This is a genomic window from Nonomuraea sp. B10E15 (assembly GCF_039871615.1).
Lineage (GTDB): Bacteria > Actinomycetota > Actinomycetes > Streptosporangiales > Streptosporangiaceae > Nonomuraea.
In genome coordinates this window covers 1-55,118 of record NZ_JBDPMB010000010.1, presented here as the reverse complement: position 1 = coordinate 55,118, position 55,118 = coordinate 1, and the positions used below count along the sequence as shown (strand labels likewise).

Genomic DNA, 55,118 nt, shown 5'->3' with positions numbered 1-55,118 from the left:
CGGCCTTGAGCAGGCCACCAGGACGGAGGTCGCCGGGCACCGCGCCGCCCGCCTGGTGGCCGCCCGCGCCCCGGAGCCGAGAGTCGCGGACGCGTGCTGCGGCATCGGCGGCGACCTGCTGGCGCTGGCCCGCGCAGGCTGCGCCGTGGAGGCCGTCGACACCGACCCGCTGACCGCCGCCGTGGCCAGGGCCAACGCCGAGGCGCTCGGGCTTGGCGACCGGGTGACGGTGCGCGTGGCCGACGCGGCCGGCGTCGAGCCGGAGCGCTACGACGTGCTCTTCGCCGACCCGGCACGGCGTACGAGCAGGGGCCGCACGTTCGACCCCATGGCCTACTCGCCGCCCTGGCCGGTGGTGCTCGACCTCGTCTCCAGGGCTCGTGCGGCCTGTCTCAAGGTCGCCCCCGGCATCCCCTACACGTTCATCCCCGAAGGGGCGGAGGCCGAGTGGGTGTCCTTCAAGGGCGAGGTGAAGGAGGCGACGCTCTGGACCGGGGCCGGCCGGAAGGCGGACCGCCGGGCCACCCTGCTGCCCGGCGGCCACACCCTCACGGCCACGGGCGTCCGGGCCGCCACGGGCCCGCCGGGCCGGTACGTCTACGAGCCCGACGGCGCCGCCATCCGCGCGCACCTCGTGGGCGAGGTGGCCGAGATCGTCGGCGGCCGCCTGCTCGACCCGATGATCGCGTACATCACGGGCGACGACCCCGTGGACACCCCATGGGCGGCGAGGTACGAGATAGACGACGTACTTCCGTTCTCGCTGAAGAAACTACGCGCCGCACTTCGAGAGCGGAAAATCGGAAATGTCACCATCAAGAAGCGCGCCTCAGCCGTCGACATCGAACGCCTGCGCAGCGATTTGCGACTCAACGGGGACAGAACAGCCGTCGTCATCCTGACCCGCATTCTTGATAAACCATCGGTCATCATCTGCAATCCACCATCACCCCGCTGAGCAGGCATCTCGGGCATTCTTCGGTTTCGAGCGATCTTTCCATTCGGCGCTGACGGACCTTGATCAAAAGGCTAAGGTGGGCGGGCGGGAGTTCTCCCCAGTGCGGTTAACCGTGTTCTCGCTCTTTCATCTGCAAACCTGACCTACCCCACCGCTGCGCGGCAGACCGTCGGCGAGCGAAGGAGCTTTCGGTGGATCATTCCAACCACACCACCCTTCTTCAGGCAGGCGGCCATCTGGCCATTTCAGAGAGAATGCGAGACCTGCTGCAGCGCGCCTCCCAGGATCACGTCTACGAGCAGCGCACCCAGGGCGCCATGCTCGACGAGATCCGCCAGCGGCTCGAAGGCATGGAGTGGCTCCTGCGCGAGGTGCGCGAGCGCGAGCTCGGCGGCCTGAGCGGCACCCTTGAGGCGGTCAACGGACGGCTGGACGACATCACCGCCAAGCCGCCGATGTGGGCCGAGGGCCTGGCGCAGCACGTGGAGGCGGTCCGCGACCACGTCGACGCCGTCGGCGAGCGGGTGAGCGGCGTCGACGCCCGTGTCGCCCCGATGTCCGAGCTGCCCGGCCTGCAGGCCGGCGTCGGCACCGTCGGCGAGGGCGTCGACGAGGCGCTCAACCGCCTGCAGGCGGTGCTCGACACCGCCGACGGCATCACCAAGGGCATGTCCGACTTCGCCACCAGGCTGACCACGCTCAGCTCCAGCATGGAGGCCGCCGCCGGCCGCTTCACCAGGCTCGACCGGTCGATGGCCGAGCTGGCCACCCGCACCGACCGCGTCGAGGGCGTGATCAGCGACCTGTCCGAGGGCATCGCCGACTCGGCCGAGCAGACGCGGGCCCGCCTCGACGCCGCCGAGCAGCGCATGGCTGCCCGCCTCGACGAGACCGACCAGCGCCTCACCGCCCGGCTCGACGAGGCGGGCCAGCACCTCACGACCCGGCTCGACGACACCGACGAGCGGCTCACCGTGCGCCTGGAGGGCACCGACCGGCGCCTGACCGCCCGGCTCGACGAGACCGACCAGAGGCTGGCCAGGAGCCTCGTCGAGGCCGACGAGCGGCTCGCCATCCGGCTCAAGGAGGCCGACGACCAGCTCACCGGCCACCTCTCCGACATCGAGCAGCGGCTCGCCGCCAGGCTCGACGAGACCGACCGCCACCTCGCCGTCCAACTCGGCGAGAGCGAGCAGCGCCTGACCGCCCGGCTCGGCGGCGTGGACGCCAGGCTCGACCGGGCGGAAAGCGCGCTCTCCGGCCTCGACACCAGGGTGGCCGACTTCGGCGGCCGGCTGGAGTCCGCCGACGAGTGCCTGGCCGACATCGACACCAGGATCGACGGCCTCGACACCCGGGTGGGCGGCGTCGACAAGCGCCTCGCGTCGATGGACGGCCAGCTCGGCGCGGTCGACAAGCGCCTCGGCATCCTCGACGGCCATCTGGGCCGCCACGACGACCGCTTCGACGCGCTCGACGTACGCGTCGACGCCCGCTTCACCGCCCTCGACGAGCGCATGTCCGGCACCGAGCAGCGCGTGGGCGAGAGCACCACCCGCGCAGAGGGCCGCTTCAACCGGCTCGACGGCCAGATGGACGCCATCGACGAGCGCCTCGGCGAGGCCGAAGAGCACCTGAGCAGCCGCTTCGACGCCATCGACGGCCACCTCGGAGGGCTCGACAGCCGCTTCAACGTCCTCGACACCCACGTCAACGGCCTGGTCACCCGCGCCGAGCAGGCCAGCGAGCACCTGGAGTCCGTCGACGACCGCATCGAGTCGGTCAACCAGCGCGTCGGCCAGCTGCCCGCCACCCTGGCCATCCCCGAGCGGATCGGCGAGCTGATCCGCTCGCAGACCGGCGACCAGGCCGAGCGGCTGACCACCGCCGCCACCGCGCTCACCGAGCTGGTCAGGACACGTCCCGACCGCGACGAGCTGGCCGAGACGGTCACCGGCATCGTGCAGCCCGCCGCCGAAGACCTCAACAAGCGTCTCGGCGCCCTGGAGGAGACCATGCTGGCGCTGGCCGAGGCCCTGCTCCGCCCGACCAGGGCGAAGGACTGACCGCTCGCGCGGGCACCCGCCGGCCTGCCCGCGCCCTACACGTGCACCGTCGTGATCGGGAGCGAGGAGTCGGCCGGGATCTCCAGGGTCGAGGGGGTGATGCCGGCCGCGACCAGGTCGGAGCCCAGGGCGGCGACCATGGCGCCGTTGTCGGTGCACAACCCGGGCCGCGGCACCCGCAGGCGCACACCGGCCGCCTCGCAGCGCTCCTGCGCCAGCGCGCGCAGCCGGGAGTTGGCCGCCACACCGCCGCCGATCAGCAGATCGTCCACCCCGTATTTCCTGCACGCCTGCAGCGCCTTGCGGGTCAGCACGTCGACCACGGCCTCCTGGAACGAGGCGGCGACGTCGGGCACGTGCACGGCCTGCCCTGACGCCTCGCGGGCCTCGACCCAGCGCGCCACGGCCGTCTTGAGCCCGGAGAAGGAGAAGTCGAGCGTGCCGTCGTCCAGCTTGCCGCGCGGGAACGCGATCGCCTCGCCGGAGCCCTCGCGCGCGGCCCTGTCGATGTACGGCCCGCCGGGGAAGGGCAGCCCCAGCACCCGCGCCACCTTGTCGAACGCCTCACCGGCCGCGTCGTCCACGGTGGAGCCGAGCGAGATCACGTCTTCGGCGACGTCGGGCACGAGCAGCAGCGACGAGTGGCCGCCCGAGACCAGCATGGCGACGCACGGCTTGGGCAGCGGCCCGTGCTCCAGCTGGTCGACGGCGACGTGGGCGGCCAGGTGGTTGACGCCGTAGAGGGGCACGCCGAGGCCGAGCGCGTAGGACTTGGCCGCGGCCACCCCGACCAGCAGCGCGCCGGCGAGCCCTGGGCCCGCGGTCACGGCGACGGCGTCGATGTCGGAGAACCTCAGCCCGGCCTCGGCAAGGGCGGCCTCCACGGTCGGCGTCATGGCCTCCAGATGGGCGCGCGAGGCGACCTCGGGCACCACGCCACCGAACCTGGCGTGCTCCTCCATGCTGGAGGCGATGGTGTTGGCCAGCAGCGTGTGACCCCTGACGATGCCGATGCCGGTCTCGTCGCAGGAGGTCTCGATCCCCAGGACCAGCGGTTCGTCAGCCATCGAGCTTCCTTCTCATCATGATCGCGTCGGTGCCGTCGTCGTAGTAGCGGCGGCGGGTGCCGATCTCCTCGAACCCGAAATGCCGGTAGACCGTCTGCGCGCGCGCGTTGTCGGCGCGTACTTCCAGGAAGATCTCCCGCGCTCCCCTGCGCTGCGCCTCGGCCAGCAGCTCGGTGAGCATCGCGCTGCCGATGCCGGTGCCCTGGTGTTTCTCCAGCACGGCGATGGTCTGGACGTCGGCCTGGTCGGCCGCGGCGGCGAGCCCGGCGTAGGCGACGATCTCGCTGTCGACCAGGGCCACCACGTAGTGGCGCGTGCGCGGCATGTCGGCCAGCTCGCCGCGCATCATGCCCTCGCTCCACGCGTCGAGCGGGAAGGTGGCCTGCTCGATCGCCATGACCGCCGGCAGGTCGGCCTCGGTCATCGGCCTGAGCTTCACGCCGTCACCCTCTTCGGCGCGCCCGGCACCACGGCGTCGGGCCTGCGCAGGTAGATCGGCCGGGGCGGACCGAGCGGGGCGCCCTCGGCGAGCCGCTCGGCCGCGAGCGCGGCCAGCGCCCCCGCGCTGGGGTACGGGGGCACGTCGCCCCCGTTTCCCAAAATTTCGGGATATAGCGCAGCACCCGCTCCCACGACCGGCAGCCCCTCCACCGGCACCTCCGCGGGCCGGTCGACGAACGGGCCCTCGGCCCGGGTGCGCATGTCGGCATAACGCCCCCAGAACACCTCTTTGCGCCGCGCGTCGGTGGCCACCAGGAACGGCTCTGCCAGGCCACTGCCGAACGCGACCGCGTCGAGCGTGCACACGCCGTAGGAGGGCACGCCCAGCGTCGTGGACAGCCCCTGCGCGGTCATCAGGCCGACACGCAGCCCGGTGTAGGGCCCGGGGCCACTGCCCGCCACGACGGCCGTGACGTCGCGCAGCGACGCCCCCGACTCGGCCAGGACACGCTCGATGGTGGGGGCGAGCAACTCGCCGTGGCGCCGGGCGTCGATCGTCGTCGACTCGGCGAGCACCCGCTCCCCGTCGTGGAGGGCGGCGGTGACGGCGGGTGTCGCGGTATCAAAGGCCAGGACCAGCACGACTGTCTAGCGTACCCGCCGTAAAGGTCTCTCCCGGCCGTTACCGGCACGCCCGGCGACAAGCCGGTGCGGGACAGTGTCAGGCCCAGCCCGTACGCCGCCGCAACCAGTCGAGCGCCACCACGCCCTGCGCCCGCTGGAACGCCCTGACCGTGGGCAGCCCCGGCGGATCGGGCAGGCGGCCGTGGTGGACGAAATAGCCGGCCATGGCCGCGACGGTCGCGGTCACGGCGGGATCGGGGTCGGTGCACAGCTCGTACGGCGGCGGCCCGCCCTGCATGCCGACCGACGGCAGCAGGTAGACCCGGTCGACCCAGGGCGCGCCCAGACAGGCCCACGGCCAGTCGACGAAGTAGACACGTTCGTCGGTGAGCAGGATGTTGTCGGCCCGCACGTCGGCGTGGACCAGGGTGTCTCCTGCCGCGGCCGCCGCCCAGCCCGACTCCAGCCCGGCCAGCTCATCGAGGTGGCGCAGCGCCCACGGGTCGAGGCCGGTGGTGTCCTCGTCGAGCAGGCTGCGCCAGCCGTCGAACGAGCCGAACGTCTCGCCCAACCGCGGCACGTCGATCGGTGAGGGTGTGAGCGCGGCCGACATCTCGTCGAGGGCGTCCAGCACCCGGTCGAGCTGGTCACGCCGCCACGGCAGCTCGGGATGCGCGCCCTCGACGTCCTCGAAGACCAGCGCCACCCAGCCGTCCAGCTCGAAACCCGTCAGCAGGCGGGGCGCCGGCACGGACGCGGGCAGGGCTGCCGCGATCTCGAGCTCGTTCTGGTACATGCGAACGCTGTCGGCGTTCGGCTCGGGGCCGACGGCCTTGACGAACGCCCGCCGTCCGCCTTCGGTGCGCAGCCGGACGGCGGCCGCCGGCGTGAAGCCGCCGGGCTGCGTCGTCGCCTCCGCCACGCGCCCGCCGAGGAAACGTTCGACCGCCGCGCGTACCGGCGGGTGCACGTCGTGCCACGGCACGCGGGCGCCGGACGCGGGCGGAATGGTGTCCGCACTCATGTCTTCATCGTCCCGGGGGACGCAAGCGGATTTCAGGCCCGGGACGCGTACACGATGATGTTGTCCAGGTATTCGCCCTTGGCATAGTCGAACTTGCCGCCGCAGGTGACGAGCTTGAGCCCGTCCTCGACGTAGACGCGCTTGGCGGGGAAGTCGTCCTTGTGCACCTGCTCGATCCCGTCGACCTTGAACGTCACGGTCTTGCCGTCGCTGCGTTCGACCTTGACGGTCTCGCCCTTGCGTAAGTTCCTGAGCTTGTAGAACACGGCGGGCGCCGTCTTGGTGTCGACGTGGCCGATGATGACCGAGGCGCCCTTCTCGCCGGGCACCGCGCTGCCGGTGAACCAGCCGGCCGTCTTCGGCTTCTCGTACGGCGGCAGCTCGACCTCGCCGTTCTTCAGCAGGTCGAGCTCCATCAGCGGGGCCTCGACGTCGATCGACGGGATGTCGATGCTCTCCGGAACGACGGCCTGTGCTGGAGTGGTGCCGGTCTTGAGGTTGTTGCCGAACGCGACCAGCAGCAGTCCCGTCACGGCGCCCGCGAGCACCACCCGTCCTGGGCGGGCCACGGTCTATGCCTTACGGCGCTTGACCGCTATGCCGACGCCGGCGGCCAGCGCCAGCGCGACCAGCGCGCCGGCGGGGCCGAGCGGGATGGACGACTCTTCGTCGGCGTCCTTCGCGTACGTGCCGCCCCCGCCTGCCTTGGGCGCCTTGGTGGGCACGCCGGTCGGGTCGTCGTCGGGCTCGGCCGCGACGACCCTGAGCGTGGCCCTGCCCATGTCGTTGGTGCCGTCGCACTTGACGTCGACGCGGTAGCTGCCGCGCTTGACCGTCCCCGAGACCTGTGCCTCGCCGCGCACCCACGGCGAGCCGTTGGCCGGGGTGGCGGTCGGGGTGGGGGTCACCGACGCCGCGGGGACCGGGTTGAGCGTGACGCCGTTGATGAAGGCCTTGGACGTCGCGGTGCCGGTGTGGGCGGGGCCGCCGGTCGGAACCGGGCAGTTGGCCAGGATCCACACCGTGGACGTCTCGCCCGCGGTGACGCGGTCGGGGTTGAGCTGCACCGAGATGGTCTGCCTGGTGGCCGTGGGGCTCGGGCTGCCGCTGGCGGTCGGGGCGGCGGTGGTGCCGCTGGCCGTGGGCGAGGGTGTCGTTGTCGGATCGGTCTCGGCCGAGGCTGTGCAGCCGGTCAGACCGAGAATGACGATGGCTCCCGCGTACGCGACTCGCCTGACCCTGAGCACCGGCCGCACCCCACTTTGCCGTGTTACACCCCAGCATCCACCAAAGAGATGGATGTCGCCCCTCCTGATACCCAGAAATTCTGGGCGAACCCTAGTCAACGATCATGATTTACATCATCGGCCGGGTACGTCAAGGGTGCCAGCATTGCCGGAGCTTGACCGCCGTTTTACTCTTCCGGCGGCTCAGACGGCGTGTCGGCCCATCTTTCGCCCACGCCGCGCAGGGTCACGAGGCGGGCCTCGTCGCCCGCCTCGCGGTCGATGTGGATCTCCAGCCGGTCGTCGGCCAGGCCCTCGACGAGCCCTTCGCCCCATTCGACGACGGTGACCGACTCCTCCAGCGAGGCGTCCAGGTCGAGGTCGTCGACCTCGAGATCGCCGCCCAGCCGGTAGGCGTCGACGTGGACGAGCGGCGGCCCCTGGCGCAGCGACGGGTGCACCCTGGCGATCACGAAGGTGGGCGAGGTGATCGGGCCGCGTACTTTGAGGCCTTCCGCGATGCCCTGCACGAGCGTGGTCTTGCCCGCGCCGAGCGGGCCCGACAGGACCAGCAGGTCTCCGGGGCGCAGCCGGGCGGCCAGGCGGGCGCCATAGGCGCGCATGTCCTCAGGGGTCGCGAGCCGCACTAGAGCTCCACCCTCTTCGCCAGGTCACGCAGCGCGTCGTTGACGATGCCCGGGCGCTCCAGCTGGATCAGGTGGGAGGTGTCGGGCACCTCGGTGAGCTGCGCCTTGGGCAGCGCGGCGGCGATGGCCCTGCTGTGCTCGGGCGGCGTCAGCCAGTCGCTGTCGCCCACCAGGATCGCGGTGGGCACCGGGTCGAGGACGTGCAGCGCGGAGAGCTTGTCATGGTTCATCAGCGCGGGGTAGAAGTCGGCGACCACCTCTGTCGGCGTCGCCCTGATCATCGACTCGGCGAAGTCGACCAGCGTCGGGCTGACGTTCTTGGAGTCGCCGAAACCCATGTAGCGGGTGATCAGGAAGGCGATGTCGCTGCCCGCGTGGCGGGTGCGGTCGACCAGCGCGCCCCGCTTGCCCAGCATCGACACCGTGGTGGGGGCCATTTTGTGCACGACCTTGGACAGCAGCGCTGGCAGGCCGAGGGTGAGCTCGGCCAGCTTGCCCGCCGAGGTCGCGACGAGCGCGGCCGCGCGGATCCTCTCGCCGAACAGCTCAGGACGGCGGTCGGCGAGGGCCATGATCGTCATGCCGCCCATGGAGTGGCCGACCAGCACGCACGGGCCGGGCACGTGGGCCTCGATCACCTCGGCCAGGTCGTCGCCCAGCCGGTCGATCGTGCTGTCGTCGGAGCCGGCGCGCTGCGAGCGGCCGTGGGAGCGCTGGTCCCACAGCACGAGACGGTAGTTTTCCCGCAGATCCTTACGCTGGTAGTGCCAGGACTCCAGGCTGAGGCAGTAGCCGTGGCAGAAGACGATGGTCAGCGGCGCGTCGTCCGGCCCGTCGATCTCGACGTGCAGCGCCTTGCCGTCGGAGGTGACGAGCGTGCGCTCCCTGCCCCGCAACTCGCCGAACGGCTCGCTGGCCTCGTCGTCGGGGCGCAGCCTGATGCGGCCGACCGCATAGCGCTTGGCCAGCGCCGCCGCCGCGACACCGGCGGAAGCCGCACCGACGAGCGCGCCGGCGATCCCCACCCTGCGCCGTCTTGTCGTCGTCATCTCCCCGACCCTTCTCCCGCTCATGCCCGCCGCGAGGTGCTCCGAGTCCTGTGCGCGTAGACCCTCGGCACACGCGAACCGATCCTGGTCACGATCTCATGCGTGATCGTGCCGAGAGTATCCGCCCACTCCTGAGCGGTCGGCTCGCCCTCGTCACCCGGCCCGAACAGCACGATCTCGTCGCCCGCCGACAGCGCGTCGTCGCCCATGTCGATCATGAACTGGTCCATGCACACCCGGCCGGCGATCGTCCTGCGCCGCCCACCCGCCAGGACCTCGGCCTTTCCCGTCGCGTGCCGCAGGATGCCGTCGGCGTACCCGAGCGGCACGAGCCCGAGCGTGGTCTCGCGTCCGGTGACGTAGAGGTGGGCGTAGGACACCCCGGAGCCCTCGGGGACCCGCTTGACCAGCCCGGCCCGGGCCACCAGCGTCATGGCCTGCCTGAGGCCGAAGTCGCCCAGCTCGGGGATGGGGCTCAGGCCGTAGATCGCGATGCCGGGCCTGACCAGGTCGTAGCGGGCCTCGGGCAGGGTCACGGTGGCGGCGGAGTTGGCGATGTGCCTGATCACGTGGGAACCGGCCGCGCCCGCCTGCTCGGCGAGCTTCAGCGCCGCCTCGAACGCCTCCAGCTGACGCCCGATGGACGGGTGGCCGGGGATGTCGGCGCAGGCGAGATGGGACCAGAGCCCGGCGATCGCGACGGCGCCCTCGGCCTGCAACCGCAGCGCCGCGGCCAGCAGCGCCGGCCAGGCGGCGAGCGGGCAGCCGCCCCTGCTCATGCCGGTGTCGGCCTCCAGGTGCAGCTTCACGGTGCGGCCCGTGCGCCGTGCGGCGGCGGCGATCTCGCCGAGCATCCCCTCGTCGGAGGCCGACAGCTCGACGTCGGCCTGCACGGCGTCGTCGAGCGGCTCTCCCGGGGTGAGGAGCCAGGACAGGATCGGCGCCGTCACGCCGCCCTCGCGCAGCGCGAGCGCCTCCCCGACGAACGCGGTGCCGAGCCGGCTCGCGCCGCCCTGCAGGACCGCCTCGGAGGCGGGCACCAGACCGTGGCCGTAGGCGTCGGCCTTGACGGCGCCCATCAGCTCCGCGCCGCCGGCCAGCTCTTTGAGCAGGGCCACGTTGTGCCTGATCGCGGCCAGGTCGACCCGAGCCTGCGCGGGCGTGGTCATCGGGGAGTACATCCTTCTAGTGTGGCAGGTCACGCACGTGGTCGAGCGCGATTATCCTCTCCCACGACCCCCGCCGCCCGCCAGGCCGTACCGCCTGATGGGCCGCCTGATGGGCCGCCTGGTGGGCCGCCGCTCACGGCGCGGATGGCCGCGGGGACGGCGGTGGCCACGTCGGCCGCCGTCAGCGGCGCGCCCACGGCGGCCAGCCCTCCGGCCAGCCCGTGCAGGTAGGCGCCGCAGGACGCGGCGTCGTAGCAGCTCAGACCCTGCGCGAGCAGCGAGCCCGCGACCCCGGACAGCACGTCGCCCGTACCCCCTGTGGCCAGCCACGGCGAGCCGGTGACGTTGACCCGCACCGGCCGCGCGTCCTCGGCCACCACCGTGGTGGAGCCTTTGAGCAGGACGGTCACGCCGAGCTCCGCCGCCGCCCTGCGGGCGTATTCCAGCCGGGCCGCCTCGATGTCGTCGCGCTCGGCCCTGATCAGCCGGGCCAGCTCGCCCGCGTGCGGGGTGATCAGCACGGGCGCGCCGCGGCGCAGCAGCCCGCGGTCCCTGGCCACCAGCGTCAGCCCGTCGGCGTCGATCAGTACGGGCACGGTGGAGGCGAGCACCTTGGCCGCCAGCTCGTGCGCCCAGTCATCGGTGCCGAGCCCCGGCCCGAGCACCCATGCCTGCACCCGCCCGACGCCGTCGATCGAGGGCCGGTCCAGCTCGGTGACGACCGCCTCGGGCCAGTGCGCACGCACCTGCGCGACGGGCGCGTGCCGTCCCGCGTAGCGCACCATGCCCGCCCCGGCGCGCAGCGCGCCGCCCACGGCGAGCACGGCGGCGCCGGTGTAGAGGTCGCTGCCCGCCGCGACCCCCAGGACTCCCCTGCGGTACTTGTCCGACTCGGTGGCCGGCCGCGGCAGCAGGACGTCGACGTCGCAGCCGGTCAGCGCGGCCACGTCGGGATCGGGCAGGTGGTCGCCGAGCCCGATGTCCACCAGTTCGACCGCGCCCGCGCAGGCCGCGCCGGGATCGACGAGCAACCCGGTCTTGTACGCCCCCATCGTCACGGTCACCTTGGCCCGCACGGCCGCGCCCGGCACCCGGCCGCTGCTCGCGTCGGCTCCGCTCGGCACGTCCACGGCGACGATCGCGGCGCGGGCGGCGTTGGCCTGCGCGGCGAGCTCCGCGTACGGCTCCCGCAGCGCCCCCGCCGCCCCGATGCCGACGAGCCCGTCGATGATCAGGTCGGCGTCGTCGATCGCCGCCCGGTCGACGACCCGGCCGCCCGCCCGCGTGAAGGCGACCAGGCCCGCCTCGTGGGTCTTGGACCCGGCCAGGACCGCGCCTACTCTGGCGCCTCGCCGGGCCAGCCGCTCGCCCGCGTAGAGGGCGTCGCCGCCGTTGTCGCCGCTGCCGACGAGGAGCACGACGCGCCGGCCGTACACCCGGCCGAGGAGGTCGGCGCAGACGGCGGCGAGCCCCGACGCGGCCCGCTGCATCAGCGTGCCCTCCGGCAGGAGGGCCATGAGCGCGTGCTCGGCGCCACGGATCTGGTCGGCGGTGTAGGCGGTGCGCATGATCCGAAGCTATCCCTCCGCGATCACGTAGGCCACGGCGACGCCCGCGTCGTGGCTGAGTGAGAGGTGCCAGCGTTTGATCCCGAGCTCGTACGCCACCTCCGCGGCCCGCCCGGTGATCACCAGCTCGGGCTTGCCGAGGTCGTCGCAGCGCACCTCGGCCTCCTGGTGCCCCAGCCCTTGCGGAGCGCCGAGCGCCTTGGCCACGGCCTCCTTGGCGGCGAACCTGGCGGCCAGCGAGTGCACCGGCAGCGACCGCTCGGCCTCGGTGAACAACCGCTCGCGCAGGCGCGGCGTGCGGCGCAGCGTCGCCTCGAAGCGGGAGATGTCCACGATGTCCACCCCGATGCCCAGGATCACCGCACCAAGCCTAGAACAGCCCCTTCTCCCAGGGCCCCCAGATGGCGATCGACATGCCGTGTTCGGCCTGGATGTTGACGTAGAGCGTGTGGCCGCCGGGCCCGAACGTGGAGCCGGCGAACTCGGCTCCCGCGTCGCCGGGGATCGGCTCCAGGCGGCAGAAGTCGAAGATCTCCCCTGCCCTGCTGAGCCCGCGCAGGTAGTTGGCGCCGTCGCCGTCCTCGCACAACACCAGCGTGCCGCGGCGGCTGACCGTCACGTTGTCGGGAAGGTCGAGCACCTCCGAGCGCGGCGACTCGTAGGCGAGCTTGAGCCGGCCGCTCCACGTCTCGTACGCCCACACCTGTCCCCGTCCCTTGCCGAACCCGTCGGGCGGCGTGTCACCGGACGCGGTGGCCCCGCCCTGCGTCGAGACGAAGTAGACCGTCCCCTGGTGGTAGACCGCGCCCTCCAGCCGGGAGAAGATCGCCGCGCCGGCCGCCCTGCCCTGCCGGCCCACCGCCTGGACGGCGTCGTCGTTGGACGGCGTGCCCGTGAAGCGGGGATCGGGGTCGTCGATGTCCACCCACGTGGTGGCGTACGAGGCGCCCGGCTCCTGGCCCTCGGACAGATCCTTGCGCTTGGCGCCCTTGACGGCGAGCATCTGCAGCCTGCCGCCGTCGAGCAGCCGCCCCGCCACAGCGGGATGTCTGGGCGGGAGGTAGCGGTAGAAGCCGGACGGGAAGCCGAAGTTGTCCTCGGTGAGGTAGATCGCGCCCGTGGACGGGTCGAAGGCGGCCGACTCGTGCGGGAAACGCCCCGCGGACCTGATCGGCCGGGCGGCGGCGGGGCGGTCGAGCGGCACCTCGAAGATGTAGCCGTGCGGGCGGGTGAGCTTGGAGTTGTCGCCGCCGGAGAAGTCGTCGCCCACGTCGGGGCCGTTGACCGTCTCCTCGCAGGTCACCCAGGCCCCCCACGACATGGGGCCGCCCGAGCAGTTCATCATGGTGCCGCTGAGCGAGGGGCCGCTCTTGATCACCTCTCCGTAGCGGGTGACCTGCAGCGTCGAGGTGCCTCCCCCTGCCATGGGGTCGTACGCCCTGCCCTTGTCGCCGAACGCGCCGACAGGCCCGTTGACCTCATGGTTGCGGACCAGGACGGCGCTGCCCCCGGGGCCGGCGAAGGCCGCCATGCCGTCGTGCCTGCCGGGCACGGCCGAGCCGTCGCCGAACCGGTCGCCGGCGGGGCTGAACGAGCGGTACTTGAACCCGCCGGGCAGGTGCAGGCGCACCTTGCCGTCACGAAGATCCTTCACGGGACGCGGCGGCCCGTACGCGCGGACCGGCTTCGCCCCTCCCTGGGCGCCCGCGCAGGCGACCCCGGCGAAGGGGCCCGCGACGCCGGCAGCGGCGACCACGCTGGTGATGAAACGACGACGGTCCACGGAAGCCTCCCGCCAGCAACAGTAGCCCTCGACAAACCTTCGCATACCGGAATCAGCGGTAATCTCCGGCCGTCGTCCACAACCTGTGGACGACCGGTCAGGACCCGCCAAGATCCGCTCTTTCCTCCATCGCTACGCTGCCTAGGTGAACAACGGCTACGTGGAACTGAGCAGGGAGCAGTGGAGCGAGCTCCGCAAGAACACGCCCTTGACTCTCACCGCAGACGAGCTGGAAGAGCTGCGCGGCGTCGACGACCCCATCGACCTCACCGAAGTCACCGACATCTACCTCCCGCTGACCCGGCTGCTGAACCTGCACTTCACCGGGTCCAAACAGCGCAGCAGCGTGCTGAGCGCCTTCCTCGGGCGTGACGAGCAGCGGGTGCCGTACATCCTGGGCATCGCGGGCAGCGTCGCGGTCGGCAAGTCGACGACGGCGCGGCTGCTGCACACCCTGCTCGCCCGCTGGCCCGAGCACATGCACGTGGAACTGGTCACCACCGACAGCTTCCTCCACCCGAACGCGGTGCTGGAGAAGAAGGGCATCATGCATCGCAAGGGCTTCCCCGAGAGTTATGACCGGCGGGCGCTGGTCAGGTTCGTGGCGGAGGTCAAGGCCGGGGCGGCGGCGACGCGGGCGCCGGTCTACAGCCACCTCGAGTACGACATCGTCCCCGGCGCACACCAGACCGTGAAAAGTCCGGACATTTTGATCATCGAGGGCCTCAACGTCCTCCAGCCCGCCCCACCCACCTCCCTCGCCGTCAACGACTACTTCGACTTCTCCATCTACGTCGACGCCAAGGTCGAGGACATCCGCACCTGGTACGTCGAACGGTTCCACAAGCTTCGCCGGACCGCTTTCGAGGACCCGAAGTCGTACTTCCGGCACATCGCGGAGCTGTCGTACGACGAGGCCACGGACTTCGCGGTCAACGTCTGGCGCGACATCAACGAACGTAACCTCGTCGAGAACATCGCCCCCACCAGAGGCCGCGCCGACCTCGTGCTCAAGAAGGGCGCCGATCACTCGGTGCAGCGCGTACGGCTTCGCCAGACCTGAACGCCTCCTCGTACAGGTAACGCGCGAACCTGCCCCCGCACTCCTGGTCGTCGATGCCGGCGAACCAGCACTCCTCACCGTGGTCGTGGCAGCTGAAGCGGCACATGCGGGAAACCCTCGCGCACACGTGTCAAAACCACGTCAACGTCCGATCGACGACAATGGCCGGATGCTCCATCTACGGCTGATCAGCCCGCCCTCACGCGCGGAGGAGGTGACGGCGGTGTTGGAGGACTGCCCTGGCGTCACCAACATCGTCGTCCTCTCCGGGGCGGCCCGCCTGCCGAGCGGCGACGTGATCCTCTGCGACGCCGCCAGGGAGTCGGCCAACGAGGTGCTGGGCCGGCTCAAGTGGCTGGAGAAGGAGGGCTCGATCGCCATCGAGCACGTCGACCTGTCGTTGTCCAGGACGGCGGAGGAGGCGGTCGAGGAGGCGCCGGGCGAGCCCGACGACGCGGTCATCTGGGAGGAGTTCGCGCACCGGGTGCAGGGCGAGTCCGGCATCACGTGGGCGTTCCTGGTCTTCCTCGCCATCGCCACGCAATTGGCGGGCATCGGCGTGCTGCAGAACTCCGTCATCCTCATCATCGGCGGGATGGTGCTCAGCCCGGAGTTCGGCCCGATCGCGGCCGTCTGCTTCGGCCTGCTGCGCCGCAGGTGGCGGCTGGTCGTCCACGCGCTCCGTACGTTGATCACGGGGTTCGCGGCGGCGATCGCCGTCACCTTCGCCTGCGCGCTCGTCTCCCACTGGCTCGGCTGGATCGGCCCCGGCGACCTCGCCACCGGCGAGGAGGTCAGGTTCATCGTCACGCCCGACCGGTGGTCGTTCATCGTGGCGCTGCTCGCGGGCGTGGCCGGAGTGCTGTCGATCACGGCGGGCAAGTCGACGGCCCTGATCGGCGTCTTCATCTCGGTCACCACGGTGCCCGCCGCCGGCTACCTGGCCGTCGCGCTCGCGCTCGGCCAGTGGGCGCAGGTCGCGGGCTCGGTGTCGCAGCTGTCGATGAACGTGGCCGGCATGATCCTGGCGGGCACCACGACCCTGATGGTCCAGCGGAAATTCTGGCCTCAAGTAGGACGCCGTTCATCCGTCTGAACGAGGCCACGGCGCTGATCGCCCGGTAGTGTCCGGCACATGCACATCCTCGCTACCGAGGGGCTGACCAAGCGCTTTCCCACCGTCACGGCGGTCGATCAGCTCTCCGTCACCGTGGGGCCCGGTGTCACCGGCCTGGTCGGGGCGAACGGCGCGGGCAAGTCGACACTGATCAAGATCCTGCTCGGTCTGCTGCCGCCCTCCGGCGGCACCGCGCGGGTGCTCGATCTGGACGTGACCGCGCAGGGCGCGGAGATCCGCAGGCTCGTCGGCTACATGCCCGAGCACGAGTGTCTTCCGCCCGACGTCTCCGCCACCGAATTAGTCGTCCACCTCGCCCAGATGTCCGGGCTGCCGCGCACGGCGGCCCGCGAGCGCGCCGCCGACGTCCTGCGCCACGTCGGCCTGGCGGAAGAGCGCTACCGTCCCGTCGGCGGCTACTCGACCGGCATGAAGCAGCGGGTCAAGCTGGCCCAGGCCCTGGTCCACGACCCGAAACTGATCTTCCTCGACGAGCCCACCAACGGGCTCGACCCACGCGGCCGCGACGAGATGCTGACGCTGATCCGGCGCATCGGCACCGAGTTCGGCATCAGCGTGCTCGTCACCTCCCACCTGCTGGGCGAGCTGGAGCGCATCTGCGACCACGTGATCGTCATCGACGCGGGGCGGCTGCTGCGTTCCTCGACGATCGGCGAGTTCACCCAGGCGACGCAGACCGTCACGGTCGAGGTCGACGAGGGCCTTGACGCGCTGACCGCCCGCCTGACCGGCGACGGCCAGACCGTCTCGCCACAGGGCCGCATGCTGGTGGTCAAGGTGCTCGGGCCCGAGACGTACGACGCCATCCGCGACGCCGCCGTCGACCTGGACCTCTGCCTCATCCGCCTGGAACAGGGACGTCACCGCATCGAGGACGTCTTCCGGGAGGAGAGCACAAGTGTCTGAAATTTACGACATCGGCTACCGGCACTACGACGGCCCCCGGCTCGGCCGCGGCTACGCCACCAGGGCCCTGACCCTGCACAGCCTGCGCGGCATCTTCGGCCTCGGCCGCCCGGCCCGCAGCAAGATCATGCCGTTCTCCCTGGCCACCATCATGCTGGTGCCGGCGATCGTCAACATCGCGCTGATGGCCCTGCTCAGGAGAAGCGAGATCCCCTACAGCGGCTACGCGGTCATCATGCAGGCCGTGGTGGCGATCTTCCTGGCCTCGCAGGCCCCCACCGTCGTCGCCCCCGACCTGCGCTACCGCGTGCTGCCGCTCTACCTGTCACGGCCCGTGGCGATCAACGAGTACGTCGGGGCCAAGGTCGCCGCGATGACCGCGGCGGTGTTCCTGCTGGTCGCCGCGCCGCTCACGCTGATGTACGTGGGCGAACTGGTGATCGACCTCCCCGGCCCGCCGGCCACCGGCGAATACGCCGGCTCCATGACCATGGCGCTCGTGCTGGCGCTGCTCCTGTCGGCCTTCGGCCTCGCACTGGCCTCGTTCACGCCCCGGCGCGGACTCGGCGTGGCGTCGGTGATCACCGTCTACCTGCTGTCGTTCGCGGCTGTCCCGGTGATCTACGGCACGCTGGCCTCCACCGGCAACGAGTCGCAGGCCGCCTGGGCCTGGCTGATCAACCCGTTCTGGCTGGTCGACTCCGTGCAGTCGTGGGTGTTCGGCACGCCGCCCCACTCCATCGAGGGCGACTACCCGAACGGCCCCGCCTCGGCGGCGATCCTCGTCGTGCTGATCTGCGCCGGGCTGGCCGCCCTCGCGCTGCGCTACAGGAAGGCGGCCGCGCGATGAAGATCGAGCTCTCGCAGGTCTCCCGCTGGTACGGCAACGTGGTGGCGGTCAACGACGTGACGATGACGATCGGCCCAGGCGTCACCGGCCTGCTCGGGCCCAACGGCGCGGGCAAGTCGACGCTCCTGCACATGATGGCGGGCTTCCTGGCCCCTTCGGGCGGCTCGGTCACGCTGGACGGGACCAAGGTCTGGAAGAACCACCGCATTTACCGAAATATCGGCCTCGTTCCGGAACGTGAGGGCGTGTACGGCTTCCTGACCGGCTGGCAGTTCGTGCTCTCCGCCGCCCGGCTCCACGGCCTGCCCGACCCCGCGGAAGCCGCCCGCAAAGCCCTGGCCACCGTCGAGATGGAGGAGCCGAAGGACCGCCGCGTCGAGACGTACTCGAAGGGCATGCGCCAGCGCGTCAAGGTCGCCGCGGCGCTCGTCCACGACCCGCCGGTGCTGCTGCTCGACGAGCCGTTCAACGGCATGGACCCCCGCCAGCGCCTCCAGCTGATGGACCTCATCCGCTCCATGGGCGCGGGGGGCAAGACGATCCTGTTCAGCTCCCACATCCTGGAGGAGGTCGAGCGGGTAGCCCAGCACATCGAGGTCCTGGTGGCGGGCCGCCACGCGGCCTCGGGAAACTTCCGCGAGATCCGCCGCCTGATGACCGACCGGCCGCACCTGTTCATGATCCGTTCGAGCGACGACAGGAAGCTCGCAGCCGCGCTCATCCGCGACCCCTCGGCCGGCGGCATCACCCTCCGCCCCGACGGCCTGGAGGTCCAGGCCACCGAGTTCCGCCGTTTCGCCCGGCTCCTCCCCAGGGTCGCCAAGGAGGAAGGCGTGCACCTGCACCAGATCTCCCCCGCGGACGAGGACCTGGAAAGTGTCTTCTCCTACCTCATCACCAGGAGCACCTGATGAACACCGTGGTCGCGGGCATCACGTACCGCGCCCTGCTGGGCCGCCGGCGCATCATCCTGCTGCTGGTGCTGCCGCTGGGTCTCATCGCCCTGGCGGTGCTGCTGCGCCTGTTCGGCGAGACCGGCCAGCGCTCGGCCATGCTGCTGATGGACAACTTCGCGATCAACACGATGCTGCCCCTCCTGGGCCTGATCGCGGGCACGGGCGTCATCGCCCCGGAGATCGACGACGGCACCATCATCCACCTGCTGTCCAAGCCGATCTCCCGCCCTGTCATCATCCGGACGAAGTTCCTGGTGGCGGCGTCGCTGCTGGCCGTGTTCGGGGCGATCCCGACGTACGTGTCGGCCTGGCTCCTGGTCAGCAACGAGGACGGCATCGCCTCGGGGTTCGCCCTGGGGGCGCTGCTGGCCGGCATCGCCTACGCAGCCGTCTTCCTCCTGCTGGGCGTCCTGACGCGGCACGCGGTGGCGATCGGCATCATCTACGCCCTGGTGTGGGAGACCCTGGTGGGCGGGTTCCTGCCGGGTGCCCGCAAGTTCTCGATCCAGCAGTGGGGCAAGTCGATCGCCGACCAGATCTCCGACTCGGCGTTCCTCAAGGCCGACGTGACGCTCGGCTTCGCCGTGCCGGCGCTGATCATCGTCACGGTCGCCGCCGTCTTCTGGGCGGGCCGCAGGCTGCGGGCCTTCTCCCTCACCGGCGACGAGTAGACACCTTTGATCTGCTCCCGCGACTGCCGTCTGAGCCCCGTGACCACAGTGATCGGGGCCGGCAACCATATCGCGCGGTTGCCTGGCGGGCGGGACGCGCAGCTCAGGTCCCGCTCATGAGCGTCGGGTACGGCACCGCGTGCCGTACCCGACGTGAGAAACCTTCAGACGCAGGACGTGCGCACCACGTCGGCGAGGCGGCCGGCCACCAGGGTGGCGTGCTCCTCCGACGCGGCCTCGACCATGACCCGGATCATCGGCTCGGTGCCGCTCGGCCTGATCAGCACCCGCCCCGTCTCCCCCAGCTCGGCCTCCGCCTGCTGGACGGCGGCGACGAGCTCGGGCACGGAGGCCTTGCCCTTGTCGACGTCCTTGACGTTGATCAGGATCTGCGGCAGCGGCGTCATCACCGAGGCCAGCTCCTTCAGCGGCACGCCCGTCCTGGCCACCACGCCCAGCAGGTGGAGCGAGGTGAGCAGGCCGTCGCCGGTGGTGGCGTGGTCGAGCATGATGACGTGGCCTGACTGCTCGCCGCCGAGGTTGTATCCGTTGTGCTTCATGCGCTCCAGCACGTAGCGGTCACCGACGGCGGTCTCGACCACGGTGATGCCCGCGTCGCGCATCGCCAGCTTGAAACCGAGGTTGGACATCACGGTCGCGACCACGGTGTCCTTCGCCAGCAGCCCCTCGCCGTGCATGGCAGCGGCGAGCACGGCCATGATGCGGTCGCCGTCGATGATCGAGCCGGTGTGGTCGACGGCCAGGCAACGGTCGGCGTCGCCGTCGTAGGCCACGCCCAGGTCGGCGCCGCGCGAGACGACCACCTGCTGGAGCTTGTCCAGGTGGGTCGAGCCGTGGCCGGCGTTGATGTTGAGCCCGTCAGGCCTGGAGCCGATGGCCTCGACCCTGGCCCCCGCGCGGACGAGCGCCTCGGGCGCCACCATGTGGGCGGCGCCGTGCGCGCAGTCGACCACGATGTCGAGGCCGTCGAGTGAGGCGCTCATCGTGGTCAGCACGTGGGAGATGTAGCGGTCGGCCTCACCGTACGCGTCGCGCACGCGGCCCACGGCCGAGCCGACGGGAAAGCTCCACTCCTCGCCCAGCCGCCGCTCGATCTCGTCCTCGACCGCGTCGGACAGCTTGAAGCCGCCACGGGCCAGGAACTTGATGCCGTTGTCGGGCGCCGGGTTGTGCGACGCCGACAACATGACGCCGAGGTCGGCGCCGAGCGCGGCCGTGAGGTGGGCGACGGCCGGGGTGGGCAGCACGCCGAGGCGCAGCACGTCCACTCCAGACGCCGCGAGGCCGGCGACCACCGCGGCCTCGAGAAACTCTCCCGAGGCGCGTGGGTCCCGGCCTACGACCGCTACCGGCCTGCTCTTACGGCTGGGGCCGGTAGCGGAGAACGCGCCCGCATCGCCGAGGACATGAGCCGCCGCGACCGAAAGGTCCATGGCGAGCTCCGCCGTGAGGTCGCGACCCGCGACCCCGCGTACCCCGTCGGTGCCGAAAAGGCGCGCCAACTCAGCGCTTGCTGTACTGCGGAGCCTTGCGGGCCTTCTTGAGGCCGTACTTCTTCCGCTCCGTGGCGCGGGCGTCACGGGTGAGGAAGCCGGCCTTCTTCAGCGGCGGGCGGTTGACGTCGACGTCCAGGATCGCCAGGGCGCGGGACAGGCCCATGCGCAGGGCGCCGGCCTGACCGGTGACGCCGCCGCCGTCGATGCGCGCGATGACGTCGAACGCCTCCTCGGCGCCGAGCACCACGAACGGCTCGTTGACGATCTGCTGGTGGACCTTGTTCGGGAAGTAGACGTCCAGCGAACGACCGTTGATCGTCCACTTACCGGTGCCGGGGACGATGCGCACGCGGGCGATCGCCTCCTTGCGGCGGCCGGTGCCGTACGAGTTGCCCGTGGTGACGGGCTTGCGCACGGGAGCGTCAGCGCTGGCGGTGGATTCTGTGGTGTATTCGGACGGGAACTCCTCGCTGGAGAAGTCCTCCGCCTCGGCCGTCTCGACGGCCGTCTCGACACCGGTGGGCTCAGCCACGGTTCTCCTCTTACTTTCGAAACTCGGCGCTACCCCTTGCGGGGGCATGCGACGGGGTCTCCCCCGCGGGTCTACTTACTGGGCGATCTGGCTGATCTCGAACGGCACCGGCTGCTGGGCCTGGTGCGGGTGCTCGGAGCCCGCGTAGACCTTCAGCTTCTTCGCCATCTTCCGGCCCAGGGAGTTTTTCGGCAGCATGCCCTTGACGGCCTTCTCGACGGCCTTCTCCGGCCGCTTCTCCATGAGCTCGCCATAGCTGACGGAACGCAGACCGCCCGGGTAACCCGAGTGACGGTACGCCTTCTTCTGCTCGAGCTTGTTGCCGCTCAGCGCGATCTTGTCCGCGTTGATGACGATGACGAAGTCACCGGTGTCGACGTGGTTGGCGAAGATCGGCTTGTGCTTGCCGCGGAGCAGGGTCGCGACGTGGCTGGCCAGCCGGCCCAGCACGACATCGGTCGCGTCGATGACGTACCACTGACGCTGGACGTCGGCGGGCTTCGGTGAGTACGTGCGCACGGTCGTAGCCTTCTTTATGCTCGCGTCTTCGGCGCTGTCGGATGCGACAGCAACATTGGTCGGTCGGTGCGGGCACACGACGGCCCGGACCTTCCGTCTCCGCAACACGGGAGATGACGCCGGACGCGCCGCGCATTGGTCACGCTGGACCTATGCACACAACGAACGATTAGGCTACCCGCCCGGAGGCGCGCTGGTCAAAAGACCGGTAACCTCGGACGAGTCTACCCGACCGCAGAACGGTTCGATTTCGTTTCCCTGGGACCTCTTCTTTCCCAGGACCAGACATCCCTATCGTTGATGGCGGTATGTGGCAGAACTCTCACACCCGGCCAACCCAGCGGGGCGCTCGGCGCCGGAATCACCTGGGTGTGCTGACCTGCCTGATGGCGGTCCTGTTCACGGGCGTGCTGATCGGCCGGCTGACCGACGACGCCGAGCCCGCCCGCCACGTCTACCTCGAAGAGACCGTCCCGCCCGCGGCCGCCACCGGCCACGCCACGCCCAAGGCTTCGAAGAAGGCCCGGCCGCACGCCCAGCGGATCCCCAGGGAGATCACGACCAGACCCACGCCGCGCGGCAGGACGACCCCCAAGGTCACCAAGAAGCCCGACGGGCAGATTCCCGGGTTCACCAGCGACGGCGACGGCTCCGCCGAGCTCCGCAGCGACGGCGAGGGCGTGCGCGTCATGGCGGGCATGGCGTCCAGGGTCGTCTCGCTCACCAACGCCGCCAGGGTCAGGCATGGGTGCGGGGCGCTCAGGGTCGACCGCGGGCTCACCCGCTCCGCCCGTACGCACTCGCTGGAGATGGCCCGCACCGGTCGGCTCGTGCACAACTCCCCCGACGGCGGCTCCCCGTGGGACCGCATGGAGCGCGCGGGATACCACTGGGGCGCCGCCGAGAACATCGGCGCCGGCTACACCACGCCCGACGAGGCCGTACGCGGCTGGCTGGACAGCCGCGACCACCGCAGGAACATCCTCGACTGCCGGCTGAAGGCCATCGGCGTCGGCGTCGCCGACGGCCCCAACGGCCCGTGGTGGACCCAGGACTTCGGAACCCGATGACGAACATCACGGTAATGTCGCCCCATGGTTTCCAACGGCAACGGGGAACGTGAGAGCGGATCGGGCGGCGCCCCCTACGGGATGGGGAACGCGCCCGAGGAGCCGGGCAGCGCCTTCCGCCGCCCGCGCCGCAAGGAACGCGCCGCCGGCGAGCCCCAGGAGCAGGCGCCGAAGAGCCCGCAGAGCAAGGTCGGGTGGAGTCCGTACGACGAGGGCTCGCGCTCGCGTGCCCCGTTGTGGTTCGCGATCAGCGGCGTGGCCGTGCTCGGCCTGCTCGGCGGCGGCCTGGTGCTCATGTGGAACGCCGACGACCCCGTCGCCACCGAAACCGGCAGGCCCCGCATGACCGCCGCGCCCCTGCCGTCCGCGCCTCCCGGCGAGTACGGCTTCGCCGCCAGCCGTTCCACGGACCCCGACCCGATCTCGGTGAAGGAGATCTTCGGCAGCAAGAAGAAGATCACCGTGTCGAAGCGTTCGTACGAGCGGACGATCACCAAGAAGGACAAGAAGTGCTCCGACGGCGCCCTGGGCGACGATCTCAAGAAGGCGCTCAAGTCCGGCAAGTGCACCCAGCTCGTCCGCGCCAGCTTCCGCGACAAGGCGGGCAAGGTGATCGGCACGATCGGCGTGGCCAACCTCACCAGCACCAAGGCCGCGAGCAAGGTGGCCAAGGTCGGCGACACGGAAAACTACGTCAAACCGCTGGCGGGTAAGGACAGTGTCACCAAGTTCATCGGCTCGGGCAGTGGCGGCACCAGGATCCTGACGCACGGACACTACGCGATCATGGTGTGGTTCCAGAACAAGGACGGCACAAAGCCCGACAACAAGGGCAGCAAGCAGCTCTTCGCCGCCGTGAACGACATCACCAAGGCCACGGTGTTCGAGGCGCTGGACAACCGGTCGGTCACCGGAAGCCCGCGAATCTGAAACCCGTCTTCGCGCGCGTAACGCCCCAAACGGGATGCCGGATCCTTTCGGGAACGCTCATACCGACGTAACGATCTCGTCTCTCTCGCTAGGCTCGCCCTATGCGTGGCCAGGAACCCGGGTCTGAGCACGATCGCAGGGAAGCCGACAACTCGGCCGCACCAGCGACGCCACCGCCGAGCTTCGGCCAGACCGACGGGCGAGACGTTCCACCGGCGTTCACCCCATCCGGCACCCCATCCGGCACCCCATCCGACACCACTACCGGCATCCCTTACGGCGGCGCCCCCTACGGCACCCCATCGACCGGAGCCGCTTCCGGCGAAGCGGCGGCGACCAGGGCGCGCCCCGCCATTCCCGTCTTCCAGGGCCCGCCACCCGACCTGCCGGCGCCTGACGACCGGCCGGGTGCCCAACCGTGGGAGGTGTCGGGCGACGACACCGCGCCCTACGACTGGTTCGCCGACCACACCGGCGTCGACCCCGCCGACCAGGAATGGGGCGACCATCCGCACGCCCACCAGGCGTTCCCCGGCCGCCCTTCGGCCGCGCGTGAGCTCCTCAGCGGCCCGCGGACCGCTCGCGAGCAGGCCGATCCCGCGCGCCCCGGTCACACCACGGCCCGCCGGTCCCCGGCCGAGCGCATGCAGTCCGCACACGAACAGGACGCACAGGGACGAGGTCCGCAGGCGCAGGACCCACCGGCGTGGGACGCTCCGGAGGAGACCGGCCGCTGGCCCGCCAAGCCGGTGGTGCCCAGCGCGCCGCCGTGGGAGCCGCCACCCGCGTTCACCGCCGCCGCGGCCGGCATGCCCGTGTGGCCCGCGCCCGCCGGCGACCCCCACGCCATGCCGCCGTGGCCGGCCGCCACCGGCGAGCTCGTGGCCGACCCCGACCCCGACGAGCCCGGCCCCCTGCCCGCCTCCTTCGACCCGAACGCCACCGACCCGGAGGGCTTCACCCGCCCGGCCGACGCGGGCCACCCGGAAACCGATCAGGCCGAAGTCCCCCGGCCCGGCGCCGACCGGCCAGAAGCACCCCGAGCCACCACCCCCGGCCCCGTCGAAGCGGGCGACCCGGGAACCACCCCGTCCGGCACGGCCCAGCCCGCAGGGGACGCGGACGTCGCAGAGCCGCCGGGCACCGCGAAGCCCCGGACCGGCGACGCGTCCGGCGAGCCTCCCCTTTCGGCACCGGTCGCCGCCGAACGCGACGACACCCGGCCCATCGCCCACAACGACGTCGCCCGCCCGGTCGGGCAGGAAGTCACGAAGTCCAAGAAGCCGGCCCACTACTTCGACCCGAAAGCCGCCAGGCGTGACGCCGCACGTCAGGAGAGGGCGTCCGAGCCCGGCGACCCGTCGGCGCGCGCGCCCGAACCGGGCGACGTACCCGTCTGGCCGCCCCTCCCCCCAGAAGAGGAGAAACTTCCCGATCTCCCCTTCCCCCGGGACACCTGGGGCCAGAGACAACCGGTCTCGCTCGACGCGCCCACACCACCGGTGGGCAGCCCCGCCTTCCCGGCTGGAGCGTTCAAACAACCCCCGTTCCAGGCCCCGCCCCCGCCTCCCGCGCCGCCGGGCAGGAGCAGGCGCGCCCTGCTCGTCACACTCGGCGCGCTGGCCCTGGCGGGTGTGGCCACCGGCGGGTTCTTCGCCTGGCAGGCCGTGAGCGACCCCGCGCCGACGACCGCCGCCGCCCGGCCGAGCGCGTCCGTCCAGCCGAGTTCTGAGCCGGCCGCCTCCCCACCCGCCGAGGGCGCGTCCGCGCTCGACTCCGAGCGGACCGACCCGCAGAAGTTGTCGTTGTCGGAGGCGTTCCCCGACAAGAAGGTGAGCGCGGCCGGCGCGACATTCACGCGGGTCAAGGCCGGCATCGAGACGGCCTGCGACAAGGCGGCCATGGGTGCTTTCGCCGACGCGCTCAAGGAGCAGAAGTGCAGCCGCGTGCTCAGGGCCACGTACGTCGACAGGAAACGGCGCTACGCGGTGACCACGGGCATCGCCGTACTTCCTGACAAGACCGCGGCCGAGGCCGTCGACCAGGCGAAGAACCTGTCGCGCAACGTCTGGTTCCGCCCGCTTCCCGGCGGTGAGGGCTCGGGCGGCGAGCGGGTGCACGTCGCGGGCGGCTACGCGGCGGGCCTGGTGTGGGGCCGCTACCTCGTCTTCAGCTACGCCACCCACGCCGACGGCCACACCCCGTCGGCCGGCGAGAGGACGCTGCCCAAGGTGAGCGGGGCGTTCCGCGACGAGACGTCACTCGTCCTCGAGCGCCGCGTCAACGGCGGCTGAGCCCGCCGGCGTGCGCACGCGCCGGGTGGCCGCGGCCCGCGCGGCGAGCTCCGCGTCCGGGGGGTAGCCCACCTCCTCCAGGCAGAGCCCGTGCGCGGGCGCCACGTGCACGCCCGAGTCGCGTACGGCCCTGCCGAGCACCTCACCGGGCCACTCCACCGGCCGCCGCCCGTCACCGGCGGCCAGCAGGGAGCCGACCAGCGCCCGCACCATCGAGTGGCAGAACGCGTCGGCCACGACGGTCGCCACAAGGGTGCCGTCCTGCTCGCGGACCCAGTCGAGGCGCTGCAGTTCCCTGATCGTCGTGGCCCCTTCGCGCTTCTTGCAGAACGCGGCGAAGTCGTGCTCGCCGATCAGCCGCGCGGCGGCCGCGTCGAGCGCGCCGTCGTCCAGCGGCCGGTTGTGCCAGACGACCTCGCGGCGGCGCAGCGGATCGACGCCGCCCACCGCGTCGCTCACCCGGTACGCGTACCGCCGGAAGAGAGCCGAGAACCGGGCGTCGAAGCCCTCAGAGGCCACCGAGACCCGATGAACGCGTACGTCCGGGGGCAGAACCCCGCCCAGCCGCCTGACGAGCGCAGCGAGCCGCTCATCGATGCCCAGCGGTCCCCTGTTGCCGTCCAGCTCGGCCATGGAGCCCTCCGGCACGTCCACGTGGGACACCTGGCCGCGCGCGTGCACCCCGGCGTCGGTACGGCCGGCCACGGTCAGCTGGGCGGGCTCGCCGAGGCGCAGGATCCGGCCGAGCGCCTGCTCGATCTCGCCCTGGACGGTGCGCCGCCCCGGCTGCCGTGCCCACCCGGAGAATTCGGTCCCGTCGTACGCGAGGTCGAGGCGGAGCCGTACCACGATGATTCTCCTTCGTACGAGAACGGGCCCGGACCCCCGCAGAGGGGTCCGGGCCCGTTTCAGCCGATCTGAACGATCAGGCCTCGTCCTTCTTCGCCTCGGCCTCGGCGGCCGGGGTCTCCTCGGCGGCGGCCTCGGGCGCCTCAGCCTTGGCCTCCTCAGCCTTGGCCTCCTCCGCCGGAGTCTCCTCGGCCTTCGTCTCCTCGGCGGCGGGCGCCGGGGCGGGAGCCTCGGTGCGGCGGGTGGTGACGCCGCTCATCGGCTCGGTCACCAGCTCGATGACCGCCATCGGCGCGTTGTCGCCCTTGCGCGCGCCGACCTTGGTGATGCGGGTGTAGCCGCCGGGCCGCTCGGCGAACGTCGTCGCGATCTCGGTGAAGAGGTGATGCACGACGCCCTTGTCCCTGACGACGGTCAGGACCTGGCGACGGTTGTGGATGTCGCCCTTCTTCGCCTTGGTGATCAGGCGCTCCGCCACCGGACGCAGGCGCTTGGCCTTGGTGACCGTGGTGCGGATCTTGCCGTGGCGGAACAGATCGGTGGCGAGGTTCGCCAGGATCAGCCGCTCGTGCGCCGGGCTGCCGCCAAGACGTGCACCCTTGGTGGGCTTGGGCATGTCATCTCTCCTTGTGGATTAACCCGCCCCGGCCGTATCAGGTACCGGAGTCGGGCCGGCGCCGCGGTCGCGCGGCGCCGTTACGTTCACCCGCCCGCCCGCGCCTCGCGAGGGCGGTGGCCGGTCCGCGAACCGGCCGCCGTCCACGCGGAGAACGCGCTGACGAACCGCGGGACGTTGTCAGTACTGCTCGGTCTCGACGTACGCGCTGTCGTCGTCGTCGTAGCCACCGCCGGCCACCGCGCTCGGGTCGAACCCGGGCGGGGAGTCCTTGAGCGCCAGCGACATCTCGTGCAGCTTCTGCTTGACCTCTTCGATCGACTTGGCGCCGAAGTTCCTTATGTCGAGCAGGTCCTGCTCGCTGCGCGCGACGAGCTCGCCCACGGTGTGGATGCCCTCGCGCTTGAGGCAGTTGTAGGAACGGACCGTGAGGTTGAGCTCCTCGATGGGCAGCGCCAGGTCGGCGGCCAGAGCGGCGTCGGTCGGCGACGGGCCGATGTCGATGCCCTCGGCCTCGACGTTGAGCTCGCGGGCCAGGCCGAAGAGCTCGACGAGGGTCTTGCCGGCGGAGGCCACCGCGTCGCGGGGCTTCATCGCGGGCTTGGTCTCGACGTCGAGGATGAGGCGGTCGAAGTCGGTACGCTGCTCGACTCGGGTGGCCTCGACCTTGTAGGTGACCTTGAGCACCGGGGAGTAGATCGAGTCGATCGGAATGCGACCGATCTCCTGGCCCGGCTGCTTGTTCTGGGCGGCGGAGACGTAGCCGCGACCGCGCTCGACGGTCAGCTCCATCTCCAGCTTCGCCTTGCCGTTGAGCGTGGCGATGCGCAGCTCGGGGTTGTGCACCTCGACACCGGCGGGCGGCGCGATGTCGGCGGCGGTGACCTCACCCGGGCCCTGCTTGCGCAGGTACATCACGACCGGCTCGTCGTGCTCGGAGGAGACGACCAGTTCCTTGAGGTTGAGGATGATGTCGGTGACGTCTTCCTTGACCCCGGGAACGGTCGAGAACTCGTGCAGCACGCCCTCGATGCGAATGCTCGTCACGGCCGCGCCCGGAATGGACGACAGCAGCGTGCGGCGCACGGAGTTGCCGATGGTGTAGCCGAAACCCGGCTCCAGCGGCTCGATGACGAATCGGGACCGGGTGTCGTCGATCGACTCTTCGAGAAGAGTCGGGCGCTGAGCGATCAGCATGTGTGGGTTCTCCCCTTTTTCGTGTGACGCCCGCTATATGACGCCACTCCGATGAACAGCCTAGCCCGGGTACGCGCCGCCGCGAGCAGCTCGCGACGGCAGCGAAACGTATCCGGGCCGGGCAGGCGAGTGACTACTTCGAGTAGTACTCGACGATCAGCTGCTCCTGGACCTGGGTGTCGATCTGCTGGCGAACCGGCAGCTGGTGAACCAGGACGCGGAGCTTGTCGGGCACGACGCCGAGCCACGCGGGAATCGTGCGCTCGCCGGCGGTGGCGCGGGCCACCTCGTAGGGCAGCAGGTTGCGCTTGGTCTCGCGGACCTCGATGATGTCGTGCTCGCGAACGCGGTAGGACGGGATGTCGACCTTCTTGCCGTTCACCATGATGTGGCCGTGGCGCACCTGCTGGCGTGCGGCGTCACGCGACTGGGCGAAGCCGGCGCGGTAGACGACGTTGTCGAGGCGGCTCTCCAGGATCTGGAGCAGCACCTCACCCGACTTGCCGCTCTTGCGGGCGGCTTCCTCGTAGTAGTTGTGGAACTGCTTCTCGAGGACGCCGTAGATGCGGCGGGTCTTCTGCTTCTCGCGAAGCTGAAGCTGGTACTCGGTGTCCTTCGGACGGCCTCGGCCGTGCTCACCCGGCGGGTAAGGACGGATCTCGATGGGGCACTTGGCGGACTCGCACTTGCTGCCCTTGAGGAAGAGCTTGGTCTTCTCGCGACGGCAGAGCTTGCAGTCCGCGCCCGTGTAACGAGCCATTTCTCTATATCTCCTGGGATGTCAGACGCGGCGGCGCTTCGGCGGACGGCAACCGTTGTGCGGGACCGGCGTCACGTCCTGGATCGAGCCCACCTCGAGGCCGGTGGCCTGCAGCGAGCGGATCGCGGTCTCGCGGCCGGAGCCGGGACCCTTGACGAAGACGTCGACCTTGCGCATGCCGTGCTCCATGGCGCGGCGAGCGGCGTTTTCCGCGGCCATCTGCGCGGCGAACGGGGTGGACTTCCGGGAGCCCTTGAAACCCACGTGGCCGGCGCTGGCCCAGGAGATCACGTTGCCCAGCGGGTCGGTGATCGAGACGATCGTGTTGTTGAACGTGCTCTTGATGTGGGCGTGCCCGTGAGCGACGTTCTTCTTTTCCTTGCGGCGCACCTTCTTCGGCGCACCCTGGCGGCTCTTAGGAGGCATTGTTTGCCATAACTCCTGAGGTCTTCGGTCCCGCGGCTGCGAGGACTACTTCTTACCGGGCTTCTTCTTGCCGGCGACGGTCTTCTTCTTGCCCTTACGGGTGCGCGCGTTGGTCTGCGTGCGCTGACCGTGGACCGGCAGGCCCTTGCGGTGCCGGATGCCCTGGTAGCAACCGATTTCGATCTTGCGCCGGATGTCGGCCTGGACCTCGCGGCGCAGGTCACCCTCGATCTTGTAGTTCGCCTCGATGTAGTCACGCATCGGGACGAGCTCGGTGTCGGAGAGCTGGTGGACGCGGAGGTCGCCGCTGACCCCGGTCGCCTGGAGAATCTCCTGGGCGCGGGTGCGGCCGATTCCGTAAATGTAGGTGAGAGCGATCTCCAGCCGCTTGTCGCGGGGGAGGTCGACGCCAACCAGGCGAGCCATGGCGGGCATTCTCCTTCTTCTGTGGCGGAGGTCTTGCGCCTCACTGCCCCTCCCCAATGCCCGGGGTGAGGGCCCCGGCCTCCGACCGGGGGTCTCCCGAGTGGTTCGAACCTTTCGCGAAAGGCCCGCCTGCCCGGGTGTGACACGCGATTACTGACTCAGGCTTCTCATGCGTCGAGCCCGCTCCCTGACGGGGCGGACTCGGAGAAGCCTTGCGGCGACTAGCCCTGGCGCTGCTTGTGGCGCAGGTTGTCGCAGATCACCATGACGCGACCGTGCCGGCGGATCACCTTGCACTTGTCGCAGATCTTTTTGACGCTCGGCTTTACCTTCATTGTCCTTTGTGTTCCTCAGACGTCTTACTTGTATCGGTAGACGATCCGCCCACGAGTCAGGTCGTAGGGGCTCAGTTCAACAACAACCCGGTCGTCCGGAAGGATCCGGATGTAGTGCATCCGCATCCGTCCGCTGATGTGGGCCAGGACCTTATGGCCGTTGTCGAGCTGCACCCGGAACATGGCGTTCGGGAGCGACTCGACCACAGTGCCCTCGATCTCGATGGCGCCGTCTTTCTTGGCCAAAATTCCTCGCGTTTCACTGATCGATCGTCTGAGGCTCCGGTTCACTAAGCAGCCGCGACCTCACGCTTCGAAGAGAGCGGCGATCGGCAAAGACCGCCGACGCATGTAGGTCATAGTGAGCCGACTAAGGAGTGTACGACACCTGAGCCTAGAACGCGAAATGCGTGCCAGGTGTCCTGACACAACCACGTGTCAGTGTACCCCACGTTTGCCGCGCCCCAGCCCGCCAGACCGGAGCCGCACGCCCAGCACGCGAACGGTTTGGAGCAGGCCCACCCGAACGGGTAGGGGAAGGGCCGGAGACTCGGCGCCTCCGGCCCGTCAACATCCCCCACCCGTCAGCGAGTGCTACGGGTCTTGCGCCAGTGGAAGCCGCCGGGCAGGTTGACCGAGACCGTACGGCGTCCGTCGGCCGTGCGGGTCACCCGGAACAGCCGGTTGCCCCAGCTGTGCCCCACCCCGCGGCGGGACAGGTTCAGCCGGAACGGCCCGAACTTGATCGACTTTCGATAGCTCCATCCCATGTCGCTTGCCTCCAAAGTGCGGGAGGCCTTCCAGCTACCCAATAGAAAGCGACATATCGGGTTTGGTAACAGTCTGTTTGCTCTTTCAGAGGTAGAGGCAGAAGGGATGCCCGTCCGGATCCAGCATCACGCGCACGTCCCCCTGCGGTTGGTACGCCGCCTCGACCGCCCCGCAGGCCAGCGCCCACTCCACGGCCGCGGACAGGTCGTCGACCTTGATGTCGAGGTGCTGCGAGGCGTTCTGGGCGCCAGGCTCGCTCGGCCACACCGGGCGGACGTAGGAGCGCTCGTACTCGAAACCCACCCCCGGGCCGCTCCCGCCCGCCGGCGGCTGGAGCAGCAGCCAGGCCGCATGCTCGGGCTCGTCGGGGCCGGGCCCCTCCTCCTCGACCACCTCGTAGCCGAGCAGCCGGGCGTAGAAGCGGGCGAGCTCGCGCGGCTGCGACGTGCCCACGGTCACGGAGGTCAACTGAAGGCGAGGCGGCATATCAGGCTTTCCTTACGGTTGAGGCGACCCGCCGCATCGTACTTCCCGGCGCCCCCGGTCCACCACGCCCGATCTCGCCGCTGCGCCCTATTCCGTCTTGGGTTTGGAGGCGCCGAAGATGGTGCTCATGAGCAGGACCACTCCCCACGGGCCCATGACCCACAGCGGCCACGGATAGACCAGATCGCTCGAGGTGATGCTCACGATCAGCCAGATCACCCAGTTGATGCCGCTGGCCACGGCCCACGTCTGCCAGGCCGCCACCAGGCCGGCGTGCGCGCCCTTCTTGACGGACTTGGATTCGACCTTGGCCGGGAGGTTACGCAGGTCGACGTCGGGCAGGTCGGAGGTCAGCCGCGCGAGCTCGCCGTACGTCTTGGTCTGGTAGAGCTGCTCGAGCCGCTCGTTGAACTCGTCCATCGTGAGGCGGCCCTGCGCCGTGTGCTCGCGCAGGACGGCGGCCACCCGGTCGCGGTCGGCGTCGGACGCTCGCATCTCGGGGCTCTTCGCCATCCCACCACTCCCGGTCAGAATCCCAGCTGGGTAAGGCGCTCCTTGCCCCCATCCAGGGCGGTAAGCACCCAAGGACCATTATGTGTCACCGCGACGCTGTGTTCGAAGTGTGCGGACTGCTTACCGTCGACGGTCACCACGGTCCAGTCGTCGGCCAGGACGCGGGTGCGGTCGGTCCCAAGGTTGACCATGGGCTCGATGGCCAGGCACATGCCCTCTTCGAGCGCCGGGCCCCGGCCGGGCTTGCCGTGGTTGGCGATCCACGGGTCCATGTGCATCTCGGTGCCGATGCCGTGGCCGCCGTACTCCTGAGGGATGCCGTAGCGGCCCTGCGACCTGACGTACCGCTCGACCTCGTAGCCGATGTCCGACAGGTGGCGGCCGACGGTCAGCGCGCCGATGCCGCGCCACATGGCCTCCTCCGTGACGCGCATCAGCTCCGTCAGCTTGGGGTCGACCTCGCCGATCGGCACCGTCACTGCCGAGTCGCCGTGCCAGCCCTCGAGGATCGCGCCGCAGTCGATCGAGATGACGTCACCCTCGCGTAGCTTGCGGGCGTTCGTCGGGATGCCGTGGACCACTTCCTCGTTGACCGACGCGCAGATCGTCGCGGGGAAACCCTGGTATCCCTTGAACGACGGGATCGCGCCCTCGTCCCTGATCGCCTTCTCGGCGATCACGTCGAGGTCCAGGGGTGTCATGCCGGGCTCGACAGAGCGTCTGAGCAGGTCGAGCGTGCGACCCACCACCAGGCCCGCCGCCCGCATCTTCTCGAGCTGCTCGGCCGACTTGATCTGGATTCCGTGGCGGTTGCGCTTGAACATGTACTGCCCCCCTGGGTCTCAACGGGCCACCTGGGAGCCCAATTCCCCCACAATAGCCGCGAGGTGGCACGGAATCCCGTGCCACCTCGCCCAAATCGGTTGATAGTGGAACTCAGCCCATATAGGGCCTGATCGCGTCCATGGCCCGCTGCGTGACCTCTTCGACCGGGCCCGTGGCGTCCACACCGATCAGGATGTCCTCGTCCGCGTAGTAGGAGACCAGCGGCGCCGTCTGCTCCTGGTAGACCTCCAGGCGGTGCCTGACGGTCTCCTCTTTGTCATCGTCACGCTGGAACAACGCGCCCCCGCACGCGTCGCACTTGTCGTCTTTCTTGTCGTCGAACTCGACATGCCAGATGCGACCGCACTGGCTGCAGGTGCGCCGGCCGGCCAGCCGCCTGACCACCTCGTCGTCGTCCACGACGAGCTCCAGAACCAGGTCGAGCGCCTGGCCCCAGTCTTTGAGCATGTCGCGCAGGATCTCGGCCTGCGCGACGTTCCTCGGAAACCCGTCGAGCAAGAAGCCGTCCTGCGCGTCGTCCTCGGACAGCCGGTCACGCACCATCGCGATGGTGACCTCGTCGGGCACCAGGTCCCCGCGGTCCATGTAGGTCTTGGCCAGCTTGCCGAGGTCCGTGCCCCCCGAGACGTTGGCACGGAAGATGTCACCTGTCGAGATCTTCGGGATGGACAGGTTGGATGCGATGTACTGGGCCTGTGTCCCCTTACCCGCTCCGGGGGGCCCGACCAGGACGAGACGCACTACCTCAGGAAACCTTCGTAGTTACGCTGCTGCAGCTGGCTCTCGATCTGCTTCACCGTGTCAAGGCCGACGCCTACCATGATCAGAATGCTCGTCCCTCCGAACGGGAAGTTCTGGCTCGCACCGGCGATCGCCAGCGCGACGATCGGGACCATGGAGATCAGACCCAGATAGAGCGCGCCGGGCGCGGTCAGACGGGTGAGCACGAAGTTCAGGTATTCAGCCGTCGGACGGCCGGGGCGGATGCCCGGAATGAAACCACCGTACTTCTTCATGTTGTCGGCGACTTCAGTGGGGTTGAACGTGATGGACACGTAGAAGTAGGTGAAGAAAACGATCAACAGGAAGAACGTGGCCATGTAGATCGGCGTGTCGCCCGTCGCGAGGTTCTGCGAGATCCACTGGATGACCACGTTGTCGCTGGTCTGGAACAGCGACGTGAGCAGCTGCGGCAGATAGAGCAGCGAGGACGCGAAGATGACCGGGATGATGCCGGCCTGGTTGACCTTGAGCGGGATGTAGGTGGACGTGCCGCCGTACATCCTGCGGCCGACCATCCGCTTGGCGTACTGGACCGGGATGCGCCGCTGCCCCTGCTCGACGAAGACCACCGCGGCGATCATGAAGACGCCGACCACCATGACGACCGCGAAGGTGAACTTGTTGGCCTGGAAGATGTTGGCGAGCTCGGAGGGGAAGACCGCCACGATCTGGGTGAAGATCAGGATGGACATGCCGTTGCCGACGCCGCGGTCGGTGATGAGCTCACCGAGCCACATGATCACGGACGTGCCGGCGGTCATGATCACGACCATCGTGACGATGCCGAAGATGTTGTCCGGGTCGAGCAGGACGTCCTGCTGACAGTTGGGGAACAACTGGCCGGTGCGCGCCAGCGCGATGAAGGCGGTCGACTGCAGGACGGCGAGCCCGATGGTCAGATAACGCGTGTACTGCGTGATCTTCGTCTGACCGGCCTGGCCTTCCTTCTTCAGCGCCTCGAGGCGCGGGATCACCACGACGAGCAGCTGCAGAATGATGCTCGCGGTGATATAAGGCATGATGCCCAGCGCGAACACCGACAACTTCAGGAGCGCGCCGCCGCTGAACAGCTGCACCATCCCGTAGATGTTGCCGGTTTCTCCACTGCGCGCCTGGTCGAAACAGGCGGCGAGGTTCTCGACGTGGACTCCCGGAGTCGGAAGAACCGAGCCGAGACGGAACAGCGCGATGATGCCCAGGGTGAAGAGCAACTTCTTGCGCAGGTCCGGTGTCCGGAACGCCCGGGTAAACGCGGTCAGCACGGTCCCTCCTGCGCGCCTTTACGGCGGTGTGAGTATGCGATGGTGCGGGGATCTGCCATCTGAAAGTCTCAGGTCAAACGAGCCGGACAGAATCCTGCCGTCTGGCGAACTCTAACGCACTACGGGCGTGGGGGCCCATTGTCAAAGCCCCCACGCCACGTAATAGCTCTTACAGCTCGGTAACGGAACCACCGGCTGCGGCGATCTTCTCCTTCGCGGACGACGAGAAGGCGTGGGCCTGCACGTTGACCGCGACCGAGATCTCGCCGGTGCCGAGCACCTTCACCAGCTGGTTCTTGCGAACGGCGCCCTTGGCGACCAGCGCCTCGACGGTGACCTCGCCACCCTCGGGGAACAGCTCGCCGAGCCGGTCCAGGTTGACGACCTGGTAGGTCGTCTTGAACAGCGCGTTGGAGAAGCCCTTGAGCTTCGGCAGACGCCGCTGCAGCGGCACCTGGCCACCCTCGAAACCGAGGGGGACCGTCGTGCGGGCGTGGCTGCCCTTGGTGCCCCGACCGGCCGTCTTGCCCTTGGACGCCTCGCCGCGGCCCTTGCGGGTCTTGGCCTTGTTGGCACCAGGGGCAGGACGCAGGTCGTGGATCTTGAGCGGAGCAGCGTTGTTGGAGCTGTCAGTCACGTCAATCGACCTCTTCCACCTCGACGAGGTGCGTCACCACGGAGACCATCCCGCGAATCTCGGGGCGGTCCTCCTTGACGACGACGTCGCCGATTCGCTTCAGGCCAAGCGAACGCAGCGAGTCACGCTGGTTCTGCTTGCCACCGATCTTCGAGCGAACCTGAGTGATCTTCAGGCGTGCCACGACTAGCTCACCGCCTTGGCGGCCGCGGCCTCGGCAAGGCCCTCACGCTGCGCCTTGAGCATGCGGGCCGGGGCCACGTCCTCGATCGGCAGGCCACGGCGGGCGGCGATCTCCTCGGGCCGCGAGAGGCCCTTCAGAGCCGCCACGGTGGCGTGCACGATGTTGATCGGGTTGTCCGAGCCGAGCGACTTGGACAGCACGTCGTGGATGCCGGCGCACTCCAGGACCGCACGCACCGGGCCACCGGCGATGACGCCGGTACCGGCCGAGGCCGGACGGAGGAAGACGACGCCCGCCGCCTCCTCGCCCTGCACGGTGTGCGGGATGGTGCCCTGGATCCGAGGCACCTTGAAGAAGTGCTTCTTCGCCTCTTCGACACCCTTGGCGATGGCCGCGGGCACTTCCTTGGCCTTGCCGTAGCCGACGCCGACCATGCCGTTGCCGTCGCCGACGACGACGAGGGCGGTGAAGCTGAAGCGACGACCACCCTTCACGACCTTGGCCACTCGGTTGATCTTCACTACGCGCTCGATGTACGAGACGCCCTTGTCGGCGGCGCCACCGCGGCGATCGTCACGACGGTCCCGCCGCTCGCCACCGGTGCCGCCACCGCGACGCGGAGCTGCAGCCATCAGTGGTTCCTCATCTCAGTTGCCATTAGTTGCGATCCCCGGGCCCTCATCAGAACTCGAGCCCGCTCTCGCGCGCGCTGTCGGCCAGCGCCGCGATCCGACCCGCATACCGGTTGCCACCGCGGTCGAAGACGACCTTGGTGATCCCGGCGTCCTTGGCCCGCTGAGCGAGGAGCTCGCCGACCTTCTTGGCCTTCTCGGTCTTGTCCGCCTCCAGCGAGCGCAGCGAGGCGTCCATGGTGGACGCGCTCACCAGCGTGTGGCCGACGGTGTCGTCCACGATCTGGACGAACATGTGACGGGTCGAGCGGTTGACGACCAGGCGCGGACGCTCGCTCGTGCCGACGACGTATTTGCGGACGCGGCGGTGACGGCGGGCCCGCGAGACCGTGCGGGCAGCCGTGTGCTTGCTGAACGCAGTCTTCGGAGCCATGCCTACTTACCAGCCTTTCCGACCTTGCGGCGGATCTGTTCGCCCTGGTAACGCACGCCCTTGCCCTTGTACGGGTCAGGCTTGCGCAACTTGCGGATGTTGGCCGCGACCTCGCCCACCTTCTGCTTGTCGATGCCGTCCACGTGGAACAGGGTCGGCTTCTCGACGCGGAAGGAGACGCCATCGGGGGCGTCGACGATGACCGGGTGACTGAAGCCCAGGGAGAACTCCAGTTGCGTCGGGCCCTTGGCCTGGACGCGGTAACCGACCCCGACGATCTCAAGGCTCTTGGAGTAGCCCTGGGTGACGCCCTGCACCATGTTGGCGATGAGCGTCCTGGACAGGCCGTGCAGCGCACGGACCTTGTTCTCGTCACTGGGCCGGGAGACGGCGATGCTGCCGTCCTCGTCACGAGCGACCGCGATGGGCTCGGCGACCGTGTGAGTGAGCGTGCCCTTCGGGCCCTTGACCTGGACATCCTGGCCGTCGATCGTGATGTCTACGCCACTCGGCACAGGGATGGGCAGCCGTCCGATTCGCGACATGCTGTGTTCCTCCCCTCTACCAGACGTAGGCGAGGACTTCCCCGCCCACACCACGCTTGCCGGCCTGCTTGTCGGTCATGAGCCCGGCGGACGTCGAAATGATCGCGACGCCCAGCCCGCCCAGGACCCGAGGCAGGTTGTCCTTCTTCGCATAAACCCGCAGACCGGGCTTGGAAACCCGGCGCAGGCCCGCGAGCGACCGCTCACGGGTAGGCCCGAACTTGAGCTCCACCACGAGGTTCTTGCCAACCTTGGCGTCTTCGACGGTCCAAGCCTGGATGTAACCCTCCTGCTGGAGGATCTCGGCGATGTGCGCCTTGATCTTCGAGTACGGCATCGCCACGCTCTCGTGGTACGCCGAATTCGCGTTGCGCAGACGTGTGAGCATGTCTGCGATCGGGTCGGTCATCGTCATGGCCAGTGGCCTTCCTCGCCGCGGTTTCCAGTCGGCCAAGCAGCACCCGTGACCGGGGCTCTCTGCCGGTGGACCTTCGGCGTGGTCATGGACGTTCCCGTGAGGGAACATCCTGGTCTTCTTCGGAAATATGGGAAGCGGGTGGTCACCCGCGGGCGGCACGAAGGCCGCCCACAGGTTATCCGACGGAAAAACCGCTCGTCGGGACTACCAGCTCGACTTGGTGATGCCGGGCAGCTCGCCCCGGTGCGCCATCTCGCGGAAGCACACGCGGCACAGCCCGAACTTGCGGTAGACGGCGCGCGGCCGGCCACAGCGCGAGCAACGAGTGTACGCCCGGACCTGGAACTTCGGCTTGCGCCCTGCCTTGGCGATCAGCGACTTCTTCGCCATGATCAGGCCTCCTTGAAGGGGAACCCGAGGAGCTTCAGCAGCGCCCGGCCCTGGTCGTCGTTCTTCGCGGTGGTCACGATCGTGATGTCCATGCCCCGCGGCCGGTCGACCTTGTCCTGGTCGACCTCGTGGAACATGACCTGCTCGGTCAGACCGAACGTGTAGTTGCCGTTGCCGTCGAACTGCTTCGGCGACAGGCCGCGGAAGTCCCTGATGCGCGGGAGCGCGAGGGACAGCAGCCGGTCGAGGAACTCCCACATGCGGTCGCCGCGCAGCGTGACGTGCGCGCCGATCGGCATGCCCTCGCGCAGCTTGAACTGCGCGATCGACTTGCGCGCCCGGACGACGGCCGGCTTCTGGCCGGTGATCACGGTGAGGTCGCGGACGGCGCCTTCGATGAGCTTGGAGTCACGAGCCGCCTCGCCGACACCCATGTTGACCTTGATCTTGGTCAGGCCCGGGATCTGCATGACGTTCTCGATGCCGAACTGCTCGCGAAGCTGGGCCGCGATCTCCTCGCGGTACTTCGTCTTCAGCCGTGGCGTCGGGCGCTCTGTCTCAGTGGTCGTGGCAGTCATCAGCTGTCCTCACCCGTCTCGTCGGCCTTGGCCTCGGACTTCTCCTCGGCGGGCTTCTTGTCGGCGGGCTTGTCGTCCTTGAGCTTCTTCACGTTGCTCACGTGGATGGAAGCCTCCATGGTCTGCACGCCGCCGGTCTTGGCGCCGCGCGGGCCCTGGTGCGTCTCCTTGGTGTGCTTCTTGATCATGTTGACGCCCTCGACCACCACGCGGTCCTCGCGCGGGAAGGTGGCGATGACATGACCCTTGGCACCCTTGTCCTTGCCGGCGATGACCTGGACCAGGTCACCCTTCTTCACATGCAGCTTCGGCATTACAGCACCTCCGGGGCGAGCGAGATGATGCGCATGAACTTCTTGTCGCGCAGCTCGCGGCCGACCGGGCCGAAGATACGGGTGCCGCGAGGGTCGCCGCTCTCCCTGATGATGACGGCGGCGTTCTCGTCGAACCGGATGTAGGAGCCGTCGGGCCGGCGGCGCTCCTTGACCGTGCGGACGATGACGGCCCGGACCACGTCGCCCTTCTTGACGCCCGTGCTGCCGGGCAGCGCGTCCTTGACAGTGGCGACGATGACGTCGCCGATACCGGCGTAGCGTCGGCCCGAGCCACCGAGAACACGGATGCAGAGGATCTCCTTGGCACCCGTGTTGTCGGCGACCTTGAGCCGCGACTCCTGCTGGATCACTTTCACTCCTGTTAGTCGCGCCGGTTCTCACGCGGGGGCGCTGCCCCCGCGACCCCCAGATGGCGCTTCGCACGCTTCCATGAAAGTCGCGGGAGAAATCCCGTGACCACCGGATCGTGCTTCGCACGCCCATCACGAGGCCGCGGAAGCGAGCTTCCGCGCGAGCCTGGCGGAACCTGCTGTTGTCTTGTTCCCCCGGCCACAACCCTCCGTGGAGGGCCGCACCGCAGGCGACGCGAGGCCTGGCGGCCCCGCGTCCTTGGACGCCGTCATGGGGGCTACGAGAGCCCCCACGAGGCGCGGTATATCCGAGAAGGAGCGTTACTTCGCCTTCTCGAGGATCTCCACGACCCTCCACCGCTTGGTGGCGGAGAGGGGGCGGGTCTCCATGAGCAGCACGCGGTCGCCCACGCCACAGGCGTTGGCCTCGTCGTGTGCCTTGTACTTCGTCGTACGGCGGATGACCTTGCCGTACAGGCGGTGCTTGACGCGGTCCTCGACGGCGACGACGACGGTCTTGTCCATCTTGTCGCTGACGACGAGGCCTTCACGGACCTTGCGGAAGTTCCGCGCGTCCTTCGTCTCCGTGGTCTCAGTGGTCTCGGTCTCAGCCATCGCTCGTCTCCTTCTCGACCGTGACGATGCCGAGCTCGCGCTCGCGCATCACGGTGTAGATACGGGCGATCTCGCGGCGGACGGCACGCAGCCGCCCGTGGCTCTCCAACTGACCGGTAGCCGACTGGAAACGAAGGTTGAACAGCTCTTCCTTCGCCTCCTTCAGCTTCTGGACGAGGGTCTCCTCGTCCTCGAGCCGCAGCTCTCCGGCGGTCAGGCCCTTAGCCATCACGCCTCACCCACTTCACGCTTAACGATCTTGCACTTCATAGGCAGTTTGTGGATCGCACGCTGAAGCGCCTCGCGAGCGACCGACTCCGTCACGCCCGACAGCTCGAACATCACGCGTCCGGGCTTGACGTTGGCCACCCACCACTCCGGCGAGCCCTTACCGGAACCCATGCGGGTCTCGGCCGGCTTCTTCGTGAGCGGACGGTCGGGGTAGATGTTGATCCACACCTTGCCGCCACGACGGATGTGACGGGTCATGGCGATACGGGCGGACTCGATCTGGCGGTTGGTCACGTAGGAGTGCTCAATCGCCTGGATGCCGAACTCGCCGAACACGACCCTCGTGCCGCCCTTGGCGGCGCCGCTACGGTCGGGCCGGTGCTGCTTGCGGTGCTTGACCCTGCGCGGGATCAGCATGGTCAGCTCCCTTCAGCACCCGGCTGCGCAGCCGGGCCGGTCTCGGGAGTCCCCTGGGCGGGTGCCGCCTGGGACTCGGTGCGGGGGGCGCGGTCACGGTCGCCACGACCACCGCCACGGCGCGGACGGTCACCGCCACCACGGCGCGGACGGTCGCCGCCACCACGACGGTCGTCACGGTCACGACGCTGGCCGGCACGAGCGCCGGCGGCGGCCGCCTCGCGCTCGGCGCGGCTCGTCGGAGCCTCACCCTTGTAGATCCAGACCTTCACGCCGATGCGGCCGAAGGTCGTACGGGCCTCGTAGAAGCCGTAGTCGATGTCCGCGCGGAGGGTGTGCAGGGGCACGCGGCCCTCGCGGTAGAACTCCGACCGCGACATCTCGGCGCCGCCCAGACGACCGGAGCACTGGACACGGATGCCCTTGGCGCCGGACTTCATGGCCGACTGCATCGCCTTGCGCATGGCACGGCGGAACGAGACACGGCTCGACAACTGCTCGGCGACGCCCTGCGCGACGAGCTGGGCGTCGATCTCCGGGTTCTTGACCTCGAGAATGTTGAGCTGGACCTGCTTCTTGGTCAGCTTCTCCAGGTCGCCGCGGATGCGGTCCGCCTCGGCTCCGCGCCGGCCGATCACGATGCCGGGCCGCGCGGTGTGGATGTCCACCTGCACGCGGTCGGTGGTGCGCTCGATCTCCACCTTGGAGATGCCGGCCCGCTCCATGCCCTTCTGCAGCATGCGGCGGATCGACACGTCCTCGGCGACGTACGACTTGTACAGCTTGTCGGCGTACCACCGGCTCTTGAAGTCGGTCGTGATGCCGAGGCGGAACCCGTGCGGGTTAACCTTCTGGCCCACTATCGGGTCCTTCCCTTCGGCTCGCGGGACTCCACGATCACGGTGATGTGGCTCGTCCGCTTGTTGATCCGATAGGCACGACCCTGTGCGCGCGGACGGAACCGCTTCAGCGTCGGGCCCTCGTCGACCCACGCGCGGCTCACGACGAGCGTGCTCGGGTCGAGATCGAAGTTGTGCTCAGCGTTGGCCATGGCGCTGCTGAGCACCTTGAAGATCGGCTCGCTCGCCGACTGGGGAGCGAACTGCAGCACGGCCTGCGCCTCCGAAGCGGGCAGCCCGCGAATAAGGTCCACCACGCGGCGGGCCTTGAGGGGCGTGACACGGACGAACCGCGCCTGAGCCCTGGCTTCCATCGCTTTCTCCTACTTCCGGGACGCTTACCGCCGACTGCGGCGGTCTTCCTTGACGTGGCTGCGGAACGTACGCGTGGGAGCGAACTCTCCGAGCTTGTGACCGATCATCGACTCGGTGATGAACACCGGGACGTGCTTGCGGCCGTCGTGTACGGCGATCGTGTGCCCGAGCATGTCGGGAACGATCATGGAGCGCCGCGACCACGTCTTGATGACGTTCTTGCTGCCCTTCTCGTTCTGGGCGTCCACCTTCTTCTGAAGGTGGTCGTCCACGAAGGGACCCTTCTTAAGGCTACGTGGCATTTCGGCTGCTCCTACCGCTTCTTCCTCTTGCTCCGCCGACGGATGATCAGCCGGTCGCTGGCCTTGTTGGCCTGGCGGGTGCGGCCCTCGGGCTTGCCCTTCGGGTTCACCGGGTGGCGACCACCGGAGGTCTTGCCCTCACCACCACCGTGCGGGTGGTCGACCGGGTTCATGGCGACACCGCGAACGGTGGGGCGCTTGCCCTTCCACCGCATACGGCCGGCCTTGCCCCAGTTGATGTTGGCCTGCTCGGCGTTGCCCACCTGACCCACCGAGGCCCGGCAGCGCACGTCGACCATGCGCATCTCACCGGACGGCATACGCAGCGTGGCGTACTGGCCCTCCTTGGCGAGCAGCTGGATCTGGGCGCCCGCGGAACGGCCCAGCTTGGCGCCACCGCCCGGGCGGAGCTCCACCGCGTGGATGAAGGTACCGGTCGGGATGTTGCGCAGCGGCAGGCAGTTGCCCGGCTTGATGTCGGCCGAGGGCCCGTTCTCGATGCGGTCGCCCTGCTTGAGGCCGGTCGGCGCGATGATGTAGCGCTTCTCGCCGTCGGCGTAGTGGAGCAGAGCGATATTGGCGGTGCGGTTGGGGTCGTACTCGATGTGAGCGACCTTGGCCGGAATGCCGTCCTTGTCATGCCTACGGAAGTCGATGATCCGGTAGGCGCGCTTGTGACCGCCGCCCTGGTGGCGAGCGGTGACCCGGCCGTGTACGTTGCGGCCGCCCTTACTGTGAAGGGGCGCAAGCAACGACTTCTCGGGCGTGCTGCGGGTGATCTCGGAGAAGTCCGAGACACTCGACCCGCGGCGACCCGGGGTCGTCGGCTTGTACTTACGGATGCCCATCTTTTTCGTTCATCCTTCGTCGGAATCCAGAATCCAGAGGATTCTGGATCATTCAATCGTGCAAAGCCCCCAAAGACTTTGTCGCCCGAAGGCGACACGGGGGGAATGCGGGGGGCGAAGCCCCCCGCAGGTCAGCCGATCTGACCGAAGATGTCGATCCGATCGCCTTCGACCAGGCTCACGATCGCGCGCTTGGTGTCGGGACGCTTGCCGTAACCGGTGCGGGTGCGCTTGCGCTTGCCCTGCCGGTTGATGGTGTTCACGCTGGTGACCTTGACCCCGAAGATCTGCTCAACAGCGATCTTGACCTGAGTCTTGTTCGCGGTCTTCTTCACCAGGAACGTGTACTTGTTGTTCTCGTCGATCAGGCCGTAGCTCTTCTCAGAGACCACCGGCTTGATGATGATGTCGCGCGGGTCGGCGATCTTCTCCATCAGGCGTCTTCCTTCCCGCCACTCAGCCGCGCCACGACCTGGTCGTACGCCTCCTGGGTGAAGACCACGTCGTCGTGCACGAGCACGTCGTAGGTGTTGAGCTGCCCGGCGTCCAGCAGGTGGACCTCAGGAGCGTTGCGCAGGCTCAGCCAGGTCAGCTCGTCGTTCTCGTCGACCACGACGAGGACGCGGGGAGCCTGGGTGATCTTGCGCAGGGCGTCCAGGGCGGCCTTGGTCTTGGGCGTCTCGCCCGAGACCAGCGAGCTGACCACGTGGACGCGGCCACCGCCGGCCCGGTCGGACAGGGCGCCACGCAGCGCGGCGGCCTTCATCTTCTTGGGCGTGCGCTGCGAGTAGTCGCGCGGCACCGGCCCGTGGACGATGCCACCGCCGGCGAACTGCGGAGCGCGGGTCGAACCCTGGCGGGCCCGGCCGGTGCCCTTCTGGCGGTACGGCTTCTTGCCGCCGCCGGAGACCTCGCCACGGGTCTTGGCCTTGTGGGTGCCCTGCCGGCGAGCGGCGAGCTGGGCCACGACCACCTGGTGGATCAGCGGAACGTTGACCTTGGCGCCGAAGATGTCTTCGGGCAGGTCGACCGTGCCGGTCTTGGCACCGCTGGCGTCGAGGACGTCAATGCTTGTCACTTCGCAGCCCCCTTCTTGGCAGCGGTGCGGACGAGGACGAGGCTTCCGTTGGCGCCGGGAATCGCACCCTTGATCAGGATGAGACCCTTCTCGGCGTCCACGGAGTGAACCTTCAAACTCTGCACAGTGGTGCGGACGTTACCCATCCGGCCAGCCATGCGCAGACCCTTGAAAACGCGGCCCGGGGTGGCGCAGCCACCGATGGAACCCGGCGAACGGTGCTTGCGCTGCGTACCGTGCGACGCGCCCAGACCACCGAAGCCGTGCCGCTTCATGACACCCGCGAAGCCCTTGCCCTTGCTCTTGCCCGTCACGTCGACGAACTGGCCGGCCTCGAAGGTGTCGGCCTGCAGCTCCTGGCCGATGGTGTAGTCGTTCGCGTCGTCGGTGCGGATCTCCGCGAAGTAACGGCGCGGGGTGATGTCGTGCTTACGCAGGTAGTCGCCGAGCGGCTTGTTGACCTTCCGTGGGTCGACCTGCCCGAAGCCGAGCTGGACGGCGGAGTAGCCGTCCTTCTCTGGAGTGCGGACGCGGGTCACCACGCACGGACCGGCCTCGACCACGGTCACCGGCACCATCCGGTTGTCCGCGTCGAAGACCTGGGTCATGCCGAGCTTCTTGCCCAGGACGCCCTTGATCGTCTTAGCCATGTCAGTGCGTTCCCTCAGAGCTTGATCGAAATGTCGACACCCGCGGGGAGGTCGAGTCGCATGAGCGAGTCGACCGTCTTGGGGGTCGGGTCGATGATGTCAATCAGCCGCTTGTGCGTGCGCATCTCGAAGTGCTCGCGGCTGTCCTTGTACTTGTGCGGCGAGCGGATGACGCAGTACACGTTCTTCTCGGTCGGCAGCGGCACCGGGCCTGCGACCTTCGCGCCAGTCCGCGTCACCGTCTCGACGATCTTCTTGGCCGAGCTGTCGATGACCTCGTGGTCATAGGCCTTAAGCCGGATGCGGATCTTCTGTCCCGCCATAGTGGCCTCGGTGTCCTTCGCTGTCGTCTGGAAAAGTATCGTGCGGCCTTGTGCCGCTTCCTTCACTGCAGGTCAGGACCTGCGTGACCCCACGAGGCAGACGAGTCGTCCTGCCTTTTCTTCCGTGATCCGGCAGTGACTTCGGTCACTGGGCCGAAGCTACTGCTGGATCACGGCGCTTTTGCGCGGAGTCTGCGACGTGGCGCGGCGGTCGGTCCCGGATCCGGGGCCGACCGCCGCCCCAGCGGTCAAGCTACTTGATGACCTTGACGACCCGACCGGCGCCGACGGTGCGGCCACCCTCACGGATCGCGAACTTGAGGCCTTCCTCCATGGCGATGGGCTGGATCAGCTCAACGCGCATCTCGGTGTTGTCGCCCGGCATGACCATCTCGGTGCCCTCGGGGAGGTTCACCACACCGGTCACGTCAGTCGTACGGAAGTAGAACTGCGGACGGTAGTTGTTGAAGAACGGCGTGTGCCGGCCGCCCTCGTCCTTGGACAGGATGTAGACCTGGCCGGTGAACTCGGTGTGCGGGGTGGTCGTGCCCGGCTTGATGATGCACTGGCCGCGCTCGACGTCGTCGCGCTTGATGCCGCGGAGCAGCAGCGCGGCGTTGTCGCCGGCGTGACCCTCGTCGAGCATCTTGTTGAACATCTCGATGCTGGTGACGGTGGTGGTCGTCTTCTCCGGCTTGATGCCGACGATGTCGACCTGCTCGTTGACCTTGACGATGCCGCGCTCGATACGGCCGGTGACGACCGTGCCGCGACCGGTGATCGAGAAGACGTCCTCGACCGGCATGAGGAACGGCTTGTCCGTCTCACGCGGGGGCTCGGGGACGTTCTCGTCGACGGCGTTCATCAGCTCGACGATGCTGTCGGCCCACTTCTCGTCGCCCTCAAGAGCCTTGAGCGCGGAGACGCGGACGACGGGCAGGTCGTCGCCGGGGAACTCCTGAGCGGAGAGAAGCTCACGAACCTCGAGCTCGACCAGCTCCAGGATCTCCTCGTCGTCGACCATGTCGGACTTGTTGAGGGCCACGACGATGTAGGGGACGCCGACCTGGCGGGCCAGGAGGACGTGCTCCTTCGTCTGCGGCATCGGGCCGTCGGTGGCGGCGACCACGAGGATGGCGCCGTCCATCTGGGCGGCACCGGTGATCATGTTCTTGACGTAGTCGGCGTGACCCGGGCAGTCAACGTGCGCGTAGTGACGCTTCTCCGTCTGGTACTCGACGTGCGCGATCGAGATCGTGATGCCGCGAGCCTTCTCCTCCGGCGCCTTGTCGATCTTGTCGAACGGCGTCGCGGCGTTCAGCTCGGGGAAACGGTCGTGGAGCACCTTGGTGATCGCCGCGGTCAGTGTGGTCTTACCGTGGTCGATATGCCCAATGGTGCCGATGTTCATGTGCGGCTTGTTCCGCTCGAACTTGGCCTTGCCCACTGGTTCTCTCCTTGAGAATCTGACTGACTTTCGTCTGCACACTTGGGCCCGGGAACTCCCGAACCCCTTGGCGGCGGGGTGGCTCTCACCACCCTGCCAGGGACCAGGAACTTGTTCGCCCCGGGCCCCTCGGCGGCGGGGCGACGATCTCCGCCGCCTCAACCACCTCGGGACCAGGGGTTATTCGCCCCGGGCCTTCGCGACGATCTCCTTGGCGATGCCCGGAGGCACCTCCGCGTAGGAGTCGAACTGCATGCTGTAGCTCGCGCGCCCCTGCGTCTTGCTACGCAGGTCACCCACGTAGCCGAACATCTCAGACAGCGGCACGAGCGCCTCGACGACACGGGCGCCGGCCCGCTCGTCCATCGCCTGGATCTGCCCGCGGCGACCGTTGAGGTCACCGATGACGTCACCCATGTAGTCCTCGGGCGTGGTGACCTCGACGGCCATCATCGGCTCGAGAAGCACGGCGTCCGCCTTGCGCGCGGCCTCCTTGAAGGCCATCGATCCGGCGATCTTGAAGGCCATTTCCGAGGAGTCGACGTCGTGGGCGGCGCCGTCGGTCAGCGTAACCTTCACGCCGACCATCGGGTAACCGGCCAGCACGCCGAACTCGGCGGCCTCCTGGGCGCCGGCGTCGACCGACGGGATGTACTCCCTCGGGACGCGGCCACCGGTGACCTTGTTCTCGAACTCGTAGCCGTCGTTGCCCTCGCCCAGCGGCTCGAGGTTGATGATCACCCGCGCGAACTGACCGGAACCACCGGTCTGCTTCTTGTGGGTGTAGTCGACCTTCTCGATCTTGCGGCGGATGGTCTCGCGGTAGGCCACCTGCGGGCGGCCCACGTTGGCCTCGACCTTGAACTCGCGCCGCATGCGGTCGACGAGGACCTCCAGGTGCAGCTCGCCCATGCCCCAGATGACCGTCTGACCGGTCTCCTCGTCACGGCGGACCTGGAAGGACGGGTCCTCCTCGGCCAGCCGCTGGATGGCGGTGGACAGCTTCTCCTGGTCACCCTTGGTCTTGGGCTCGATGGCGACGTTGATGACCGGAGCCGGGAACGTCATCGACTCGAGCACGACCTGGTTCGCCGGGTCGGACAGGGTGTCGCCGGTCGTGGTGTCCTTCAGACCCATGACCGCGACGATCTGGCCGGCGATCGCCGACGGGCGCTCCTCGCGCTTGTTGGCGTGCATCTGGTAGATCTTGCCGATCCGCTCCTTCTTGCCCTTCACAGAGTTGACGACCTGTGAACCGGCCTCGAGCGTGCCCGAGTAGATGCGGAGGTAGGTGATCTTGCCCAGGTGCGGGTCGCTGGCGATCTTGAAGGCCAGGGCGGAGAACGGCTCGGTCGGGTCCGCGTGCCGCTCGATGACCTTCTCCTCGTTGCCGACCGCGTGGCCCTTGAAGGCCGGGATGTCGGTCGGGGCGGGGAGGTAGGCGACGATCGCGTCGAGCAGGGGCTGCACGCCCTTGTTCTTGAACGCGGTGCCGCACAGGACCGGGTTGATGGCGCTCGCCAGCGTCGCGCGGCGCAGGGCCGCGACCAGCTGCTCCTCGGTGGGCTCGGTGCCCTCGAGGAAGAGCTCCATCAGCTCGTCGTCGTTCTCGGCGACGGTCTCGACCAGCTTGTCGCGCCACTCACGGGCGGCCTCGGCGTGGTCGGCCGGGATGTCGACGGTGTCGTACATCTCGCCCTTGGCCGCCTCGGCGCTCCAGATGAGGGCCTTCATCGTGATGAGGTCGATGACGCCCTTGAAGTCGGCCTCAACGCCCCAGGGGAGCTGGATGACGGCCGGGGTGGCGCCCAGACGACTGATCATCATGTCGACGCAGCGGTGGAACTCGGCGCCGACGCGGTCCATCTTGTTGACGAAACAGATGCGCGGGACGTTGTAGCGGTCCGCCTGTCGCCACACCGTCTCTGACTGCGGCTCGACACCGGCGACACCGTCGAACACGGCGACGGCGCCGTCGAGGACACGCAGCGAACGCTCCACCTCGATGGTGAAGTCGACGTGCCCGGGGGTGTCAATGATGTTGATGGTGTGACTGAGCCACTCACAGGTCGTCGCGGCGGACGTGATCGTGATGCCGCGCTCCTGCTCCTGCTCCATCCAGTCCATCGTGGCTGCGCCCTCGTGGACTTCACCGAGCTTGTAGTTGATGCCGGTGTAGAACAGGATGCGCTCAGTCGTGGTGGTCTTGCCCGCGTCGATATGGGCCATGATCCCGATGTTGCGGACCTTGGCCAGGTCAAGAGCGGTCGTGGTGGCCACTTCTCTCGCGTCCTCTCCTGCGGAGGGCCGGGCCCCCCGCACGCCCCCTACAACTGCTAGGGCCTACGGTCGTTTATCCGCGGGGAAGCCAGCTTCCCCGCCCCCTCAGTTGCAAGGGCCTACGGTTGTCCTTCGGCGAGTCGCCACCAGGGTGACGGCTCCAGGCCGGCAACCAGCGCGCCGCGCTGCCTACCAGCGGTAGTGAGCGAAGGCCTTGTTGGACTCGGCCATCTTGTGCGTGTCCTCGCGCTTCTTGACGCTCGCCCCGAGGCCGTTGCTGGCGTCGAGGAGCTCGTTCATGAGGCGCTCGGTCATGGTCTTCTCGCGGCGGGCGCGGGAGTACTGCACCAGCCAGCGCAGGGCCAGGGTGGTGCTGCGCGCCGCGCGCACCTCGACCGGCACCTGGTAGGTGGCGCCACCGACGCGACGGCTGCGAACCTCGAGGGTCGGCTTGACGTTGTCGAGCGCGCGCTTCAGGGTGACGACCGGGTCGTTGCCCGTCTTCTCCCTGCAGCCCTCGAGGGCGCCGTAGACGATGGACTGCGCGATGGAGCGCTTGCCGTCCAGGAGCACCTTGTTGATCAGTGCGGTCACCAGCGGCGAGCTGTAAACCGGGTCAGCCATGAGCTGACGACGGCCAGGAGAACCCTTACGAGGCATTAGCTCTTCTCCTTCTTCGCGCCGTAGCGGCTACGGGCCTGCTTGCGGTTGCGGACACCCTGGGTGTCGAGCGAACCGCGGATGATCTTGTAGCGAACACCAGGCAGGTCCTTCACACGACCGCCACGCACGAGCACGATGGAGTGCTCCTGCAGGTTGTGACCCACACCGGGGATGTAGGCCGTGACCTCGATGCCGTTCGTGAGCCGAACGCGGGCCACCTTGCGCAGTGCCGAGTTGGGCTTCTTCGGGGTGGTGGTGTAGACGCGCTGGCACACGCCGCGCCGCTGGGGGCTCCCCTTGAGGGCAGGAGTCTTGGTCTTGGCGACCTTGTCCTGCCGGCCCTTGCGGACCAACTGCTGAATAGTGGGCACTGCCACTCCGTTTCGTGCCTTGGCCGGTGTTACGTCAGTTGTGGTGCATGTGCAGGTTCTGCCGGTGTCATGACCTGCTGTCTTTCGCTGTCCCGGTGCCCCCGCGCTCGGGCGTGTCGCGCTATTCACACAGACACATCCGCGAGGATTACGAGCCAGGAAGCCGTCCCACGCTCGCAATTGAGCGCACGGTCGAGAGCCCGCATAGAGACGGGCACGATGTCCAAGACTACCCAGACCCATGCGACACGTCAAAACGGCGCGACAAGGCGGGCAAGCCGTGCCACTCCGGATCGCCGGGGCCTACTTCATCCAGCCCATCTACAGCTCCGCGACCATGATATAGGCCCGCAGACCCTCTCGTCCCCCGGACCGGCGTGTTCGTCGCCACACGCGCTCACGATCAACCCCTTCCTTCCGGTACGGCGGCGCCCACGTCACCCAGACGCCGTACAGGGCCGGGGACCTCCAGGGAGACGCCTCTGACCCCGCACGTGGCGCAGCGCCGCCACGGCGCCCTGTGGACCGTCTCCGTGGTCCGCCGGGCACCCGGCACGCCCCCGTCGGTCACCCCACGTCCACGGCGAGCCCCGGACACGCAGAGAGCCGAAAGCCACACCGGGCACGCGCGGGTGCGAACGCGAAGCGCCCGGGTCTCCTGATCGGAAACCCGGGCGCGTTCAGCTGCCGTTGACTAAGAAATCACCGGTTGTACTGGCCGAAGTCGTATTCCTCCAGCGGCACGGCCTCGCCGCTGCCGGTGCCGAAGGTGTAGTCGGCCGCCGAGCCGTCGTAACCGCCGACGGTGTACATGGCCGCCTTGGCCTCTTCGGTCGGCTCCACCCGGATGTTGCGGTATTGCGGCATGCCGGTGCCCGCAGGGATGAGCTTACCGATGATGACGTTCTCCTTCAGGCCCAGGAGCGAGTCGGACTTGGCGTGGATCGCCGCGTCCGTCAGGACCCTGGTCGTCTCCTGGAAGGAGGCCGCCGACAGCCACGACTCGGTGGCGAGCGACGCCTTCGTGATGCCCATGAGCACCGGACGGCCGGCGGCCGGGGAGCCGCTCTCCGCCACCGTCTCGCGGTTCATCTGCTCGAAGCGCGGACGCTCGACGAGCTCGCCGGGCAGCAGGTCGGTGTCACCGGACTCCAGCACGTTCACGCGCTTGAGCATCTGCCGCACGATGATCTCGATGTGCTTGTCGTGGATCGACACACCCTGCGAGCGGTAGACCTGCTGGACCTCCGCCACCAGGTGCAGCTGCACGGCCCGCGGGCCGAGGATGCGCAGCACCTCGTTGGGGTTGACCGCACCCGCGACCAGCTGCTGACCGACCGTGACACGCTGGCCGTCCTGCACGAGCAGGCGCGAGCGCATCGACACCGGGTAGGCGATCTCCTCCGAGCCGTCGTCGGGGGTGATCACGACCTTCCTGGTCTTGTCGGTCTCGTCGATCCGGGCCCGGCCCTCGGCCTCGGAGATCGGGGCGACACCCTTGGGGATGCGCGCCTCGAACAGCTCCGTGACACGGGGCAGACCGTGGGTGATGTCGGCGCCGGCCACACCACCGGTGTGGAACGTACGCATCGTCAGCTGCGTGCCGGGCTCACCGATCGACTGGGCGGCGATGATGCCGACCGCCTCGCCGACGTCCACGAGCTTGCCGGTGGCCAGGGAGCGGCCGTAGCAGGTCGCGCAGACACCGATCTTGGCCTCGCAGACGAGCGCGCTGCGGGTGCGGACCGTCTCGACGCCCGCCTCGACCAGGGCCGCGACGTGGTTGTCGTTGATGTCGACACCCGCGGGGACGATGACCTTGCCGTCGACCTCGACGTCCTCGGCCAGGATGCGGCCGTGCACGTTGGACTCGGCGTTCTCGGCCTTGACCAGGCTGCCGGCCGCGTCGCGCTCGCCGACGTGCAGCGGGACGGCGCGGTCGGTGCCGCAGTCGATCTCACGCACGATGACGTCCTGGGCGACGTCCACCAGACGACGGGTCAGGTAGCCCGAGTCGGCGGTGCGCAGGGCGGTGTCGGCGAGACCCTTCCGCTGGCCGTGGGTGGAGATGAAGTATTCCAGCACCGACAGGCCCTCGCGGAACGAGGCCTTGATCGGCCGCGGGATCGTCTCACCCTTGGTGTTGGACACCAGGCCGCGGATGCCGGCGATCTGCCGGACCTGCATCTTGTTACCGCGGGCGCCGGAGTTGACCATCATCCAGACCGGGTTGGTCGCCGGGAAGGCGGTGACCATGTCGGTCTCGACGTCGGCCGTCGCGTGCGTCCAGATCTCGATGAGCTCCTGACGGCGCTCCTCGTCGGTGATCAGACCGCGCTCGTACTCGCGCTGGACCTTGTCGGCCCGGCGCTCGTAGCTCTCCATGATGTCGGTCTTGTTGGGCGGCGCGACGACGTCCTCGATCGAGATCGTGACGCCGGAGCGCGTCGCCCAGCGGAAGCCGGCGTCCTTGAGCGCGTCGAGCGCGTTGGCGACCTCGATCTTGGGGTAGGTCTCCGCCAGCTCGTTCACGATCGTGGACAGCTGCTTCTTGCCGACCTGGAAGTCGACGAACGGGTAGCTGCCGGGCAGCGTCTGGTTGAACAGGCACCGCCCGAACGTCGTCTCCAGCCGGATCGGGTCGCCCTGCTCCCAGCCTTCGGGCGCGACCCAGTCACGCGGCGGCAGGACGTCCTTCAGCCGGATGTGGATCTTCGCCTGGATGTCCAGCTCGCGGCGGTCGAAGGCCATCTGCGCCTCGGCGATCGAGCCGAACACGCGGCCCTCGCCCAGCGCGCCGTCCTTCTGGGTGGTCAGCCAGTAGAGGCCGATGACCATGTCCTGGGTGGGCATCGTCACGGGCTTGCCGTCGGCCGGCTTGAGGATGTTGTTGGTCGAGAGCATCAGGATGCGTGCCTCGGCCTGGGCCTCAGCCGACAGCGGCAGGTGCACGGCCATCTGGTCGCCGTCGAAGTCCGCGTTGAACGCGGTGCAGACGAGCGGGTGGATCTGGATGGCCTTGCCCTCGACCAGCTGCGGCTCGAACGCCTGGATGCCCAGGCGGTGGAGCGTCGGCGCGCGGTTGAGCAGCACGGGGTGCTCGGTGATGACCTCTTCGAGGACGTCCCACACCACGGGACGCGCCCGCTCGACCATCCGCTTGGCCGACTTGATGTTCTGGGCGTGGTTGAGGTCGACCAGCCGCTTCATCACGAACGGCTTGAACAGCTCCAGCGCCATCTGCTTGGGCAGGCCGCACTGGTGCAGCTTGAGCTGCGGGCCGACGACGATGACCGAACGGCCGGAGTAGTCGACGCGCTTGCCCAGCAGGTTCTGGCGGAACCGGCCCTGCTTGCCCTTGAGCATGTCGCTCAGGGACTTCAGCGGACGGTTGCCGGGCCCGGTGACCGGGCGACCGCGACGGCCGTTGTCGAACAGCGCGTCGACGGCCTCCTGCAGCATTCGCTTCTCGTTGTTCACGATGATCTCGGGCGCGCCGAGGTCGAGCAGACGCTTGAGCCGGTTGTTGCGGTTGATGACCCGGCGGTAGAGGTCGTTGAGGTCGGAGGTCGCGAACCGGCCACCGTCGAGCTGCACCATCGGGCGCAGGTCCGGCGGGATGACCGGGATGCAGTCGAGCACCATGCCGCGCGGCGAGTTGGTCGTGTTGAGGAACGCCGACACGACCTTGAGCCGCTTGAGCGCGCGGGCCTTCTTCTGGCCCTTGCCGCTGCGGATGGTCTCGCGCAGGTTCTCGGCCTCGGCGTCGAGGTCGAAACTGACCAGGCGCTCCTGGATCGCCTGGGCGCCCATGCCGCCCTTGAAGTAGCGGCCGAAGCGGTCGCGCATCTCGCGGTAGAGCAGCTCGTCGCCCTCGAGGTCCTGGACCTTGAGGTTCTTGAAGCGGCTCCAGACCTCGTCGAGCCGGTCGATCTCGCGCTGGGCGCGGTCGCGCAGCTGGCGCATCTCGCGCTCGGCGCCCTCACGGACCTTGCGGCGCTGGTCGCCCTTGGCGCCGGCGGCCTCGAGCTCGGCCAGGTCGCTTTCGAGCTTCTTCTGCCTGGTCTCGACGTCGGCGTCGCGGCGCTGCTCGATGTGCTGCCGCTCGACGGAGATCTTCGCCTCCAGCGAGGGCAGGTCACGCTCACGCATCTCGGTGTCGACATGCGTGATCATGTAGGCCGCGAAGTAGATGACCTTCTCCAGGTCCTTCGGGGCCAGGTCGAGCAGGTAGCCGAGGCGCGAAGGAACGCCCTTGAAGTACCAGATGTGCGTGACCGGAGCGGCCAGCTCGATGTGGCCCATCCGCTCACGACGCACCTTGGCACGGGTCACCTCGACGCCGCAGCGCTCACAGATGATGCCCTTGAACCGGACGCGCTTGTACTTGCCGCAGTAGCACTCCCAGTCACGGGTCGGGCCGAAGATCTTCTCGCAGAAGAGTCCGTCCTTTTCCGGCTTGAGCGTGCGGTAGTTGATGGTCTCCGGCTTCTTGACCTCGCCGTGCGACCACTGACGGATGTCGTCGGCCGTCGCCAGCCCGATCCGAAGCTCGTCGAAGAAGTTGACGTCTAGCATTTGTGCGATCTCCCCCTCAGACTTCTTCCACGCTGCTCGGCTCGCGCCGGGACAGGTCGATTCCGAGCTCCTCCGCGGCGCGGAAGACGTCCTCGTCGGTGTCACGCATCTCGATGGACATGCCGTCGCTGGAAAGCACCTCGACGTTCAGGCACAGCGACTGCATCTCCTTGATGAGGACCTTGAAGGACTCGGGGATGCCCGGCTCGGGGATGTTCTCGCCCTTGACGATGGCCTCGTAGACCTTCACCCGGCCGAGAA

General features: G+C 68.9%; 67 protein-coding genes (1 of these 67 running past the window's edge). 11 read left to right on the top strand and 56 right to left on the bottom strand.

Annotated elements, in window-relative coordinates; genetic code table 11:
• A protein-coding gene (locus ABGB14_RS26470) for a class I SAM-dependent methyltransferase (RefSeq protein ID WP_347646510.1) crosses the window boundary here: on the top strand, positions 1 to 958 show its 3' portion. 221 nt of this gene lie to the left of the window's left edge; the window shows 958 of its 1,179 coding nt (coding positions 222-1,179); its start codon lies beyond the left edge, outside the window; its stop codon occupies positions 956 to 958.
• 191 nt (positions 959 to 1,149) lie between these two features.
• On the top strand, positions 1,150 to 3,024 hold the full coding sequence (locus ABGB14_RS26465) for a hypothetical protein (protein ID WP_347646509.1): 1,875 nt from the start codon (positions 1,150 to 1,152) through the stop codon (positions 3,022 to 3,024).
• 35 nt (positions 3,025 to 3,059) lie between these two features.
• Here ABGB14_RS26465 and tsaD read toward each other — a convergent pair whose 3' ends face one another.
• The 12 genes from tsaD to ABGB14_RS26405 form a co-directional block, all read right to left on the bottom strand.
• Positions 3,060 to 4,091 (bottom strand): tRNA (adenosine(37)-N6)-threonylcarbamoyltransferase complex transferase subunit TsaD, encoded by a 1,032-nt coding sequence (gene tsaD / locus ABGB14_RS26460; protein ID WP_347646508.1) that lies wholly within the window; start codon positions 4,089 to 4,091, stop codon positions 3,060 to 3,062.
• Positions 4,084 to 4,515 (bottom strand): ribosomal protein S18-alanine N-acetyltransferase, encoded by a 432-nt coding sequence (gene rimI / locus ABGB14_RS26455; protein ID WP_347617699.1) that lies wholly within the window; start codon positions 4,513 to 4,515, stop codon positions 4,084 to 4,086. The genes tsaD and rimI overlap by 8 nt, the downstream gene beginning before the upstream one ends.
• 11 nt (positions 4,516 to 4,526) lie before the next feature.
• Complete coding sequence (gene tsaB / locus ABGB14_RS26450; RefSeq protein ID WP_347646507.1) at positions 4,527 to 5,174, bottom strand: tRNA (adenosine(37)-N6)-threonylcarbamoyltransferase complex dimerization subunit type 1 TsaB; 648 nt, start codon at positions 5,172 to 5,174, stop codon at positions 4,527 to 4,529.
• Positions 5,175 to 5,253: 79 nt separating this feature from the next.
• Positions 5,254 to 6,180 (bottom strand): aminoglycoside phosphotransferase family protein, encoded by a 927-nt coding sequence (locus tag ABGB14_RS26445; RefSeq protein WP_347646506.1) that lies wholly within the window; start codon positions 6,178 to 6,180, stop codon positions 5,254 to 5,256.
• A 32-nt stretch (positions 6,181 to 6,212) separates the two neighbouring features.
• The gene (locus ABGB14_RS26440; RefSeq protein WP_347646505.1) at positions 6,213 to 6,749 is read right to left on the bottom strand and encodes a class F sortase; all 537 of its coding nucleotides are present in this window, start codon (positions 6,747 to 6,749) and stop codon (positions 6,213 to 6,215) included.
• Between the two features lie 3 nt (positions 6,750 to 6,752).
• On the bottom strand, positions 6,753 to 7,427 hold the full coding sequence (locus ABGB14_RS26435; protein ID WP_347646504.1) for a hypothetical protein: 675 nt from the start codon (positions 7,425 to 7,427) through the stop codon (positions 6,753 to 6,755).
• A gap of 167 nt (positions 7,428 to 7,594) precedes the next feature.
• The gene (gene tsaE, locus ABGB14_RS26430) at positions 7,595 to 8,053 is read right to left on the bottom strand and encodes a tRNA (adenosine(37)-N6)-threonylcarbamoyltransferase complex ATPase subunit type 1 TsaE (RefSeq protein ID WP_347646503.1); all 459 of its coding nucleotides are present in this window, start codon (positions 8,051 to 8,053) and stop codon (positions 7,595 to 7,597) included.
• Positions 8,053 to 9,102, bottom strand: a complete 1,050-nt coding sequence (locus ABGB14_RS26425; protein WP_347646502.1) for an alpha/beta hydrolase — start codon at positions 9,100 to 9,102, stop codon at positions 8,053 to 8,055. The genes tsaE and ABGB14_RS26425 overlap by 1 nt, the downstream gene beginning before the upstream one ends.
• A gap of 20 nt (positions 9,103 to 9,122) precedes the next feature.
• Complete coding sequence (gene alr, locus ABGB14_RS26420; RefSeq protein ID WP_347646730.1) at positions 9,123 to 10,271, bottom strand: alanine racemase; 1,149 nt, start codon at positions 10,269 to 10,271, stop codon at positions 9,123 to 9,125.
• Positions 10,272 to 10,300: 29 nt separating this feature from the next.
• Positions 10,301 to 11,839: an NAD(P)H-hydrate dehydratase gene (locus ABGB14_RS26415; RefSeq protein ID WP_347646501.1), complete on the bottom strand. Its 1,539-nt coding sequence runs from the start codon at positions 11,837 to 11,839 to the stop codon at positions 10,301 to 10,303.
• Positions 11,840 to 11,848: 9 nt separating this feature from the next.
• On the bottom strand, positions 11,849 to 12,199 hold the full coding sequence (locus ABGB14_RS26410) for a holo-ACP synthase (protein WP_347646500.1): 351 nt from the start codon (positions 12,197 to 12,199) through the stop codon (positions 11,849 to 11,851).
• Positions 12,200 to 12,209: 10 nt separating this feature from the next.
• On the bottom strand, positions 12,210 to 13,622 hold the full coding sequence (locus ABGB14_RS26405; RefSeq protein ID WP_347646499.1) for an alkaline phosphatase PhoX: 1,413 nt from the start codon (positions 13,620 to 13,622) through the stop codon (positions 12,210 to 12,212).
• 160 nt (positions 13,623 to 13,782) lie between these two features.
• Here ABGB14_RS26405 and coaA point away from each other — a divergent pair, with 160 nt between their 5' ends.
• From coaA to ABGB14_RS26375, 6 genes are all read left to right on the top strand, one after another.
• Positions 13,783 to 14,685, top strand: coding sequence for a type I pantothenate kinase (gene coaA / locus ABGB14_RS26400; protein ID WP_347646729.1), 903 nt, complete (start codon positions 13,783 to 13,785; stop codon positions 14,683 to 14,685).
• A 169-nt stretch (positions 14,686 to 14,854) separates the two neighbouring features.
• Positions 14,855 to 15,781 (top strand): DUF389 domain-containing protein, encoded by a 927-nt coding sequence (locus ABGB14_RS26395; protein WP_347646498.1) that lies wholly within the window; start codon positions 14,855 to 14,857, stop codon positions 15,779 to 15,781.
• A 39-nt stretch (positions 15,782 to 15,820) separates the two neighbouring features.
• Entirely contained in the window at positions 15,821 to 16,729 is a 909-nt protein-coding gene (locus tag ABGB14_RS26390) for an ABC transporter ATP-binding protein (protein WP_347646497.1), read from the top strand.
• Positions 16,722 to 17,579, top strand: a complete 858-nt coding sequence (locus tag ABGB14_RS26385) for an ABC transporter permease (protein ID WP_347646496.1) — start codon at positions 16,722 to 16,724, stop codon at positions 17,577 to 17,579. Before ABGB14_RS26390 ends, ABGB14_RS26385 begins: the two co-directional genes overlap by 8 nt.
• On the top strand, positions 17,576 to 18,490 hold the full coding sequence (locus tag ABGB14_RS26380) for an ABC transporter ATP-binding protein (RefSeq protein WP_347646495.1): 915 nt from the start codon (positions 17,576 to 17,578) through the stop codon (positions 18,488 to 18,490). The genes ABGB14_RS26385 and ABGB14_RS26380 overlap by 4 nt, the downstream gene beginning before the upstream one ends.
• Positions 18,490 to 19,206, top strand: a complete 717-nt coding sequence (locus ABGB14_RS26375) for an ABC transporter permease subunit (protein ID WP_347646494.1) — start codon at positions 18,490 to 18,492, stop codon at positions 19,204 to 19,206. The genes ABGB14_RS26380 and ABGB14_RS26375 overlap by 1 nt, the downstream gene beginning before the upstream one ends.
• A gap of 164 nt (positions 19,207 to 19,370) precedes the next feature.
• Here ABGB14_RS26375 and glmM read toward each other — a convergent pair whose 3' ends face one another.
• The 3 genes from glmM to rplM form a co-directional block, all read right to left on the bottom strand.
• On the bottom strand, positions 19,371 to 20,729 hold the full coding sequence (gene glmM, locus ABGB14_RS26370; protein WP_347646493.1) for a phosphoglucosamine mutase: 1,359 nt from the start codon (positions 20,727 to 20,729) through the stop codon (positions 19,371 to 19,373).
• A gap of 1 nt (position 20,730) precedes the next feature.
• Positions 20,731 to 21,255, bottom strand: coding sequence for a 30S ribosomal protein S9 (gene rpsI / locus ABGB14_RS26365; RefSeq protein WP_347646492.1), 525 nt, complete (start codon positions 21,253 to 21,255; stop codon positions 20,731 to 20,733).
• A 75-nt stretch (positions 21,256 to 21,330) separates the two neighbouring features.
• Positions 21,331 to 21,774 (bottom strand): 50S ribosomal protein L13, encoded by a 444-nt coding sequence (rplM, locus tag ABGB14_RS26360; RefSeq protein ID WP_132334437.1) that lies wholly within the window; start codon positions 21,772 to 21,774, stop codon positions 21,331 to 21,333.
• A gap of 371 nt (positions 21,775 to 22,145) precedes the next feature.
• On the opposite strand from rplM, the gene ABGB14_RS26355 reads away from it, so the two are divergent.
• The 3 genes from ABGB14_RS26355 (at position 22,146) to ABGB14_RS26345 (ending at position 26,068) form a co-directional block, all read left to right on the top strand.
• Entirely contained in the window at positions 22,146 to 22,844 is a 699-nt protein-coding gene (locus ABGB14_RS26355; protein WP_347646491.1) for a CAP domain-containing protein, read from the top strand.
• Between the two features lie 24 nt (positions 22,845 to 22,868).
• Positions 22,869 to 23,774, top strand: coding sequence for a hypothetical protein (locus ABGB14_RS26350; RefSeq protein WP_347646490.1), 906 nt, complete (start codon positions 22,869 to 22,871; stop codon positions 23,772 to 23,774).
• Between the two features lie 101 nt (positions 23,775 to 23,875).
• A complete protein-coding gene (locus ABGB14_RS26345) occupies positions 23,876 to 26,068 on the top strand; it encodes a hypothetical protein (protein WP_347646489.1) in 2,193 nt (730 codons plus the stop codon).
• Here ABGB14_RS26345 and truA read toward each other — a convergent pair.
• The 41 genes from truA to ABGB14_RS26140 form a co-directional block, all read right to left on the bottom strand.
• Positions 26,033 to 26,917, bottom strand: a complete 885-nt coding sequence (gene truA / locus ABGB14_RS26340) for a tRNA pseudouridine(38-40) synthase TruA (RefSeq protein ID WP_347646488.1) — start codon at positions 26,915 to 26,917, stop codon at positions 26,033 to 26,035. The genes ABGB14_RS26345 and truA overlap by 36 nt on opposite strands.
• A gap of 76 nt (positions 26,918 to 26,993) precedes the next feature.
• Positions 26,994 to 27,533: a 50S ribosomal protein L17 gene (rplQ, locus tag ABGB14_RS26335; protein WP_347646487.1), complete on the bottom strand. Its 540-nt coding sequence runs from the start codon at positions 27,531 to 27,533 to the stop codon at positions 26,994 to 26,996.
• Between the two features lie 180 nt (positions 27,534 to 27,713).
• Entirely contained in the window at positions 27,714 to 28,730 is a 1,017-nt protein-coding gene (locus ABGB14_RS26330; protein WP_132337053.1) for a DNA-directed RNA polymerase subunit alpha, read from the bottom strand.
• A gap of 133 nt (positions 28,731 to 28,863) precedes the next feature.
• Positions 28,864 to 29,490 (bottom strand): 30S ribosomal protein S4, encoded by a 627-nt coding sequence (rpsD, locus tag ABGB14_RS26325; RefSeq protein WP_132509686.1) that lies wholly within the window; start codon positions 29,488 to 29,490, stop codon positions 28,864 to 28,866.
• Positions 29,491 to 29,511: 21 nt separating this feature from the next.
• Positions 29,512 to 29,916, bottom strand: a complete 405-nt coding sequence (gene rpsK, locus ABGB14_RS26320) for a 30S ribosomal protein S11 (protein WP_132337049.1) — start codon at positions 29,914 to 29,916, stop codon at positions 29,512 to 29,514.
• A 45-nt stretch (positions 29,917 to 29,961) separates the two neighbouring features.
• Positions 29,962 to 30,342 (bottom strand): 30S ribosomal protein S13, encoded by a 381-nt coding sequence (gene rpsM / locus ABGB14_RS26315; protein WP_132617274.1) that lies wholly within the window; start codon positions 30,340 to 30,342, stop codon positions 29,962 to 29,964.
• A 221-nt stretch (positions 30,343 to 30,563) separates the two neighbouring features.
• Positions 30,564 to 30,677, bottom strand: a complete 114-nt coding sequence (rpmJ, locus tag ABGB14_RS26310) for a 50S ribosomal protein L36 (protein ID WP_003956441.1) — start codon at positions 30,675 to 30,677, stop codon at positions 30,564 to 30,566.
• Positions 30,678 to 30,701: 24 nt separating this feature from the next.
• Complete coding sequence (gene infA, locus ABGB14_RS26305) at positions 30,702 to 30,923, bottom strand: translation initiation factor IF-1 (protein WP_030451477.1); 222 nt, start codon at positions 30,921 to 30,923, stop codon at positions 30,702 to 30,704.
• 338 nt (positions 30,924 to 31,261) lie between these two features.
• Positions 31,262 to 31,447, bottom strand: coding sequence for a DUF4236 domain-containing protein (locus tag ABGB14_RS26300; RefSeq protein ID WP_347646486.1), 186 nt, complete (start codon positions 31,445 to 31,447; stop codon positions 31,262 to 31,264).
• Between the two features lie 85 nt (positions 31,448 to 31,532).
• Positions 31,533 to 31,907, bottom strand: coding sequence for a VOC family protein (locus tag ABGB14_RS26295; protein ID WP_347646485.1), 375 nt, complete (start codon positions 31,905 to 31,907; stop codon positions 31,533 to 31,535).
• A gap of 114 nt (positions 31,908 to 32,021) precedes the next feature.
• Positions 32,022 to 32,447 carry a DUF1707 domain-containing protein gene (locus tag ABGB14_RS26290; protein WP_347646484.1) on the bottom strand — a complete coding sequence of 142 codons (426 nt, stop codon included), beginning with the start codon at positions 32,445 to 32,447 and terminating at the stop codon, positions 32,022 to 32,024.
• Positions 32,448 to 32,461: 14 nt separating this feature from the next.
• Positions 32,462 to 33,271 (bottom strand): type I methionyl aminopeptidase, encoded by an 810-nt coding sequence (map, locus tag ABGB14_RS26285; protein ID WP_347646483.1) that lies wholly within the window; start codon positions 33,269 to 33,271, stop codon positions 32,462 to 32,464.
• Between the two features lie 112 nt (positions 33,272 to 33,383).
• Positions 33,384 to 34,034: an adenylate kinase gene (locus tag ABGB14_RS26280; protein WP_347646481.1), complete on the bottom strand. Its 651-nt coding sequence runs from the start codon at positions 34,032 to 34,034 to the stop codon at positions 33,384 to 33,386.
• On the bottom strand, positions 34,034 to 35,338 hold the full coding sequence (secY, locus tag ABGB14_RS26275; protein ID WP_347646480.1) for a preprotein translocase subunit SecY: 1,305 nt from the start codon (positions 35,336 to 35,338) through the stop codon (positions 34,034 to 34,036). Before secY ends, ABGB14_RS26280 begins: the two co-directional genes overlap by 1 nt.
• A gap of 169 nt (positions 35,339 to 35,507) precedes the next feature.
• Complete coding sequence (gene rplO, locus ABGB14_RS26270; protein ID WP_132509680.1) at positions 35,508 to 35,975, bottom strand: 50S ribosomal protein L15; 468 nt, start codon at positions 35,973 to 35,975, stop codon at positions 35,508 to 35,510.
• 1 nt (position 35,976) lies between these two features.
• The gene (rpmD, locus tag ABGB14_RS26265; protein WP_080043226.1) at positions 35,977 to 36,159 is read right to left on the bottom strand and encodes a 50S ribosomal protein L30; all 183 of its coding nucleotides are present in this window, start codon (positions 36,157 to 36,159) and stop codon (positions 35,977 to 35,979) included.
• 2 nt (positions 36,160 to 36,161) lie between these two features.
• Positions 36,162 to 36,791, bottom strand: coding sequence for a 30S ribosomal protein S5 (gene rpsE / locus ABGB14_RS26260; protein ID WP_132632155.1), 630 nt, complete (start codon positions 36,789 to 36,791; stop codon positions 36,162 to 36,164).
• A gap of 49 nt (positions 36,792 to 36,840) precedes the next feature.
• On the bottom strand, positions 36,841 to 37,224 hold the full coding sequence (gene rplR, locus ABGB14_RS26255) for a 50S ribosomal protein L18 (RefSeq protein ID WP_132599495.1): 384 nt from the start codon (positions 37,222 to 37,224) through the stop codon (positions 36,841 to 36,843).
• 2 nt (positions 37,225 to 37,226) lie between these two features.
• Positions 37,227 to 37,769: a 50S ribosomal protein L6 gene (gene rplF / locus ABGB14_RS26250; RefSeq protein ID WP_347646478.1), complete on the bottom strand. Its 543-nt coding sequence runs from the start codon at positions 37,767 to 37,769 to the stop codon at positions 37,227 to 37,229.
• A gap of 16 nt (positions 37,770 to 37,785) precedes the next feature.
• Positions 37,786 to 38,184 (bottom strand): 30S ribosomal protein S8, encoded by a 399-nt coding sequence (gene rpsH, locus ABGB14_RS26245; RefSeq protein ID WP_132509675.1) that lies wholly within the window; start codon positions 38,182 to 38,184, stop codon positions 37,786 to 37,788.
• 207 nt (positions 38,185 to 38,391) lie between these two features.
• The gene (locus ABGB14_RS26240) at positions 38,392 to 38,577 is read right to left on the bottom strand and encodes a type Z 30S ribosomal protein S14 (protein ID WP_132337023.1); all 186 of its coding nucleotides are present in this window, start codon (positions 38,575 to 38,577) and stop codon (positions 38,392 to 38,394) included.
• 2 nt (positions 38,578 to 38,579) lie between these two features.
• Positions 38,580 to 39,155, bottom strand: coding sequence for a 50S ribosomal protein L5 (gene rplE, locus ABGB14_RS26235; protein ID WP_132509674.1), 576 nt, complete (start codon positions 39,153 to 39,155; stop codon positions 38,580 to 38,582).
• Positions 39,155 to 39,460, bottom strand: a complete 306-nt coding sequence (rplX, locus tag ABGB14_RS26230; RefSeq protein ID WP_347617702.1) for a 50S ribosomal protein L24 — start codon at positions 39,458 to 39,460, stop codon at positions 39,155 to 39,157. The genes rplE and rplX overlap by 1 nt, the downstream gene beginning before the upstream one ends.
• 8 nt (positions 39,461 to 39,468) lie before the next feature.
• Positions 39,469 to 39,840, bottom strand: coding sequence for a 50S ribosomal protein L14 (rplN, locus tag ABGB14_RS26225; RefSeq protein WP_347646477.1), 372 nt, complete (start codon positions 39,838 to 39,840; stop codon positions 39,469 to 39,471).
• Positions 39,841 to 40,161: 321 nt separating this feature from the next.
• Positions 40,162 to 40,455 carry a 30S ribosomal protein S17 gene (gene rpsQ, locus ABGB14_RS26220; protein WP_132599491.1) on the bottom strand — a complete coding sequence of 98 codons (294 nt, stop codon included), beginning with the start codon at positions 40,453 to 40,455 and terminating at the stop codon, positions 40,162 to 40,164.
• A complete protein-coding gene (gene rpmC / locus ABGB14_RS26215; protein ID WP_132337013.1) occupies positions 40,448 to 40,684 on the bottom strand; it encodes a 50S ribosomal protein L29 in 237 nt (78 codons plus the stop codon). Before rpmC ends, rpsQ begins: the two co-directional genes overlap by 8 nt.
• Positions 40,684 to 41,103: a 50S ribosomal protein L16 gene (gene rplP, locus ABGB14_RS26210; protein WP_347616789.1), complete on the bottom strand. Its 420-nt coding sequence runs from the start codon at positions 41,101 to 41,103 to the stop codon at positions 40,684 to 40,686. Before rplP ends, rpmC begins: the two co-directional genes overlap by 1 nt.
• Positions 41,104 to 41,105: 2 nt before the next feature.
• Positions 41,106 to 41,963 carry a 30S ribosomal protein S3 gene (gene rpsC, locus ABGB14_RS26205; RefSeq protein WP_132599487.1) on the bottom strand — a complete coding sequence of 286 codons (858 nt, stop codon included), beginning with the start codon at positions 41,961 to 41,963 and terminating at the stop codon, positions 41,106 to 41,108.
• On the bottom strand, positions 41,963 to 42,316 hold the full coding sequence (gene rplV / locus ABGB14_RS26200) for a 50S ribosomal protein L22 (protein WP_132599484.1): 354 nt from the start codon (positions 42,314 to 42,316) through the stop codon (positions 41,963 to 41,965). The genes rpsC and rplV overlap by 1 nt, the downstream gene beginning before the upstream one ends.
• 24 nt (positions 42,317 to 42,340) lie before the next feature.
• Entirely contained in the window at positions 42,341 to 42,619 is a 279-nt protein-coding gene (rpsS, locus tag ABGB14_RS26195; protein WP_090930455.1) for a 30S ribosomal protein S19, read from the bottom strand.
• Positions 42,620 to 42,630: 11 nt separating this feature from the next.
• Positions 42,631 to 43,467, bottom strand: coding sequence for a 50S ribosomal protein L2 (gene rplB, locus ABGB14_RS26190; protein WP_132509668.1), 837 nt, complete (start codon positions 43,465 to 43,467; stop codon positions 42,631 to 42,633).
• A 131-nt stretch (positions 43,468 to 43,598) separates the two neighbouring features.
• Positions 43,599 to 43,901 carry a 50S ribosomal protein L23 gene (gene rplW / locus ABGB14_RS26185; protein WP_080043238.1) on the bottom strand — a complete coding sequence of 101 codons (303 nt, stop codon included), beginning with the start codon at positions 43,899 to 43,901 and terminating at the stop codon, positions 43,599 to 43,601.
• Positions 43,901 to 44,545 carry a 50S ribosomal protein L4 gene (gene rplD / locus ABGB14_RS26180; protein WP_347646476.1) on the bottom strand — a complete coding sequence of 215 codons (645 nt, stop codon included), beginning with the start codon at positions 44,543 to 44,545 and terminating at the stop codon, positions 43,901 to 43,903. The genes rplW and rplD overlap by 1 nt, the downstream gene beginning before the upstream one ends.
• Positions 44,542 to 45,195, bottom strand: coding sequence for a 50S ribosomal protein L3 (rplC, locus tag ABGB14_RS26175; protein WP_347646475.1), 654 nt, complete (start codon positions 45,193 to 45,195; stop codon positions 44,542 to 44,544). Before rplC ends, rplD begins: the two co-directional genes overlap by 4 nt.
• 14 nt (positions 45,196 to 45,209) lie before the next feature.
• Positions 45,210 to 45,518: a 30S ribosomal protein S10 gene (rpsJ, locus tag ABGB14_RS26170; RefSeq protein WP_012887830.1), complete on the bottom strand. Its 309-nt coding sequence runs from the start codon at positions 45,516 to 45,518 to the stop codon at positions 45,210 to 45,212.
• A 253-nt stretch (positions 45,519 to 45,771) separates the two neighbouring features.
• Positions 45,772 to 46,965, bottom strand: a complete 1,194-nt coding sequence (gene tuf, locus ABGB14_RS26165) for an elongation factor Tu (protein ID WP_347646474.1) — start codon at positions 46,963 to 46,965, stop codon at positions 45,772 to 45,774.
• 180 nt (positions 46,966 to 47,145) lie between these two features.
• Complete coding sequence (gene fusA / locus ABGB14_RS26160) at positions 47,146 to 49,245, bottom strand: elongation factor G (RefSeq protein WP_347646473.1); 2,100 nt, start codon at positions 49,243 to 49,245, stop codon at positions 47,146 to 47,148.
• Between the two features lie 189 nt (positions 49,246 to 49,434).
• The gene (rpsG, locus tag ABGB14_RS26155; protein ID WP_020542314.1) at positions 49,435 to 49,905 is read right to left on the bottom strand and encodes a 30S ribosomal protein S7; all 471 of its coding nucleotides are present in this window, start codon (positions 49,903 to 49,905) and stop codon (positions 49,435 to 49,437) included.
• Complete coding sequence (gene rpsL, locus ABGB14_RS26150; protein ID WP_043623420.1) at positions 49,905 to 50,279, bottom strand: 30S ribosomal protein S12; 375 nt, start codon at positions 50,277 to 50,279, stop codon at positions 49,905 to 49,907. Before rpsL ends, rpsG begins: the two co-directional genes overlap by 1 nt.
• A 702-nt stretch (positions 50,280 to 50,981) precedes the next feature.
• Positions 50,982 to 54,857, bottom strand: a complete 3,876-nt coding sequence (locus ABGB14_RS26145) for a DNA-directed RNA polymerase subunit beta' (RefSeq protein WP_347646471.1) — start codon at positions 54,855 to 54,857, stop codon at positions 50,982 to 50,984.
• Positions 54,858 to 54,873: 16 nt separating this feature from the next.
• Positions 54,874 to 55,118, bottom strand: a 245-nt coding sequence (locus tag ABGB14_RS26140; RefSeq protein WP_347646470.1) for a hypothetical protein, incomplete at its 5' end; no start/stop codon positions are given.

Coding starts and splice junctions, on each gene's coding strand:
- tsaD (WP_347646508.1), bottom strand. CDS start 4,091: ATGGCTGACGAACCGCTGGTCCTGGGGATCGAGACCTCCTGCGACGAG.
- rimI (WP_347617699.1), bottom strand. CDS start 4,515: ATGACCGAGGCCGACCTGCCGGCGGTCATGGCGATCGAGCAGGCCACC.
- ABGB14_RS26445 (WP_347646506.1), bottom strand. CDS start 6,180: ATGAGTGCGGACACCATTCCGCCCGCGTCCGGCGCCCGCGTGCCGTGG.
- ABGB14_RS26425 (WP_347646502.1), bottom strand. CDS start 9,102: ATGACGACGACAAGACGGCGCAGGGTGGGGATCGCCGGCGCGCTCGTC.
- alr (WP_347646730.1), bottom strand. CDS start 10,271: ATGACCACGCCCGCGCAGGCTCGGGTCGACCTGGCCGCGATCAGGCAC.
- ABGB14_RS26415 (WP_347646501.1), bottom strand. CDS start 11,839: ATGCGCACCGCCTACACCGCCGACCAGATCCGTGGCGCCGAGCACGCG.
- ABGB14_RS26395 (WP_347646498.1), top strand. CDS start 14,855: ATGCTCCATCTACGGCTGATCAGCCCGCCCTCACGCGCGGAGGAGGTG.
- ABGB14_RS26390 (WP_347646497.1), top strand. CDS start 15,821: ATGCACATCCTCGCTACCGAGGGGCTGACCAAGCGCTTTCCCACCGTC.
- ABGB14_RS26380 (WP_347646495.1), top strand. CDS start 17,576: ATGAAGATCGAGCTCTCGCAGGTCTCCCGCTGGTACGGCAACGTGGTG.
- ABGB14_RS26375 (WP_347646494.1), top strand. CDS start 18,490: ATGAACACCGTGGTCGCGGGCATCACGTACCGCGCCCTGCTGGGCCGC.
- ABGB14_RS26350 (WP_347646490.1), top strand. CDS start 22,869: ATGGTTTCCAACGGCAACGGGGAACGTGAGAGCGGATCGGGCGGCGCC.
- ABGB14_RS26345 (WP_347646489.1), top strand. CDS start 23,876: ATGCGTGGCCAGGAACCCGGGTCTGAGCACGATCGCAGGGAAGCCGAC.
- rplQ (WP_347646487.1), bottom strand. CDS start 27,533: ATGCCCAAGCCCACCAAGGGTGCACGTCTTGGCGGCAGCCCGGCGCAC.
- ABGB14_RS26330 (WP_132337053.1), bottom strand. CDS start 28,730: ATGCTGATCGCTCAGCGCCCGACTCTTCTCGAAGAGTCGATCGACGAC.
- rpsD (WP_132509686.1), bottom strand. CDS start 29,490: ATGGCTCGTTACACGGGCGCGGACTGCAAGCTCTGCCGTCGCGAGAAG.
- rpsK (WP_132337049.1), bottom strand. CDS start 29,916: ATGCCTCCTAAGAGCCGCCAGGGTGCGCCGAAGAAGGTGCGCCGCAAG.
- rpsM (WP_132617274.1), bottom strand. CDS start 30,342: ATGGCTCGCCTGGTTGGCGTCGACCTCCCCCGCGACAAGCGGCTGGAG.
- rpmJ (WP_003956441.1), bottom strand. CDS start 30,677: ATGAAGGTAAAGCCGAGCGTCAAAAAGATCTGCGACAAGTGCAAGGTG.
- ABGB14_RS26300 (WP_347646486.1), bottom strand. CDS start 31,447: ATGGGATGGAGCTATCGAAAGTCGATCAAGTTCGGGCCGTTCCGGCTG.
- ABGB14_RS26290 (WP_347646484.1), bottom strand. CDS start 32,447: ATGGCGAAGAGCCCCGAGATGCGAGCGTCCGACGCCGACCGCGACCGG.
- map (WP_347646483.1), bottom strand. CDS start 33,271: ATGTTCAAGCGCAACCGCCACGGAATCCAGATCAAGTCGGCCGAGCAG.
- rpsE (WP_132632155.1), bottom strand. CDS start 36,791: ATGGCTGCAGCTCCGCGTCGCGGTGGCGGCACCGGTGGCGAGCGGCGG.
- rplR (WP_132599495.1), bottom strand. CDS start 37,224: ATGGCTCCGAAGACTGCGTTCAGCAAGCACACGGCTGCCCGCACGGTC.
- rplF (WP_347646478.1), bottom strand. CDS start 37,769: ATGTCGCGAATCGGACGGCTGCCCATCCCTGTGCCGAGTGGCGTAGAC.
- rpsH (WP_132509675.1), bottom strand. CDS start 38,184: ATGACGATGACCGACCCGATCGCAGACATGCTCACACGTCTGCGCAAC.
- ABGB14_RS26240 (WP_132337023.1), bottom strand. CDS start 38,577: ATGGCGAAGAAGTCGCTGATCGCCAAGGCAGGGCGCAAGCCGAAGTTC.
- rplE (WP_132509674.1), bottom strand. CDS start 39,155: ATGACTGCCACGACCACTGAGACAGAGCGCCCGACGCCACGGCTGAAG.
- rpsQ (WP_132599491.1), bottom strand. CDS start 40,455: ATGGCTGAGACCGAGACCACTGAGACCACGGAGACGAAGGACGCGCGG.
- rpmC (WP_132337013.1), bottom strand. CDS start 40,684: ATGGCTAAGGGCCTGACCGCCGGAGAGCTGCGGCTCGAGGACGAGGAG.
- rplP (WP_347616789.1), bottom strand. CDS start 41,103: ATGCTGATCCCGCGCAGGGTCAAGCACCGCAAGCAGCACCGGCCCGAC.
- rplV (WP_132599484.1), bottom strand. CDS start 42,316: ATGGAAGCCAGGGCTCAGGCGCGGTTCGTCCGTGTCACGCCCCTCAAG.
- rpsS (WP_090930455.1), bottom strand. CDS start 42,619: ATGCCACGTAGCCTTAAGAAGGGTCCCTTCGTGGACGACCACCTTCAG.
- rplB (WP_132509668.1), bottom strand. CDS start 43,467: ATGGGCATCCGTAAGTACAAGCCGACGACCCCGGGTCGCCGCGGGTCG.
- rplW (WP_080043238.1), bottom strand. CDS start 43,901: ATGGAGAAGATCGCCGACCCGCGCGACATCATCATCAAGCCGGTGGTC.
- rplC (WP_347646475.1), bottom strand. CDS start 45,195: ATGGCTAAGACGATCAAGGGCGTCCTGGGCAAGAAGCTCGGCATGACC.
- rpsJ (WP_012887830.1), bottom strand. CDS start 45,518: ATGGCGGGACAGAAGATCCGCATCCGGCTTAAGGCCTATGACCACGAG.
- rpsG (WP_020542314.1), bottom strand. CDS start 49,905: ATGCCTCGTAAGGGTTCTCCTGGCCGTCGTCAGCTCATGGCTGACCCG.
- ABGB14_RS26145 (WP_347646471.1), bottom strand. CDS start 54,857: ATGCTAGACGTCAACTTCTTCGACGAGCTTCGGATCGGGCTGGCGACG.